This window comes from Nocardia amikacinitolerans NBRC 108937 (assembly GCF_001612615.1).
GTDB lineage: Bacteria > Actinomycetota > Actinomycetes > Mycobacteriales > Mycobacteriaceae > Nocardia > Nocardia amikacinitolerans.
Window position 1 is genome coordinate 1 of the sequence record NZ_BDAU01000016.1, and the last position, 57,671, is coordinate 57,671.

Below are 57,671 nucleotides of genomic sequence, written 5' to 3' on the forward strand. Positions count from 1 at the left end.
CCGCATCCGCGGCGGCCATACGGGCCAGGCGCACACTCCGCATCCGCGGCGGCCATACGGGCCAGGCGCACACTCCGCATCCGCGGCGGCCATACGGGCCGGGCGCACCTCCGCATCCGCGGCGGCCATACGGGCCGGGCGTACCTCCGCGTTCGCTGCGGCCGCGCCAGCTGTAGCGGCAGATTTGATCTGCGGCTTGGTTTTTGGGCTGGCCCCGGCTCAGGTGCTGTGTTGGGGTGGCTGTTTTCCAAGGTTGCGGGTGCCCAGAGGTTGGGCCTGCGGCTGGGGCGCTCGGTTTGGTTCGGAGGTTGCGGTTGGGTTGACGGTTCCCGGTGTCGCGGGTTCCCAAGGGGGTGCGCCTACCAATGTTCCATCCCAATGTTTCGGGTGCCCAGTCGGTCTGCCTACCCAGGTTTTCCTCTGAGCGGTGCTGGGCACGTTGGGTGCCGTACCCGGCTTACCTCCCGCGGTCAGGTGCGCGGGGTTCGGCTTCCGGCGTGGTCGACCGGCTGTGGTTGCGTCGAGAGAGCGGGCAGTCGGGGAAGTGCTCTGCCTGTCAAGGCCCCAACCACCATTTGACTACCGTCGATAGAGAAATGGATTCGACGGTAGTCAAATGGTGGCTTTTCAAGATCGAATAGCAACCATTTGACTACCGTCGATTCTCGGCGCTCCTGTTGGTCCCACATATTGGACGGGTAGGCCCGCTACCAGTAGCGCCACAACACTTATCGTCCCGGACGTAATACTCGGAGCCTCCGCGCATCATCCCTGCGGACGACCACGTCGCGACCTGCCGCCGACGCGCGATTCCCGGATTCCGCGTCAGGCTTGACCGCGAATCCGTTGCCCGAGTGGAAGCGAGCAGGTATGTCGCTCATCGATGCGCTGATCGCGATTGTGGCGATCGGGTGCGCGGTTGCCGTGTTGTGCACCAGTCGGATCGGGCGCGCGCCCGCGTTCGCCGTGCTGGGTGCGCTGGCGGTCGGGGCGGCGAGCCAGTGGTTGCTCGAAGGGTTCTATTGGCAGTTCGTTCCGACCTATCTGCTGGTGGGCGCGACCGCGTTGTTCGTCGCGGCGCGGCCGAGCGGGCGGCGCGGCCGAATCGCGGCTTGCACTGGGATCGGATTGCTCGTCGTCGCAGCGGCATTCGCGTGGGTTCCGGTACCGGTGCCGACGCTGCCCGCGCCGAGCGGGCCGTATCCCGTTGGCACCGAAACGTTTCGCTGGGTCGATCCGGATCGTCCGGAAACGGCGACCGACGACCCGGTCGATCGCCGCAACGTCATCGCGCAGGCCTGGTATCCGGCGGCCGAGCCGACCGGGAACGGCTCCCAGTATCTCGATGGGCTCGGCAGGCTGCCGCGGCGGGTCAGCCTGATCCCCAGCTTCCTCATGCGCGGCTACGACCGCATCGACACGCATGGCGATCACCGCGCGTCGCTCGGGCGGGACCGCGATCGCTGGCCGGTGGTGCTGTTCTCGCCGGGATACGGTGCGCCGCGCGCGTTCTACACCGGACTGGTCGCCGAGCTGGCCAGCCGAGGGTTCGTGGTGCTCGCCGTCGATCATCCGTACGAGGCGGACGTGACCGAGCTCGCCGACGGACGGATCGCGACGCCTCTTCAGGACTTCCCTGTCGATGAGGCCGAGGGCGAGCGGGTCATGATCGAGCAGCAGGCTTTGCGGGCTGCCGACCTGCGGTTCGTCATCGATCAGCTCGACCGGCCCGGTGCACTCGGCCCTCGCCTTGCCGGTCATCTCGACACCGAACACATCGCGGCCATTGGACATTCGTTCGGCGGCGCCGCCGCGGCCGCAGCGGCCGCCGACGACGAGCGCATCCGCGCCGCCGCCAACATCGACGGCACCCTGTACGGCGACCTGCCCGAACACCCGCTGCGCCAACCATTCCTGCTGATGCAGAGCGAGTACGCCGAGACAGGCCACTCCCCGAAGTTCCTGGATCGCAATGCCGCGCTGCTCGGCGGGTTGCGTTCGGACGGCTTTCGTTTCGAGATCGGCGACGCCAATCACTACAGCTTCACCGACGTTCCACTGTTCCTCTCCGGACCGGGACGGTTCGCTTTGGCGCAGATGATCGGCGGATCGCGGGGACCGGTGGCGACGCAGCGAGCGACCGTGGACATCTTGGTCGCGTTTCTGAGCGGACCGCTCGGTGGACCGAGCGAGGACGTCGCCGCGGCGGCCGCAGCACACCGCGACATTCGCGGCGGGCCCGTCGGGCGGTGATCGACGGATCGCGGCAGGCCTGTCGGGACGCAGCGGGTGGCGGCCGCAATCGTGGTCGCGACTCCGAGCAGCCGCTAGGTGGATCAGGCATGACGTTGTGGCGGACCTCGCCAGCTGCAATCCGCGGATCGAACGAGGACATCGTCGCGGCGGCCACGACGCACCGGGACATTCAGGCGGCCCGTTGGGCGGTGATCGCTGGATCGCGGGCCCGCGGGGGACGCAGCGGGTGGCGGTCGACATCGTGGTCGCGTTTCCGAGCGGGCCACTCGGTGGATCACGCCAAGAGGACGCCGCAGCGGCCGCGGCGCACCGCGACACTCGCGGCGGGCCGGTCGGGCGGAGATCACCCGGGATGGCGACGCAGCGGATGTGCATCGCGGCGCCCCGTCTGAGCGGGGCGCTCGGTGGATCAGCCGCGGACTCGCGGCGGCACCTCGAGATTCACGCGGGAGGCGCCGACTGGGGTCGCTGTTGAGGTGGCGATCCGGCGCGCCGCGGTTCCGCACCGGACTGGGCGCCGACCTGGCCAGCTGCAATCCGCGGATCGAACGAGGACATTGCCGCGGCGCACCGGGACATTCGCGGCGGACCGTCGGGCGGTGATCGACAGATCACCCGGCCTGATGACGACACAGCGGTGTCCCTGGCCATCGCGGCGCCCCGTCTGAGCGGGCGTTCGGTGGATCAGCCGCGGACTCGCGGCGGCACGTCGAGATTCACGGCGGAGGCGCCGACCGGGGTCGCTGTCGAGGTGGCGATCCGGCGCGCCGCGGGTTCCGCACCGGACTGCGCGCCGACCTGGCCAGCTGCAATCCGCGGATCGAACGAGCACATCGCTGCGGCGGCGCGGCGCACCGGGACCTTCGCGGAGGACCTCGGGCGGTGATCGATAGATCACCCGGCCTGATGGCGACGCAGCGATGTCCCTGGCCATCGCGGCGCCCTGTCTGAGCGGGGCGCTCGGTGGATCGGACGCGGACTCGCGGCGGCACCCCGAGATTCACGCCCGTCGGGCGCCGACCAGGGGCGCTGTTCAGGTGGCGATTCGGCGCGCCGCGCGTTCCGCACCGGACTGGTCGCCGACCTGGCCAGCTGGAATCCGCGGGTCGAACGAGGACACTGCCCGCGGCGGCCGCGGCGCACCGGGCATTCGCGGCGGACTCGTCGGGCGCCGACCGGTGGCGTTGCTCTCTTGGCGATTCGGCGCGCGAAGCGGTCCGCGCCGAACTGGTCGCTGGCCTGGCGAACTGTGCCAGCGGATCGTGCCAGTCGGTGGCGAGGCAGCTGGCGACTGCGCACGTCGCGGCGACGTCTCTACCCGGGAGTTCGGCCGGCGTGGGCAATTCCGCAACCAGCGGGCGACAACCGACTTTCGTTAGGCTAACCTCATACACCATGGGAAGAGGGGCGAACGGCGTCATCCTGAAGGTTTGGCGCGCCGATGACTACCGACTGCGTGTGACGTCGACCGAGGCGATCACCGACAAATACCAGCGGATCGGGTTCACCGCGGGCGGGCTGCTGGCCGACCACCCGGTGCATCCGACGCAGTTCATCCGGCTGTGGATCCCGGACGCGGAGACCGACAAGCTGCATCACCGCGGCTACACGATCGTCGACCAGGATCCCGAGGGCGACCACTTCTACATCGAGTTCGCCGTGCACAGCGGCCCGGCCAGCGCGTGGGCACAGCGGGCGAAGGTCGGCGACGAGATCGAGGCGTCGGTGCTCGGGTCGAAGTTCGAGCTGCCCGAGACCGCGCCGAGCGAATACCTGATGTTCGGCGACACCGCCTCGCTGCCCGCGATCAACTCGCTGCTCGACGCGATCGGCGATGCGCCCGCACGCGTTTGGCTGGAATGGCAGTACGAATCCGACCAGACGCTGCCCGTGCGCAACAAGCCGCACCACCAGGTCACCTGGTTGCAGCGCGTCGACGACGGTCGCCTGCTGCGCGAACAAGCCCAGCAGATCTCCTGCCCCGCCGATGCTTTCGCCTGGGTGGCGTGCGACGGCCACACCACCCGCTCGATCGTCAAGACCCTCAAGCAGACTCATGACCTGCCGAAGTCCCAGCTGAAGTACCAGGCGTACTGGAAGTAGGCGTACCTCCGTATTCGCTCCGGCCGTGCGCGCTGTGCGTATCTCCGCGTGCGCTCCGGCCATGCGCTCCCTGCGTATCTCCGCGTGCGCTCCGGCCATGCGCGCTCCGCGTACCTCCGCCTGCGCTCCGGCCAAGCGCTCCGCGTACCTCCGCCTGCGCTCCGGCCATGCGCTCCCTGCGTATCTCCGCGTGCGCTCCGGCCATGCGCGCTCCGCGTACCTCCGCGTTCGCTCCGGCCGCGAAGCAAGGACGGGCTCCATCCGGCGGCGCCAATTGCGTGTGCGTTCGCTCGGGCCGTACCCTCGCCTTGCATCGGCTATGCGCGGGCAGAGGAGGCCTCGTAGGGCAGCGTAAAGCCGGTTCTGGCAACGACAGGGCCGCCGCGGAACATCTACCGCGGCGGCCCGTTCTCGTTGTGGTCCCTCAGACCGCGGCCGGCTCCAACCGCCAACCCGACGCGCGACTCCGCTCGTTCCAGAAGTCGGCGTAGCGACCGCCCTGCGCGAGCAGTTCGTCGTGCGTGCCGCGTTCGACGATACGACCGCCGTCGACGAACAGGATCTGGTCGGCGTGGGCGATGGTCGCCAGGCGGTGCGCCACCACGATCACCGTCTTGCCCCTGGTGAGCTCGTGCACGCCGCGCACCACCACCGCCTCGCTGTGCGGGTCGAGCGCGCTGGTCGCCTCGTCGAGCAGCACGATCGGCGCGTCCTTCAGCAGGGCGCGAGCGATCGAGACCCGTTGCCGCTCACCGCCGGACAGCGCCGCGCCGCCCTCGCCGACCGCGGTGTCGTACCCGTCGGGCAGGCGCTGGGCGATCTCGTCCACCCGCGCGGCCTCGGCGGCCCGCAGCACCTCGGCGTCGGTGGCGTCGGGGCGGCCGATCCGGATGTTGTCCGACACCGACCGGTCGAACAGGTAGACGTTCTGGAAGACCAGCGACAGCTGGTTCAGCAGCGTCTCCGAAGGCTGTTCCCGCACATCGTGTTCGCCGACCGCCACCCGTCCGGAGTCCACGTCGTAGAACCGCGCGGCCAGCCGCAGCAGCGTCGTCTTGCCCGCGCCGCTCGGGCCGACGATCGCGGTGGTCGTCCCGGCCGGAACGCTGAAGGTGATGTCGGAGAGCACCGGCTCGCCGGGCCGATAGCCGAAACTCACGTTGTCGAAGACCACGGTCGGCACGCCAGGAGTCACGGGCGAATTAGCCTCGGGCAGCGTCTTTTCCGCGAGCAACGAGGTGACGCGGTCGACGGCGGCGGCTGCCGAACGCAGACCGTTGCCCAGTTGCGCCGCCTGATTCAGCGGCTCGATGAACCGTGAGCTCACGGCGATCAGCGCGATCGCGACGGCCGTCGAGACGGCGCCGTCGGTCACCCTCGCGATCACCACGTAGACCAGGACCAGGAACACCGCCTGCACGAACAGCGCGAAGACGATCAGGCTCGGCACCGAGGTGAAGACCATCCTGGTGTTCGCCGAACGCTGCTGCCGCAGCGCGCCTTCCAGCGCCTTGTTACCCGCGCCGACCGCGCCGAACGCGCGCAGCACCGGCTGGGCCTGCGCGAATTCCACTACGCGCGAATCTGCTTCGGTCGCGGCCGCGTGCATGCCCTCGTCGGCCCGCTGATACGCGCGGTGGGCCAGACCGTTGACGAGGAAGAGCACCGGAGCCGCGAGCAGCATGGCCAGCGCGATCCGCCAGTCGATGAACAGCATGCCGACCGCGACGCCGAGCGGGACCACGATGCCGGTGACCACCTTGGCGAGCAGATAGGCGACGGCGCCCTGGATCTCGCGCACGTTCTCCACCGTGATCCGCGAGAGCGGTCCGGCGCTCCGTGTCTCGAACCAGCCGAGCGGCAACGCGTTCAGATGATCGCCGAGCCGGGTTTGCAGACCGCGCTGCATGCCGACCGCGATGCGCAGCCCGAGCGCGACCTGGAGATATCCGAACACCGCGACACCGCCGACGGCCACGAGCATCAGCAGCGCCCAGAACCAGGCGCGCCCGAGGTCGTCGTCGAACAGCGCCTCGAGCACCGGAACCAGCAGCAGATACGCGACCGCCTGGCTGATCGCCTGGCCGAGGATGGCGGCGAGCAATCGCGGTGTCAGCGGGGCGAATTCGGTGGGCACCAGGCCGAGCAGTTTGCGAATCATCGGGCCGCCTCACTTTCCACGAGCGAGACCGCGCCGAGGGCCGCCTCGTTGATCTCCCAGAGCCGCTGGTAGGTGCCGCCCGCCGTGTGCAGGCTGCGGTGATCGCCCTGCTCGACCAGGGTTCCGTTCTCCAGCACCAGAATCCGGTCCACGCCGGTGATGGTGTGCAGCCGGTGCGCGATGACCAGCACGGTGCGTCCGGCTACCAGTGCGGCCAGCGCGTCCTGCACCGCCGCCTCCGACTCCGGGTCGGCGAAGGCCGTCGCCTCGTCGAGCACCAGAACGGGTGTGTCGGCGAGCAACGCGCGCGCCACCGAAAGGCGTTGCGCCTCACCGCCGGACAGTGTCGCGTCGACGCCGATCTCGGAGTCGTAGCCGCGTGGCAACGCGAGGATGCGGTCGTGGATCTGCGCGGCGCGGGCGGCCCGCTCCAGCGCGGCGTCGTCCGTGTCCGGTGCGGCCAGCAGCAGGTTCTCGCGGATGCTGCCGCGAATCAGCCGGACGTCCTGGAAGACGAAACCGACGGTGCGATAGAGCTCGTCGCTCGGGAAATCGCGAATATCGCGGCCGCCGATCGTGATTCGGCCCGACCCGACGTCGTAGAAGCGCGGCAGCAGCTTGGCCAGCGTCGACTTGCCGGAACCGCTCGGCCCGACGAGCGCGGTGATCGTGCCCGGCCGCAGCTCCAGATCGATATCGCGCAGCACATCGTGACCCTCGCGGTAACCGAACCCGACGGATTCGAAGCGGACGAGCCCCGGCTCGGCTTCGCCGAGGTCTCCGGAATTCGGTGCGCCGGAGGCGAGTTCGGGAGTCTGCTGCACCTCGTACAGTCGCTCGGCCGCCGCAGCCGCGGCACGCAAGGCCTGTCCGCCGTAGCCGAGACCCATCAGCGCGCTACCGAGACCGAGACCGACCAGCAGGAACGGCAACACGTCGAGCGGCGCCAGCCAACCCGAGCCGACGCCTGCCAAACCGGCGGCCACGATCACCAGCATGACGCAGACCGGCGAGATCACGATGTCGGCGACCGCCTGGAGCCGGATCATCGGCGTCTTCCAGCGCCCGAAACTGGCGACTTGGCCGTCCACCGCGTCCTGAAACTCGCGGTGCGCCTTGCCCGCCTGGCCGAAGGCCCGTACCACCTGGATGCCGTCGACGAACTCGATGGTCGCCTGCTGGACCCGCCGTTCCCAGCGGCTGTAGACCGCGAGGCGGTCCATGTTCTCGCGATCCATCATCTTGCGAAATGCCAAGGCGTAGGCGATGAGCGGCAGCAGCAGGACCAGCGTCAGCCGCCAGTCCACGGTGAACAGGTAGCCGAGCGAGACCAGCGGCACCAGCAGCGCGCCGACGAACTCCAGCCGCGCGTGTGCCACCAGGTAGTGCAGCGCCTCGACGTCGTCCTGGAGGTACTTCTTCACCTCGCCGGAGCCGTGCTCGCCGAACCAGCCGAGCGGCACCCTGGTGAGTTTGGCCGCGAGCGCGCTGCGCACGGTGAGCTGGTAGCCGCCGTCCACCAGGTGCGTCCAGGTCAAGGCCGCCGCCTGCAACAGCGCGCGCACCAGCAGCACCAGCATCGCGAGGCCGAACAGCCGCCACACCCGATCGGTGTCCACCGGATCGTCGAGCAGTTCCCGACATGCCTCGACGATCAGCACGAACGGCACCACGGTGCAGACCGAGGCGATCGCCATCACCACGGTGGCGAGCGTCAGCGCGCCTTGCACGGGCGCGAGAATCTCCTTGCGCGCCTTGGCCTGTTGTTGCTTGCGCTGTTTCGCCACCGCCCGCGGCGGCCGGTTCCCCGTCTCCGCCGCGGCGTGCGGCGTGACCTCCACCGTCATATGTCCTCGCCTTTCGACATCCCTGGCGCATCTCGCCGGAAATCCGCCCCATCATCACACAGGAAGATAGGTAAGGCTAACTTTCCCCGCCTTCGGATGGCCGGACTCCAGGCGCGGCACATGGTGCTCGACGAACGTGCCGCGCCCTGATGGTGGCCGGATCCCGCCGACCGGAATCGTGCCCGGTTCAGCGACGTTGTGCAGGGCATGACCGCACAGACTTCCGATCATCCCGTCGTCGACACCGGCACCGAGTTCGGCGCCAAGGTCGCCGAACGCCTCGGCCGCGAATCCGTCATCTGGCTCACCACCGTCGGCCCGTCCGGCACGCCGCAGCCCAACCCCGTCTGGTTCCAGTGGCGCGACGGCGAGTTCCTGCTGTTCAGCCAGCGGGACAAGGCGAAGGTGCGCAACATCGCCCGCAATCCGCGCGTCTCGCTGAACCTCAACAGCACCGAGTCCGGCGGCGACGTCGTGGTGCTCACCGGGACCGCGCGGATCGTCGAGGAGTGGCCGTCCGACGACGAGATCGCCGCGTACAACGAGAAGTACGCGGGTGGGTACGTCGAAATCGGAATGACGGCCGAGGAGTTCTACGCCGAATACTCGGTGCCCGTTCGGATTACGCCGGATCGGCTGCGCGGGTTCTGAGTGGCCCCACCCGGCCGGCCATCGCAGGCCGGGCCGGGACACCACCGTCGACCAGGGAATCGGCGGGAGTCGAATGGCGGCATCTCAAGATCGACTTGCCGCCATATCACTACCGTCGAATCCATTCGACTATCGACGGGAGAGAAATGGCGGTAGCCGGGTTGACGGGCGAGCGGGCGTGCCACGGACCGAATATCCCGACCAGGGTGCGCGAGGCCCGCTGAGCAGCGGCGATTAGAGTGGTCGCCGATGAGACGAAGGCAGCAGCCGCCGCTGCCCAAGCGGTACGGCTTGGATCCGGCCCGGCTGCGACTGCCGGAGACGGGCGAGTGGGCGACGATTCGCGACCACCTGGTCGAGCGACTCCCCCGCGTCGCGCCGGAACGCATCGATGAGCTGCTGCACGCGGGCGGCATCGTCGACCTCGAGGGACCCATCGCGCCGGACGCGCCTTACGTCCCTGGCGGCGCCGTGTGGTTCCACCGCGACCTCCCCGACGAGACCGACGTCCCGTTCGACATCACCGTCGTGCACCGCGACGAAGACCTGCTCGTGGTGGACAAGCCGCACTTCCTCGCCACCATTCCACGCGGACAGCACATTCGGCAGACGGCGCTGGTCCGGCTGCGCGAGGAGTTGGGCCTGCCCGATCTGGTGCCCGCGCATCGGCTCGATCGGGTGACCGCGGGGCTGCTGCTGTTCGTCGTCAACCCGGCTCGACGCGGGGCGTACCAGACCATGTTCCACCGGCGCGCGGTGCGCAAGGAGTACGAGGCGATCGCCCCCTACCGGCCCGACCTCGAGCTGCCGCGCACGGTGCGCAGCCGCATCGTCAAGGAGAAGCAGGTGCTCGCGGCGCAGGAGGTCGAGGGCGAGCCCAATGCGGAGACCCGCGTCGACCTGCTCGAACACCGCGCCGGACTCGGCCGCTACCGGCTGCGGCCGCTGACCGGGCGAACCCACCAGCTGCGCCTGCACATGAACGGCCTCGGCGTGCCGATTCTCGGCGACGATTTCTATCCGGTCCTCACCGACAAGCCGGTGCACGATTTCACCAGGCCGCTGCAACTGCTCGCCGCGTCGCTCGAGTTCACCGATCCGGTCAGCGGGAAGCCGCGGCGGTTCGAGACGACCCGAAGCCTGCAAGCGTGGACCGACCACGCCGGATGGGCGGGCTGAGAAAGAAAGGGGGCCGGTCGACGGAACAGGGGATGTCGACCGGCCCGAGCGCCCGCGATGGTGGCTACGTCATCGCGAGCGCGGCTCTCATGACCCCATCCAGGCCAGCGGTCCGGCGCCGCAGGTGGCGCTGCCGGTGAGGGTCGGCTCGGCCACGTTCACCTTGACCTCGTAGGCGAGGCCCTGGAGCGCGGCGAGGGTGTGGGTGCCCGACTTCTTCGGCTTCCACTGGATGGTCGCCTCGCCGTTCACCGGCTTTACCGGGCTGCCCGCGATGACCAGCGCGTTGTCGTAGAACCAGACCTCGAACCAGTGGTTCACCTTGGCGGTGACCTGGTAGGTGCATCCCGCCTGGAGGTTGTTGGACGAGACGGTGAGGTTGTCGACCGTCGCGGACGCGTAGGGCGCGGTCAGTACCGCCGCGCAGCCCGCCGCGGCCAGCGTCGTGAGGCCGACGCCCAGCCGGCGACCGGCCCGCTTCTGGGTTCTAGTCATTCGGATAACTCCTCTTCGAAACGCACACTGGTGCGAATGAGCGGACTGTATCGACCGTCCAGTTCCCTACGGGCCAGTTTCCGGAAAAAACTGAAACATGTGTCATTCAGATGCAGGATAGCGCCGCCGAGTCGATCTCCGACGGAGATTCGGCGGCTGTGATCAGGCGCTCAACCGGCGGCGAGCCGCATGACCCGCCCCTACACTGGGCCGGGTGTTTCGAACGGACCTCGAGGAAGCGGCCAAGGCCCGCGGCAAACTGCATGCCTATATCGATATAGCGGTCGTCATCGTCGTCCTGGCGGGCACCAACCTGATCGCGCACTTCACCACCGCGTGGGCCAACCTCGTCAGCGTTCCGATCGCCGCGATCGTGCTGCTCGTCCTGGTCCGCAGGCGTGGGCTCGGCTGGGCCGAACTCGGGCTCTCCCCTAGGCATTGGCGGCGCGGGTCGCTGTACGCGCTGGCCGCCGTCGGGATCGTCCTCACGGCCGTGGCCATCGGTGCGCTGCTGCCGGTGACGCGCCCGTTCTTCCTCGCCGATCGGTACGCGACCATCTCCGGCGCGCTCATCGCGTCGATGATCGTCATCCCGCTCCAGACCGTCATCCCCGAGGAACTGGCATTCCGCGGCGTGTTGCACGGCACCCTCGATCGCGTCTACGGGGCGCGCGGAGTGTTCGCGGCGGGTTCGCTGCTCTTCGGCCTCTGGCACATCGCCTCGTCCTTCGGCCTCACCACCAGCAACCGCGGACTCACCGGATTCCTCGGCGGCGGCCTCGTCGGCCAGATCGCGGGCATCCTGCTCGCCGTCGCGGCCACCGCCGCAGCGGGCGTCGTCTTCACCTGGCTGCGCCGCCGCAGCGGCAGCATCCTCGCCCCCATCGCCCTGCACTGGTCCGTCAACGGCGCGGGCGCCCTCGCCGCCGCCCTCGTCTGGCACACCACCCTGGCCTGACCGGGCCCGTCGGCCAGGAGTGGGATTTCCCAACCCTTGGGTGGGTATCGGCGCTTTCGGCGAGCGCACAGTATCGACGCAGCGGATCAGGAACGAGCGCCACGGCACGAGAGCGAGGCGACCATGGCTCACCACCGCTACGACGTGATCGTTGTCGGCGCCAGGTGCGCCGGATCGCCGACCGCGATGCTGCTGGCCCGCAAGGGATATCGGGTATTGCTCGTCGATCGGGCGAGGTTCCCCAGCGATACGATCTCGACGCACCTGGTGCATCCGCCCGGCGTCGCGGCACTGCGCAACTGGGGCCTGCTCGATCGGCTGATCGGGACCGGGTGCCCGCCGATCGATGAATACACCTTCGATTTCGGTGTCTTGACCATCACGGGGGCGCCGGGGACGGCCGACTCCCCGGTCTCCTACGCGCCGCGGCGGACCGTGCTCGACGGGCTTCTTGTCGAAGCCGCAGCCGAGTCCGGCGCGGAGGTCCGGGAAGCATTCACCGTCACCGAGTTGGTCTTCGAGGGCGAACGCGTGGCAGGTATCCGTGGCCACACCCGCGAGGGCAGTACGGTGACCGAGCGGGCGCCGGTTGTTGTCGGCGCCGACGGTCTGCGCTCGCTGGTAGCGAGTACTGTGCGGCCCGACCGATACCGCGACAAGCCCCGGCTGCTGTGCGGGTATTACTCGTACTGGAGCGGACTCCCGATGGACGGTGGCTTCGAGACCTACGTTCGGCCGGACCGGGCATTTGCCGCCTGGCCCACGAATGACGATCTGACCCTCGTGGTCGGCGGTTGGCCGTTCGCGGAGTTCGAGACGAACAAACGAGATCTGGAAGCCAACTTCCTGGCCATGTTCGACTTGGCCCCATCCTTCGCGGAGCGAATTCGTGCGGCAACGAGAGTGGAGCGGATCTTCGGCGCCGCCGTGCCGAACTACTTCCGCAAACCGTACGGGCCGGGCTGGGCATTGGTCGGAGACGCCGGCTACAACAAGGATTTCATCACCGCCCAGGGCATCCAGGACGCGTTTCGCGACGCCGAACGATGCAGCGCGGCACTGGACGAGTCGTTCTCCGGCACTCGTTCTTTCGACGACGCGATGGCGGATTACCAGGCCGCCCGCGACGGCGAGGCCATACCGATGTACGAGTTCACTACGCAGCTGGCAATCCTCGAGCCCCCGCCGCCGGACCTGGAACGCCTCCTCGGCGCGATTCACGGCGACCAGGAGGCGATGAATTGGTTTGCGCGAATCAATTCCGGAGTCGATTCGGCGGCGGAGCTCTTCGCGGAGGCGAACGCGCTCGCCGCCGCCGAAGGAGCATCGGGCAGGCGCGACTGACACATTCGCGCGGCCGGTCGACCTCGGCGGGTGACGGTTCGCGTTGACCGCGCGCGGTCGTCGGTTTAGTCTCATCGCGTTCACACATATGTTCGAGCACACTTGTCGACGCCGAGTGATCGGCCCGATATCGGCTCCAGGGAAGGCTCGCGATGCCCGACGAACCGTCGACCGGCAATTCCGAGATAGCGGCACTGGCACAACGAGTCGCGACGGCGCGGGGGAAATTGCCGCTGCAGCACGACACCGCATTGGTCGAGGTGCTTTCCGATGCCGAGATCGCGGCGGAACGCGAACTCGCCGAATGGATCCGGGCCCAGCGGCGCGCACAGCGACGCCGCGCCGTGGAGGACGAGCTCGCCGCCGAGAAGCTCGACCGGCGCACCGCGGCCGCCATCCGTCGCGCCGACGAGGACGACGCGCGCTGGCACCGCCGCGCACTGGCGGCCCGCCGCCGCGTCGCCAACCAGGACGCGCGACTCGCCCAGCTCTACCGCCGCGCCGAATGGTCATCGCGGGCGTTGATCGGCGTCGTCATCCTCGGCATGGTGTGGGCGGGCGTCAATGTGCAGCACAACCTGGTGCCGAGCGGCGACATGTCGGATCCGCTGTACTGGCTCAGCTACGGCATCGAGGCGATGATCTCGATTCCGATCATCACCATCATGGTGGTCGCGACGACCGCCGCTCGCTGGGGACGGGAACTGCCGCGCGGCAAGGTGATCGTCTTCGAGGCGGCACTGCTCGGCACCACCATCGCGCTGAACACCGGGCCGCACTTGGCTTCCGGCGATCTCGGCCGGGCCGCGGAGTACGCGATCGCGCCCGCGATGGTGGGCGTGGTGATCTGGTTGCACGCGTGGGTCGCGGCCCGATACGCGCAGCTCATCGACAGCGTGCCGATCGTCGACGACACCGCGGTGCCGAAGTTGCGCGGGTCTTATCAGGCCGAGGAGCATCGGCGGGCTGTCGCGGAGCGGGATGGGTTTGCGCTCGGCTCCAATGGGTTCGGTGCGGGTGCCCTTTTCGAGGCGGGTGACTCTTTCGGGTCAGCCGAAACTCGTACGGCGCGAGGTGTAACCGATCCGCTCTGGGTCGGCGGCGAGGCCGGGCCGGAATCAGCAAGCAGTGATACCGCGCCGTCTGCGGGCAGCGCATCCGTACGCGGTCGAACCGATCGGCCTGCGGATGGCGAGGAGATCGCACCGACCTCGCCGGACAGCAACGGATGGTCGAGCCACCGAACCCGTCAACCGGCCGAAAACGACGCGACTGCACCGACCTCGGCGGACAGCAACGCCGAACTCCCCAGCCGCCGAACCGGCCAGTCTGCCGAGAGCGACGAGACCGGACGATCCTCGGTGGACATGAATCTGCGGAGCCGCCGAACGGGCCGACCTGCTGAGGTCGACGCGACCATACCAGCCCCGGCGGACGGCCACACGGAGCTGCCGAGTCGCCGAACCGACGCAGAGCTACCGACCTCACCGGACAGCAACGCCGAGCTTCCGCACGGGACCCGCCGAGCCGATTCCGCAAGCAACGCAACCGATCCGATGCCCGAGACCGACCACGAGCCCTCCGTGAACAACGCTCCCCGATCTTCCGCAGCCGATGTCGAGTCGGATGCCGACGAGGACGAGATCCCCACCGGGAGCGAGGAATCCGACACTCCGATGCGGAGCATCTCGTACGCCGTCCCGCTGTCCCTGCTCACCGGCGGACTCACCGACGAGGACTCCGACGCCCCACCGTCCCCCCGCCGGAACGGATCGGGCAACGGACGGGCCAATCACGCTGCCGCCCACGCGGTCCCGCACCAACAACCACGGTTGCGACCGATCAACGGTACCGCGAACGGGAACGGCAGGGCCAGCGGCAGCGGTCAAACGATGCCCTCGATGTGGGCCGGGTCGCACGCCCTCCAAGCCATTTCGTATCCCGACGCGGACGCTACGGAAGCAATGGACTCCGTGAGCACCACGGACACTGTCGATCTCGCCGAATTTCAGGCCACCCGCAGTGGCCGCTCGACAACCGAGCTCGACGAGTACCGAGCGATGGCGGACGACGCACCCGCCCTAACCGCTTCGACCGAGACCGACGAATCGGGATACACCGAACCCGAGGAGCGCCGCACTCCGCGGGCGCGCAACGGTTCCGGCACGAAGGCGAACAACACCGACACGCCACGACGAGAAATGGCCTCTCCCGCCGAACAACTCACTTTGGAACCCGAGCCGGAACCCCTGCGCCCCCGCAGCACCGAGATCATCCTCGCCACCCAACGCGCCATCGCCGAGGAGGACGCCGAGGACGACTTCGACCAGGAACCGGACAGCGCCGAAGACGAGGTCCGCATGGTCGCCCGCAGCATCGCCGAGCAGGGACTGTCCAAGCTGCCGATCGAACAGATCGCCGACATCCTCACCCTCGCCGACCAATCCTGGTCCGGCACCGGCATCGCCAAAGAGGTGGGCGTCTCCAGCTCCGCGGTGGCCCGCGTCATCGACTCCGCCCACAAGGTCCGCCGCCCCTACGCCACCAACAGCTAGCCAACGCTGAAGGGCTGTTCGCCGAACACTTTCGACGAACAGCCCTCGGGGTCACGGATCGGGACTACCGATCGAAGACTGCTTCCACCCGCGTGGCATCGGCGGATGTCGTGTAGTACGAGCCGCTTCCGCGATCCACGCTCTCCGAGCCGCCTGACTTCCCGTTGCGGTCACCGTGTCCCGGCCACCAGGCGCGGTGTCCGAGCAGGGCGGTGACCGCGGGCGTGAAGAACATCGCCATGACGAACGCGGCGATAGCGATGCCGACCGAGATCGCGAAGCCCATCTGGGAAAGCGTGCTGTTGCCCGCCAACATCATCGCGGCGAAAGTGCCCGCCAGGATGACGCCCGCCGCCGCGACCGTCGGACCCGTATGCCGCAGGCTCAGCGCCGCTGCCTCGCGCGGATCGCGACCCTCGCGGGTCTCCTCGCGGAGCCGCGCGATCATCAGGATGTTGTAGTCGGTGCCGAGCGCGACGACGAACAGGTACATGATCACCGGCAGCGTGAAGATCAACCCCGAATCGCCCTGGATGTTCTGGAAGACCAGCACCGTGGCGCCGAGCGTCGCGGCGAAACCGAGGAAGACCGAGGCCATCAGGTACCACGGCGCGACCAGGCTGCGCAGCAAGAGCGCGAGCACGATCATGATCAGGATCGCCGCCACGGGGAACACGATCGCGTAGTCGCGGTTCATCGCGTCCTGGAAGTCCACGAACACCGCGGAGATTCCACCGACCGCCGCCGTCGTGCCCGCGGGCGCCGCGTCGTGCGCCGCCGTGCGCAACGGTCCGCGGACAGTGTCGAGCGCGGCATCGGATTCCGGCGCGTCCGCCAGGGTCACCTGGAAGTTCGCGATGGTGCCGTCGGCCGACAGCAGCGGCTCACCTACCGCGCCGACGCCGGGCACCTGCGCCAGCGCCGACCGATAACCCAGTAGCTCATCCTGATTCAGCTGCCCGTCCGGCGCGTGCAGCAGCACATCCGACGGCTGGGTCGCGCCCGCGGGCATGCCCTTCAGCAATTCCTTGTTGTAGACGACGGATTCGGACGCGTCCGAGGTCGAGCCCGAGCCGAGGTCGAAGGTCGGGTTGAACCCGATGGCGAAGACGCTCAGCGCCACCAGCACACCGCCCGAGACGACGGCGAACACGCCGGGCCGCCGCCCCATGGCCGCGCCGATCGCGGTGAACCGCGCGCCCTTCGGCTCGACCTGCCACGCCTTCGACGGCCAGAACACCTTGGTCCCGAGCAGTGACACGATCGCGGGCACCAGGGTGAGTCCGGCAACCAGCGCCACCGCGACCGCGATCGCCAGCGCGGGCCCGAGCGAACGGAACATGCCGAGGGTGGAGAGCGTCAGCGCCATGAAGGCGATGATCACCGCACCCGCCGCCGAGGTGATGGCCTCGCCGACCCTGGCGACCGCGCTGACCATCGCGGTCTTGGGATCCTCGCCGGCGCGCAGCCGCTCCCGGTACCGGAACATCAGGAAGAGGATGTAGTCGGTGCCGACGCCGAACAGGACGACCACCAGCATGGAGTTGACCGAGGTGTCCATCTCCAGGTCGAATGCCTTGCTCACCATGGCGATCAGGCTGCTGACGATGCTGGAGACACCGCCGATCACGATCACCGGAAGCAGCGCGATCACCGGGCTGCGGAAGATGATCAGTAGCAACACAAGGATCAGCACGATCGTCGCCACGCCGATGATGGCCATGCCCTTTTCACCGGACTCGGTCTGATCGAGGGTCTGCGCCGCGGCGCCGGTGATGCCCGCCTTCAGATCGGTGTCGCGCACCTGCTCTTTCAGGCTGTCGCGCAGGCTCTTCACCGCGTCGCCCTGGGTCTTGTCGGAGGGGTTGGTGACCTTCGTCATCTGCACGGCGATGACCTGGATCAGCCGATTCTCCGAGGGCGGCGTCGCCTGAATCCCGGTGACGCCCTTGATGTTCGCGCCGCTGAGCTCGGTCGCCGCGGCCGCCACCGCCGCCGAGTTCTCCTCGGTGAGGGGCGCGCCGTCCTCGCGGGCGAAGACGATCAGCGCCGCGGGCGCCGCGTTCTGCGGAAATGCTCTCTCCTGCAATTCCATCGCCTTGATGGACTCGTAATGCGAAGGCAGAAAGCTGGATTGGTCGGTGGTCGAGGTGAATTCGGGGGCGGAAGCCACCACCGCGATGGCGGCGATCAGCCACAAGCCGATCACCTTCCACGGGTGATGGACGACGAGTCGCCCGAGACGGCCGAACATTAGGTTTTCCTTTCGCAAGCCGGGATCCGGCTCAGATGTCGAGATCTTGGAGACGGCCGTGCTGGGCTATATCGGTGACGGTGCGGTAGACCTTGTCGGGCACCAGTTCTCGCAATTCCGCCACCGAATCCACCACGGTGACGGTGAAATCGCCCCAGTCCTGGCTACCGATGCCGAACATGGAGCGCCACTTCTTCCAGTCCCTGGTCCAGTCGGTGAACATCGCGAAGGCCGACCAGTCCGTGAACTGGCGCTGCACAACGTATTTGCCCTTGCGGCTGCGATAGACCCGCACCACCTCGGCGCCGTCCTTGGTGATCTGCCGCGCCTCGGCGAGCCGCCGGCCGTGGAAGCGCTGGAGGCGCCCGCCACCCGGCCCGACCTTCAGCACGATCTCCTCCAGATCATCGGACTTGTCCATGTCGATGGGGGCAGGCTCGGCGGATTGCTGATCGTTGGTCATGATGTCCCCGTCCTCATTCGTGAATGCGCATACAGGCATGGCTCAACTAGCGACGGACCCCTCACTCGCTCCGTCGTAGTCCCATGCTGTGCGGTTGTGGATGATGTCGCGCGCGTTCCTCGGCACTCGGTACCGACACACTATAAGTAGATGTATACGTATAGCGCAAGTGGTCCGCGACGCTCGAAGCCGGTCTTAACCACTCCGCAAGCCCGCCGATCGATGGTGATGGCCGATGGATGTCGCGGCGGCGAGAAATACGGAGACCCAGATGATTTCGACACACCACCCGGACGCGACTCCGACCGGCAGCCCCTGCCTGGTCGCCGCCGATCACGTCGCGGACGTGACGACCGCGCAACGACTCGGCCGCGCCAACACCCTCACGGTGTGGCGCACCAAGCTCTGGATCGTCCTCGTCTCCGGCCTATCGATCGGCACGTACATCATCGGCAGGTACGCCGAGACCTCCTGGTCCGACCCCGGCACCTACCCGATCGGCTGGTTCGGCGTGCTCCTCGCCTGCACCGTGCCCAATCTGATCGTCGCGGCCTGCACCCTCGGTCTGCGCACGACCATCCCGTCCCCCATGGAAAAGCGCTACAGCTTCCCCGGCGCCTACCTCGTCGCCCACTACCACGGCGAGTTTCTCGAGCTGTGGACCCCGATCGAACACAGCACTGTGCCCTACGCCCGAATCAAGAAGGTCATCGTCTTCAGCGACGCCATCGTGCTCTACTTCGGCCTCGGTATGCGCTACGCGATGCCGCGCCAACTCGTCCCCGCCCCCGCCCTGACCATCCTCCTTGTCGCGACGAAACGAGACTAAGCGAGGCGAGCGCGCTGCAAGAGATACGCCGTAAGCGGCTGGTAGACAAGGGGATCGAGACCGTCGTCGAGCGGGACGGTGACCGCGATCTTGCCTTCGTCGTGACCGGCGAAGAGCGCCGGATCGTTGCAGTCCGCGAAGCCGACGGTCTCGATGCCCGCCTCACCCGCGGCGCCCGCCCAGCCGTGATCGGCGACGACCAGCCGCGGCAGTTCGCCGTCGAGTTCGGCGAGCGCCGCGCGCATCGGGTCGGGATCGTGCGTGTGCCGCCATCGGCCGTCCGCGCCGACCAGTGCGGCGACGCCCGAAGCGTAGGCGATTTCGCGATACCGGGAGGGCTCCCAGAGCGGCGGCTCGTACGACCATCCGGCCGCGGGTGTGAGCACGGTGCAACCGGCGGCGCGCAGCGCATCCTCGATCGCTCGGTACACGCCGAGCAGCGTGTCCGGATGACCGGTCGCCAGCAACACGGTCGCGCGCTCGGCGGCCGCGGCGCCGATGCGCTCCCCCATCGCGTCCAACGCGTCGAGCGTGAGATCAGGATCGATGGTGTCGACGCCCCAGGTGTATCCGGGGTTCGGATTCACCCCGCACAGCCGCGCCATCATCGCCAACGTCTCGTCGAACGACCAATCCCGCAACCGCAACCCGAACTGAAACCCCGGATCCTTGGCCACCATCCGCCCGTAATGCCGCAGGTTCCCCTCCCGCGGCGTCGCCACCTCCCCCGCGATCCCACTGCGCACCACATGCTCCCGCAGCTCCCCCCGCGACACCCGCTCGAATCCCATTACACCCCTTCGAACCAGCGCAGCCCACGAAAGCACCACCGCCCTGAACGGCCCGGCACCCATCTCGGCCGACCACGAAATCTCACCCCCGACGCTACCGCCCCACCCCCGCCACCGCACGACCCCAGCATTCCGCGCCGCACCCCGAATACGGCGAAGGCCCGCTTCCCTGGCGGGAAGCGGGCCTTCGAGACTCGAGCCGCGGAGGGGCGAACTACTTCGCCTTCTCCAGGACCTCGACCAGACGCCAGCGCTTGGTGGCCGACAGCGGGCGGGTCTCCATCAGCTGAACGCGGTCGCCGATGCCGGCGATCTCGTTCTCGTCGTGGGCCTTGACCTTCGACGTGGTGCGGATGATCTTGCCGTAGAGCGGGTGCTTCACCCGGTCCTCGAGCTCCACCACGATGGTCTTGTTCATCTTGTCCGAAACGACGTAGCCGATCCGAACCTTACGACGGTTGCGCTGCACAGTGTTTTCGCTCATGCCGCATCTCCCTTACCTGCGGGTCCGGTGGCCAGACCGAGCTCGCGCTCACGCATGACCGTGTAGATGCGCGCGATCTCGTGACGGACGACGCGCAGACGACGGTTGTTGTCCAGCTGACCCGTCGCCATCTGGAAGCGCAGGTTGAACAGCTCTTCCTTCGACTCACGCAGGCGGGAGACGAGTTCCTCTTCGGTGAGCTCGCGGAGCTCTGCGGCCGGTGTACCGGTAGCCATCAGAACTGCTCCTCCCTTGTCACGATCCTGCACTTCATCGGGAGCTTGTGCATCGCGCGGCGCAGCGCCTCGCGAGCGATCTCCTCGTTCGGGTAAGACATTTCGAACATCACGCGACCGGGCTTGACGTTCGCGACCCACCACTCCGGCGAACCCTTACCGGAACCCATGCGGGTCTCGGCGGGCTTCTTGGTCAGCGGGCGATCCGGGTAGATGTTGATCCAGATCTTGCCGCCACGGCGGATGTGGCGAGTCATCGCGATACGCGCCGACTCGATCTGCCGGTTGGTGACGTAGGCAGGCTCGAGCGCCTGAATACCGAAGTCACCGAAGGCCACCGACGTGCCGCCCTTGGCCATGCCCGAACGGCTCGGGTGGTGCTGCTTGCGGTGCTTGACCTTGCGAGGCATCAGCATGCGTCAGCCCTCCTGATTCTCTGCCGGGGCGTCCGCCACCGCGGTGGCGGCGCGCCCGACCTCAGTGCTGGTCGCGGTGGTGCCGGTGGAACCGGAACGACGCGGGCGGCTCGGCCGCTCCCGGCGCGGACGATCGCGATCGCCTGCCGGAGCACTCGCGGCGGTCAGCTCACGCTTGCCACCGACGATGTCGCCCTTGTAGATCCAGACCTTCACGCCGATGCGACCGAAGGTGGTCTTGGCCTCGTAGAGGCCGTAGTCGATGTCGGCGCGCAGCGTGTGCAGCGGCACCCGACCCTCACGGTAGAACTCCGAGCGCGACATTTCGGCGCCGCCGAGGCGGCCCGAGCACTGCACACGGATGCCCTTGACGTTCGGCGAACGCATGGCCGACTGGATGGCCTTGCGCATCGCGCGACGGAACGCCACACGGTTGGACAGCTGCTCGGCCACACCCTGGGCAACCAGCTGCGCGTCCGACTCGGGGTTCTTGACCTCGAGGATGTTCAGCTGAACCTGCTTCTTGGTGAGCTTCTCCAGCTCGGCGCGGATGCGATCGGCTTCCGCACCGCGGCGGCCGATCACGATGCCGGGACGCGCGGTGTGGATGTCCACCCGCACGCGGTCACGGGTGCGCTCGATCTCGACCTTCGAGATGCCCGCCCGCTCCATGCCGTTGGCCAGCAGCCGACGGATGGCGACGTCTTCCTTCACGTAGTCCGCGTACTGCTTGTCCGCGTACCAACGCGACTTCCAGTCGGTGGTGATACCGAGGCGGAAGCCATGGGGGTTGATCTTCTGTCCCATTTACTTTGCCCCTCCCTTCCGGCGGCTGCGAGGAGCATTGCTAAGCGCTGGCACGCTCTCGACCTCGATGGTGATGTGGCTGGTGCGCTTGCGGATCCGGAACGCGCGGCCCTGGGCCCGCGGCTGGAAACGCTTCATGGTGGCGCCCTCGTCGACGTAGGCCGTCGAGATCACCAGCGTGGCCGGGTTCAGACCGAGGTTGTTCTCGGCGTTGGCCGCGGCGCTGGCGACGACCTTGGCGACCGGCTCGCTCGCGGCCTGCGGCGCGAACTTCAGGATCGCGAGAGCGTCCTCGACCCGCTTGCCGCGGACCAGGTCCACGACGCGGCGAGCCTTCATCGGGGTGACACGCACGTGCTTGGCGGTCGCCCGGGCAGTGGGGTTCTGAGTCTCAGTCGTCATCGCCGCTTGCTCTTCCGGTCTTCCTTGACGTGGCTCTTGAACGTCCTGGTCGGCGCGAACTCACCGAGCTTGTGTCCGACCATGGACTCCGAGACGAACACCGGGACGTGCTTGCGGCCGTCGTGCACCGCGAAGGTGTGTCCGATGAAATCCGGGATGATGGTCGAACGACGCGACCAGGTCTTGATGACCTGCTTCGTGCCCTTCTCGTTCTGCACGTCCACCTTCGCGAGGAGGTGGTCGTCGACGAACGGGCCCTTCTTGAGGCTGCGTGGCATTTCTTACCTCCTCCTTCAGCGCTTCTTGCCGGTCTTGCGACGGCGGACGATGAGCTTGTCGCTCGGACGGTTGGGCTTACGGGTGCGGCCTTCCGGCTGACCCCACGGCGAGACCGGGTGGCGACCACCGGAGGTCTTGCCCTCACCACCACCGTGCGGGTGGTCGACGGGGTTCATGACGACACCACGGACCGTGGGACGACGACCCTTCCAGCGCATGCGGCCGGCCTTGCCCCAGTTGATGTTCGACTGCTCGGCGTTGCCGACCTCGCCGACGGTGGCGCGGCAGCGCACGTCGACGCGACGGATTTCACCGGAGGGCATACGCAGCGTGGCGTAGGGGCCTTCCTTACCGAGCAGCTGGATGCTCATGCCCGCGGAACGGGCCAGCTTGGCGCCGCCGCCAGGACGCAGCTCCACCGCGTGGATGGTGGTACCGGTCGGGATGTTGCGCAGCGGCAGGTTGTTGCCCGGCTTGATGTCGGCCGTCGGGCCGGACTCGATCGGGGTGCCCTGCTGGATACCCTTCGGCGCGATGATGTAGCGCTTCTCGCCGTCCACGTAGTGGAGCAGCGCGATGTTGGCGGTCCGGTTCGGGTCGTACTCGATGTGCGCGACCTTGGCGGGGATGCCGTCCTTGTCCAGGCGACGGAAGTCGATCAGACGGTAGGCACGCTTGTGACCGCCACCGCGGTGGCGAGTCGTGATGCGGCCGTGCGCGTTACGACCACCGGTCTTGGTCAGCGGACGAAGCAGCGACTTCTCCGGGGTGGACCGGGTGATCTCGGCGAAGTCCGAGACGCTGGAGCCACGACGGCCCGGCGTTGTCGGCTTGTACTTGCGAATTGCCATGAGTTCTTCTCTGCTTTCTGGATTCCCGCTCGCTTACGCGACCGGGCCTCCGAAGATCTCGATGGGCTTGCTGTCGGCCGAGATGGTCACGAGCGCGCGCTTGGTGTTCTTGCGCTTGCCGTAACCGAAGCGGGTCCGCTTGCGCTTGCCCTGACGGTTGGCGGTGTTGACGCTGGTGACCTTCACACCGAAGACCTTCTCGACGGCGATCTTGATCTGCGTCTTGTTGGAGTCCGGGTGCACCAGGAAGGTGTAGGTGCCTTCCTCGATCAGTCCGTAGGACTTCTCCGAGATGACCGGCGCCAGCAGGATGTCGCGGGGGTCGGCGATGGTGGTCACTTGCTCTCCTCCTGTGCCGCCTCGGCGGGACCGTGAACGAAGGCGTTCAGGGCCTCGACGCTGAACACCACGTCGTCGCTGTTGAGGACGTCGTAGGTGTTGAGCTGATCCGGGGCGATCGGCTGCACGTTCTGCAGGTTCGCCACGCTCTTCCACGCGGCGATGTCCTCGCGGCCGACGACGACCAGGAACTTCTTGCGGTCCGACAGCTCGGCCAGGAAGGTCTTGGCGGTCTTGGTCGACGGGGTCTGACCCGCGACCAGTTCGGTGATCACGTGGATGCGCTCGTTGCGAGCCCGGTCCGACAGGGCGCCACGCAGGGCGGCGGCCTTCATCTTCTTCGGGGTGCGCTGGCTGTAGTCGCGCGGCTGCGGGCCGTGCACGGTGCCACCGCCCGCGAACTGCGGCGCGCGGGTCGAACCCTGGCGGGCGCGACCGGTGCCCTTCTGGCGGTACGGCTTCTTGCCACCACCGGAGACCTCGCCGCGAGTCTTGGTCGCGTGGGTGCCCTGGCGGGCCGCGGCCAGCTGCGCGACGACGACCTGGTGCATCAGCGCGATGTTGGCGGTCACGTCGAAGATCTCCGCGGGGAGGTCGACGGTGCCGTTGGTCTTGCCACCGATCTCCTTGACCGGCAGCGTCAGGTTGGCCTTCTTCTCGAGGCTGGTCATGCGTGCGCACCACCCTTCACGGCGCTCTTGACGATCACGACGCCGCCCTTGCGACCCGGGATCGCACCCTTGATCAGGAGCAGGCCGTTCTCGGCGTCCACCTTGTGAACCGAGAGGTTCTGGGTGGTGACGCGGTCGTTACCCATCCGACCCGACATGCGCATGCCCTTGAACACGCGGCCGGGGGTGGCGCAGCCACCGATGGAACCCGGGCGGCGGTGCACGGCCTGCGCACCGTGCGAGGCACCCTGACCACGGAAACCGTGGCGCTTCATGGTGCCCGCGAAGCCCTTGCCCTTGCTGGTGCCGGTGACGTCGACGTAGGCGCCCTCTTCGAACACGTCGGCGTTGATCTCCTGGCCGACCTCGAAGGTGGAGGCGTCCGCGACCCGGATCTCGGCGACGTGGCGGCGCGGGGTGACGCCGGCCTTGGCGAACTGGCCGGAGGTCGGCTTGTTCACCTTGCGCGGGTCGATGGCGCCGAAGGCGACCTGGACGGCGCTGTAGCCGTCGCGCTCCACCGTGCGGATCTGGGTGACCACGTTCGGGCCCGCCTTGACGACGGTGACCGGAACGACGCGGTTCTTCTCGTCGAAGACCTGGGTCATGCCGAGCTTGGTGCCCAGGATGCCGGCCGCGGGCCGGTTCTTGTTGTCAGTCATGTCTCGAGTCCCCGTCACTGAATGTTGACGTCGACGCTGGCCGGCAGGTCGATGCGCATGAGCGCGTCGACCGTCTTCGGCGTCGGGTCGAGGATGTCGATGAGGCGCTTGTGCGTACGCATCTCGAAGTGTTCGCGCGAGTCCTTGTACTTGTGCGGCGAACGGATGACGCAGTACACGTTCTTCTCGGTCGGCAACGGCACCGGGCCGACCACGCGGGCCCCAGTGCGGGTCACCGTCTCCACGATCTTGCGCGCAGACGCATCGATCGCCTCGTGGTCATAGGCCTTGAGCCTGATGCGGATCTTTTGTCCCGCCACGCTAAGTGTCCTTTTCTCCGCTTTCCTTCGTGATCCGGAAGCCGGGCTTCCGTACCACCCTCATTTGCACAGCCCGAACACACGAAGACGTCTCAGCCCGAGTGGGTCAAGCCCGGAGGAGGCAGCCTGCGTAACCACGCAGGGCTCCCACTCGGGCATGATCCGACGCAGTGGAGACCACGACCGGGCACGCCCGATCCTCGCCGCTGTTCATCTGTCATGGTTCTCCGGTCCACGCGGTCGGGCGTGTCGCCTTCCCGCTTATTCCTCGGCCCGGATCGAAAACTTCATCTCAGGCTCGGAACAACGTCCCGGACGTACTCACACCGGGAACCGGTGAAGCACACGATTGGGTACTGCTCGCCTCGCCGATCACGCCCCGTTTCAACCGAAACAGGCACGACCCCGTGCAAGGCAACCCGAACAGTATGCCCGAGACCCCCAACCCACTTCAAATCGCCCCCACTGTCACCCCGATCACCCCCGCGCGGCCCCCGACTTCGCAGGTCCGCCGCACTCCACGCAGAGGTTACCGCCCTGGCGAGGCGCGCGAAGAACCTCTGGAGTACCGAACTTACTTTTGAGTAAGATAGCGCCATGAGCAAAGAGACCGCGACGTTGCGCGGGTGGAAGAAGCTGCCGGACAACCGGCTGGGGCACGCGCTGTTCTCGCTGGGGATGGTGGCGCGGGTGCCGTACTTCGGCACGGTGCTGCCCAGCGTCGTGCGGCTGGAGCCGGGGTTGTGCGAGGTGACCTCGCCGAAGTGGTTCGGCATCCACAATCACCTGGGCACCTTCCACGCCATCGCGGCGTGCAACCTGGCCGAGGTGGCGATGGGCATGCTGAGCGAGGCCACGGTGCCGACCACGCACCGGTGGATTCCCAAGGCGATGAACGTGCAGTACCTGGCCAAGGCCGAGACGAGACTGCGCGCGGTGGCGAAGCTGCCCGAGATCCCGGACTTCGCGGCGATCACCGAGGGTCGGGACCTGGTGGTGCCGGTGTCGATCTACGACAAGCACGGGCTCGAGGTCGTGCACGCCGACATCACAACTTGGGTCACGCCGAAGTAGGAACATCGGCCCGGGCGTGTTGCACTGCGGCGGCGGCAGCGGATTGAATGCGGATATGAGTGGCGGTGCGGTCCGAGCGGCCGATCTGTGCGTAGTCGGGCTCGGTCCGACCGGACGGGCACTTGCCCACCGGGCGATGCGGGCCGGGCTGCGGGTGATCGCGATCGACCCGCGACCGGAACGCCTCTTTCCGCCCACCTACTCCTGCTGGGTCGACGAACTCCCGGAGTGGTTGCCGCCCAGTGCGATCGGGGCCCGCATCGAAGCGCCGACGGTGTGGACGAAGACCGAGCACCGCATCCCGCGGCCGTACTGCGTGCTGTCCAAGCAGGGTCTGTACGACGCGCTGTCGCTCGACGACGCGGAGGTGATCGCCGCCCGCGCCACTCGCGTCGACGGGCACGAAGTGGAACTGGCCGACGGCACGGTGCTGCGGGCCGACACGGTGTTCGACACCCGCGGCCTGCCCGCGCTCGGGCAGCGCAGGGCGGCCAGCGCGCACGGCATCTTCGTCGACGCGGAGACCGCGGCGCCGATGGTCGGCGAGGGCGAGGGGCTGCTGCTGGACTGGCGTCCGGAGAACGGCGCGGGCCAGGACGCGCCGCCGTCGTTCCTCTACGCGGTGCCGATCGGCGACGGCACGGTGATCTTCGAGGAGACCAGCCTCGGCCTGCGCTGCGGCATGCCGCAGCACGTGCTCCGCGAGCGGACGCTGAACCGGCTTGCCGCCCACGGCATTCGGCTCACCGGGACGGAACCGAGCGAGGCCGCGCACTATCCGCTCGATCAGCCGCCGCCGAAAAAGGGCGTCGCGCGGGCGATTCCGTTCGGATCGCGCGGCGGCATGATGCATCCGTGCACCGGCTACAGCGTCGCCGATTCGCTCGCCCTGGTCGACACCGCGGTCACGGCGCTGACCGAGGGCCGCGACCCGATCGACGCGCTGTGGCCGTGGCGGGCGCGACTGGTCTACTGGATGCGCATGCGCGGACTGTGGGGCCTCGGCAGGCTGACCACCGACCAGTCGATCGCCATGTTCGAGGCGTTCTTCACCGAGTCCGCACGCGGCCAGCGCGCGCTGCTCACCGCGCACGACGACTACGCCGCGCTCGGCGCGGTGCTGTTCAACACCGTCGCGCACACCTGGCCGTTCCGCTGGCGCTACGACCTGGTCGGCTGGACGAACCGCGACCGCTGGGTGGGTTACGACTTCACCAGGCCGCGCGAGCCGATGATCACCGAAGTCGACTAGCGGCGGGGTCGGACCCGAGTTCCGTACGCCGCTTGTCCTCGCGCCCGCCCTGGACCCAGTGCAGCGCGCCGATCACCGCTCGCTCTCGCCGCACGCCGATCACCGCTTGCCCGGTGCCCGCGCACCACGGGCGCGTCGCATCGATCAGTCGAACGAACCCGTTCTCCGTCAAGCGGTCTCGGCTGCCCGCCGGTAACCGCGAATCGCGGGCAGCGCGAACACGGCGACCATCCCGACCGTCCACGCGATCGTCTTCAGCAGCGGTTCCGCGACCGGCCCGCCCGCCGACAGCCCGCGCATGGCATCGATGGCGGTGCTCATCGGCTGATTGCCGACCACGTCTTGCAACCAGGTCGGGTAGGCGAACACCGGGACGAAACCGGTGTTGAAGAACATCAGCAGCGTGTTGACGATCGTGATCAGGCTGACCAGCAGCACGCCCTCGGTGAGCGTCGCGAGCGCCGTGCACAGCACCGCGAAGCCGATGCCGAACAGCACCGGGATGCAGATCAGCGCCACCGCGGCGAGCGGCCCTTGGCCGAAACGGAAGCCGAGCGTCATGCCCACCGCGATCACGAACAGCGTGGTGATCAGGACGCGCACCGCCTCGGCGAGCAGCCGTCCGGTCAGGCTCGCCGCCCGGTTCATCGGCATGGTCCAGAACCTGCTCAGTAGTCCGGTGGCTTTCTCCACCTTGAAACCGAGCGCGCTCACCACCGCGCCGGACATGGCCGCCACCAGGGTGATCAGCGGGACCTGGCCGTAGATGGCGTCCATACCGGTGTTCCTGGTGATGGTCCCGCCGAGCACGACGTCGAACATCAGCAGGGTGAGCGCCGGGTAGATCAGCGTCTGAATGGTGGTCGCTGGATCGCGCATCCACCCCATCAGCAGTCGCTTGCACTGCAACAGGCTGTGCTGCGCCCAGGTGCCGATCGCCCGCTCCGAGCGCGGCGTCACCGTCGGCAGCGGCGCGAACTCCGTGCCCTTCTCGTCGGACTCCGTCGTCACCGTCATGACCGCCTCACACTCGCCCACACCGCGAACGGGGTGAACACCACCGTCAACCCGATCAGCCACAGCAGCGGCACCCACAGCACGCCCCAGCTCACCCCGTCGCCCGCCATGTCGCGCAGCGCGAAGGAGAACTGCGAGATGGGCTGGTTGCGCACGAACGGCTGGATCCACTCAGGGAAGCTGTTCTCCGGCACGAAGCCGCAGGACAGCATGCCGAAGATCAGCGTCGGCAGGGTCAGCGCCTGACTGAGTTGCTCCGGACTCTTGGTGAGGCTGCCGAGACCGTCGGCGCCGATGGCGAGCACCGTGCCGATGGCCAGGGAGAACGCGCAGAACAGCACGGCCTGGCCGAATCCGGCGCTGAATTCGAAGCCGATCAGGTACCCGAACAGAATTGCGCCGGTCAGCGAGGTGACCGAGCGGACGAGGCCCGCGCAGATCCGTGAAGTGAACGGAACGAGGGTGCCGATCGGCATGGTCTGCAGGCGGCTGCTGAGGCCGGTCCTGGCCTCGAACGCGGCGAGCTGCGCGTTGGAGAGCATGGTGAACGCCATGGTCTGCAACACGATGATCGGCATCACGAACTGCGCGTAGTCGATGCCCTGGAGCTTCATCACGAAGCGCAGCGGCAGGTAGAAGCCGAGGGTGAACACCAGCGGCGTCACGAAGGCGACGATCAGCTCGCCCTTGGTGGCCATGGTCTTCACCACGCGACCGGTCAGCGCCCGCCACTGCGCGAAGGACGACGGCCGGGCGACAGGTAGCTCGGCGAAGAGTTCGGCCTCGGCGGCCGGTTCGGTGGCGCTCGCGGTCACGAGTGACCGCCCGAATGACCGGTGAGGGAGAGGAAGACGTCGTCGAGCGAGGGCCTGCGCAACGCGATGTCGGCCAGCGTGACCCCCGCGCTGTCGAGCCTGCGCAGCGCCTCCGACAGGGTGGTCGCGCCGTGCGGGGCCGGGAACGAGAGCCGGTCGCTGCCGTCGAGTTCGGCCATGACGGCTGGGGGCACCAGGTCGCCGAGCGCGTACGCGGCGGTCAGCACCTGCTTCGTGTCGAGCGGGACCACCTCGCAGTAGCTGCCGCCGGTCTTCTCCTTGAGTTCCTCGGCGGTGCCCTCGGCGATCACCGTGCCCTTGTCGATGACGATGATGTTGTCGCTGAGCACATCGGCTTCCTCGAGGTACTGCGTGGTCAGCAGCACCGTGATGCCCTGCTCCTTGAGCACGTTCACCAGGTCCCAGACGCCTTGGCGGCTGCGCGGATCCAGACCGGTGGTCGGCTCGTCGAGGAACACCACCTCCGGACGCACGACGAGACCGCAGGCGATGTCCACCCGGCGCCGCATGCCGCCGGAGTACTGGCGCACCGCGCGCTTGCCCGCGCTCACCAGGTCGAACTCCTCGAGCAGGGTGTCGGCGCGCTTGCGGGCCGCGGACCTGCCCAGGCCCATCAGCCTGCCGAACAGTTCGAGGTTCTCGCGGCCGGAGAGGTTCTCGTCCAGCGCGGCGTACTGCCCGGTCATCATGATCGAGCGCCGCACGGCCGCCGGGTCCTCGCGCACATCGTGGCCCGCGACGACGGCGGTGCCCGAGTCGGGACGCAGCAGCGTGGAGAGGATCTTGACCGTGGTGGTCTTGCCCGCGCCGTTGGGGCCGAGGATGCCGAGCACACTCGCCTTCTCGGCGGTGAAGCTGATGCCTTGCAGTGCGTGCACGTCGCCGAACGACTTGCGGACGTCCTCGACGCGAACGGCAGGCTCCTGCTCCGTCGCTTTCGATGGACGTGCCGGCGATTCTGCTTGGTTCAAGCTCGGCATCAACTCTCCACTATCGGCCGGGGGCGGCGATCCGATCGCCGGACGCACACGAATGCGTCGGGGTGGTGATCCCTGCCGCCTGGCGTGATGTTACCGGCATCGCGCGTCCCGGAACGACTACCGCGCAGTACCCACTCGCGGACCCGGATAAGTGTGTCCTTCATCACATTTGACGCCTCGCGCGCACGCCACGCCGGATCGACGCTGGTCGAGGCGTGGCAAGGGCAGCGAAGGGGCGGTGCCGCAGCCTTGTCGGCCGGGGCCGCCCGACCATAGTCTGCTGAACGGGGGCATACACGCACTCACTCGTCTGTGGCGGGACCGCGCTGGGAGCCGGTCCGTCAGGGGTCGGCTCGATTCGGGTGGGAGCAACGCGGGTCGAGACTGCGAAGAGGTGACCATGGCCGAGTCCGCGCAGCCACGTTTGGCAGCGCATCCGGGAGGAACGGGCCGATCGAACGTGCTGATTTCCCATGATCCGCGCACCGGGGAGGTAGTCGGGAACTACGCGGTGATGGGCGGCGGCGAGCTCCATCGCACCGTGCGTGCCGCACGCGCCGCCGAAAAATGGTGGGCCGATTTGGGTTTCAGTGGCCGCAAACGCTGGCTGCTCGACTGGAAACGCAGCATCGCAAGGCGGGCAAGCGAATTGGTGGAGCTGGTCTCTCAGGAGACCGGAAAACCCGAGGCGGACGCCGCGATCGAGGTGATGCTGGCGATCGAGAATCTGGATTGGGCCGCGCGCAACGCTTCTCGCGCGCTGCGGCGGCGCAGGATCGGTTCGAGTTGGCTCAGCCGCAATCAACAGGGTTCGGTGGGTTATCTGCCGCTCGGCGTCGTCGGGGTGCTCGGACCGTGGAACAACCCGGTCTTCACGCCGATGAGCTCGATCGCCTACGCCATGGCGGCGGGCAACGCGGTGGTGTTCAAGCCGCACGAGCTGACCACCGGCGTCGGGGTGTGGCTGGCCGAGAGCTGGGCCGACCTGGCCCCGAGCCAGCCGGTGCTCCAGGTGGTGACCGGGGACGGCGGCACGTCGGCCGCGCTGTGCCGGGCCAAGCTGGACAAGATCGCCTACGCGGGCTCGGAAGCGGGTGCGCGGGAAGTGATCTCACTGTGCGCCCAGACCATGACGCCGGTCGTGGTCGAGCGCGGCGGCAAGGGCGCGATGGTGGTGCACGTCGACGCCAAGCTCGACGAGGCCGCCGAGGCCGCGGTGTTCGGTGCGATGGCCAACGCGGGTCAGAATCCCTCCGGCTTGCAGCGGGCCTACGTGGCCGATTCGGTGTACGACAACTTCCTCGAGCTGGTGGTCGAGCAGGCCCGGCGGCTGCGCCCTGGCGCGGACAAGCGCGCGTCCTACGGCCCGATGATCCTGGAAGCCCAGGTCGACGTGGTGCGCAAGCAGGTGCGCGACGCGCTCGCCAGGGGTGGTCGCGCGGTGGTCGGCGGACTGGATTCGATCCGCGAGCCGTACGTCGAGCCGATCGTGCTCGCCGAGGTGCCGGAGGAGAGCATCGCGGTCACCGGTGAGGCGATCGGACCGGTGCTCATCGTGAACCGGGTGCCGAACATCGAGGAGGCAGCCAAGCGGATCAACGCCACCGGAAACGGTGTCGCGGTGTCGGTGTTCACCAGGGACGTGCACAGCGTGGAGTCCTTCGCGGAGACGCTGCGCGTCGGCGTGGTGACGATCAATTCGACCACCGCCCACCTCGGCATCCCCGCGCTGCCCGTCGGCGGCGTCGGCGAATACGGCCAGGGCCACAGCCACGGCGACCACGGGCTGCGCGAGTTCAGCAGAACGCTGGCCGTCGCGCGCAAGCGCTACCGCGCGCCGATGAACCTGGCCACCTTCGACCGGCACCCACGCCACCTACGGATGGCCAAGGCGATGTTCCGGCTACGCCACGGCCACCGGGTCTAGCGCCCGACTGGACGGTCCCGCCGCTGATCGGTGGCGGGACACCGGTGTCGCGACGGCGGCCGGCCTCAGCCGAGCAGGACCGCTTCCATCAGCGCCGTCACCCTGGCCAGCTGGGCCGGGCGGGCGTCGAAGCGGATGAGCCTGCCGATGTCGATGACCTGGCCGATGGCGGCGTGCACGCGGAAGCGGGCCTCGACCGGGTCACCGTCGAGCAGATTCGCCCACTCGAGGACGTTCTGGCGCTGGATGGCGCGCAGCTTGTGCTGCTCGGCCTGCGGCAGGTTGCTGAACTCCGCGTAGTAGACCGGCATGATCTCCGGGGTGGAGAAGGTCAGCTTGGCGTAGCGGGCGGCGATCAGGCGCACCGCCTCCGGCCTGCTTGTCGCCTCGGCCAGCGCCTCGGTCATGGCGACCGAGACACGGTCGCCGGTCCGGTGGAACGCGGCGGCCAGCAGGTCGGACTTGCTGCTGAAGTACCGATAGACGCTGGACGCGTTGATCCCGACGGCGGCGCCGATCTCCTCGATGCTCGCCTCGTGATAGCCCTGGCGACCGAAGATCCGGATGGCCTCGGCGAGCAGCTGTTCGCGCTTGGAGGTGACCGGCAGACCGCGCGCGACGGGTCCCTGATCCGGTTGCGTCGGCGCGGGCGGCAGTTCGGCGCGCAGGACCGACCAGCACATGTCGCGCAACAGCGGAAGCAGCCGCGCGCCGGACAGCGCAGAGCGGTGCGCGGAGATGCTGGCCACCACGCTGAGTACCGAGGCGGCGAGCATCCGCAGGTCGGCCTCGGGAGCGTCCGGCCGGAGCTCGGCGATGGGCGCGGCGATGGTGTCGTTCAGATCGTCGTAGATCTTGCGGATCCTGATCCGATCTTCACGCTCCAGATAGCGGCGCTCCCACCGGTACAGGCCTGCCTCGCGCCGGATGTCGATGGTGTGTTCGGCGATCGCCTTGATCAGGCCGTCGAGCCGCGGTTCCGGGTCCAGCTCGGGATCGTCGGCGTTGCGCGCGACGGTGAGCAGATGCCGCGCGCCCTCCTCGGCGGCGGCGACGAGCAGCGCGTACTTGTTCGCGAAATGCCGGTACAGGGCGGGGCCGGAAATGCCGACGTCGGCGGCGATCTCGTCGACGCCGACCGGGTAGTACCCGCGCTCGCTGAAGGCGCGCGCGGCAGCCCTGATGATCTGCGCCTTGCGGTCCTTGGGGCGGCGGCGAACACCGGCGTTCTCCGCTCCGGCCCTTCCCCCGTTTGGTTCGGGCCGCGCGGGCGCGAGGTCTACCTCGCCGTGTTCCGCGACCATGCACCTCTCCGTTCTGGGACGGCGCCGCCTGGTTGACAGCGCCGGACAAGTCCACATAAGTTAACCACAATTCGCAAAGTTAACCACCATTCACTGCCCGGCGTCCGCCGAATCGCAGACCAGGAGCGAAAAATGAGCAATACCGATTCCGCACCCGCCGCGACGGCTCCCGCCGGCTTCACGGCGGTGCAGGACGGCAAGGTACTGCGTATCACCATCACCAAGCCCAAGCGCAAGAACGCCATCGACTACGACACGATGGTCGCGCTCGGCGACACCTTCCTGGCCGCGTCCGAGAACCGATCGGTGCGCGCGATCGTGCTGACCGGCGCGGGCGACGACTTCTGCACCGGCGCGGATCTGGCCGCGAGCCCCGGCGAGGCGCAGCGCGGCATCACCGCCGACATGGTGATGGACGCGGCCAACCGGCTGGTGCGGGCCATCGTGGACGCGCCGGTTCCGGTGGTCGCGCGGATCAAGGGCGCTGCCGCCGGTGTCGGCGTCGGCATCGCGCTGGCCGCCGACCTGGTCTACGCGAGCGAGGACTCCTACCTGCTGCTCGCGTTCATCAACATCGGCCTGATGCCCGACGGCGGCGCGGCCGCGCTGGTTGCGGCGGCCGCGGGACGCCCGCTTGCCGCGGAGATGGCGCTGCTCGGCGAGCGCCTGCCCGCGCCCGCCGCGAAGCGAGCCGGACTGTTCACCGCCGTGCTGCCCGGCGGCGAGCTCGACGCGGCGGTGGAGGCCGCGGTCGCCAAGCTCGCCACGGGCCCGCGCCGCGCGCTCGAACTCACCAAGAAGGCGCTCAACCAGGCCACGCTGACCGCGCTCGACGCGGCGCTCGCGGCCGAGAAGACCGGCCAGAGCGAGCTGCTCGCCTCCCCCGACTTCCGCGAGGGCGCCACAGCGATGCTGACCAAGCGCAAGCCGGTCTTCGCCGACTGAGCGTCGCGCGTCACCTCGAGCGCGAGCCGGACTTCGCCGGAGCGAAGGACGCGCAGCACCGCCTTCGCTCCGGCCGACGCGCACTCGTCCGCTTGCGCCCCACCCCCTCGGCGCCGCGCGATCCCGCCGCGCCGGGCACAGACCAGCGCACAGTGGGGTGCGCCGGATCGGTCGTTCGCGGGTCGCCACCCGGTAGCTCGGGACCCGCGAACACCTCCGGTCCACAGGAGTGTGATCCCGGACACTTCGCACGTACGCCGGGCGACTATGTTGATTCGCTATGGCTTACCTGGTTACCGGAGCAACTGGGTTCATCGGTCGTTTTCTGATCCCACAGCTGCTCGAGCGCGATGCGGACATCCACGTGCTGGTCCGGCCCGGTCAGCAATCGGCCGACCGGTTCGCCTGCTGCGCCAGGGAATGGGACGCGGGCGACCGGGTGCGTCCGGTCCGCGGTGACCTCGGCGCGCCGAGTCTCGGCATCGACAGCGACTGGCTGGCACAACATCGCGGCGCCATCGACCACGTCTTCCACCTGGCGGCGAGCTACGACCTGACCGAGCACGGCGCGGGCACCCGCAACGTGGTCGACGCCGCCGAGGAACTGGGAGCCGGTCTGCTGCACCATGTTTCGACCGTCGAGGTGGCCGGCTCCTACGACGGCCTGTTCACCGAGGACATGTTCGACAAGGGCCAGGCGCTGACAACGCCGTTGCAGCAGGCCAAGTTCGAGGCGGAACGCATCGTGCGGGACTCGGGTCTCGCCTGGCGGATCTACCGGCCCTCGATCGTCATCGGCCACTCCAGAACCGGCGAGATCGACCGCATCGACGGTCCCTACTACTTCTTCCGCCTGCTGCGAATGGCGGCCCAGCTGCCGCGCATTCTCCCGGTGCTGGTGCCCAAACTCGGCGAAACCAACATGGTCCCGGTGGATTTCGTGGCGCGGGCCCTCGACCACATCGCGCACCAGCCTGGCCCGGCGTCGAGCACCTACCATCTCGTCGACCCGCGCCGGATGAGCGCGGTCGAGGCGCTGAACCTGTTCGCCGACGAGGCGGGGGCGCCGCACCTGGTCGAGGTGATGCCCAAGCGCGCGATGAACATGATGCTGCGCGTGCCGGGCGCCAACTGGATGCTGCCGCGCGTCGGCGTCCCGCTCGACGTGCTCGAGCACAGCGAGTTCACCTGCTGGTTCGACGCCAAACGCGCCACCGACACGCTCGCGGGCACCGACATCAAGGTGCCGCCGCTGGCCGCGTACGCTCCGCTCATCTGGAAGTACTGGATCGAGAACTGGGTCTGATCGGCTCGCGAAAGCCGACCGCCCTGGTCACACGCGGGGTGTGACCAGGGCGGTCGGTGCGAATCGGCGTGGTCTCAGAGACCGAGGCCCTTGGCCAGCACCGGCCAGGAGCGCGGGAACTCGTCGTTCCAGTAGCCCCACGAGTGGGTGCCGGTCGGGCGGAAGTTGAAGGTCGCCGGGATACCCAGCTCGTTCAGCTTGGTCTGCAGGTTGCGCGTGCAGTAGTTGGTGCCCGCCTCGATCACGCCGCCGATCAGGACCTGGTTGGCCAGACCGTAGGCGCCGGGCAGGGCGTACTCACCGTTCAGAACGTCGTGCTCGCCGGGGATACCGGTACCGGTGGAGATGTAGAGCTCCAGACCGCGCAGGCCCTCGGCGTTCACGTACGGGTCGTTCTTGACCCACTCCTCCGAGCCCTGCGGGCCCCACATGTTCTCGGTGTTGCCGCCGCCCCAGGTCTCGACGGTGAGCTTCACGAACTCGGAGCCGACCGGGTCACTGGTCTGCGCGCAGCCGCTGTAGGCGGCGGCCGCCTTGTACAGACCCGGCTTGGCGATCGGCAGCGCGAGCACGGTGGTGCCCGAGGTGGACAGGCCCGCGATGGCGTTCACGCCGTTGGTGCCGAGCGCGCCGTCGACCAGCGGCGGCAGCTCCTCGGTGAAGAAGGTCGTCCACTTGTTGCGGCCGAGCGTCGGGTCGTCCTTGATCCAGTCGGTGTAGTAGCTCCACTTGCCACCGATCGGCTGAATCACGTTGACGTTCTTGTCCTTCAAGAAGTCCAACGCTTCGGAACGGGCCACCCAGGACGCGTCGTCCTCGCCGCCGCCCGCGCCGTTGAGCAGGTACAGGGTCGGCCGCGGCTCCGAGGCGTCGGCCGGACGCTGCACGTCGATGATGACGTTCTCGTCCATCGCGGCCGAGTACACGTGCAGCCGGATGTTGCGGGAGTCCTTGATCTCCGCCTTGACGATCTTCGAGCCGTCGGGCGAGACCGGGTTGGCCAGCAGCGCCTTCGACTCGACGATCGGGTCAGCCGTGGCCGTGGATGCGCCGAGTCCGGACATGAGTCCCGCGAACACCGCAGCAGTCGCGATCATCGCCGCGGCACGCGTGCCACGACGCCGGTTCTGTCGACGTATCAATTTCGCACCTTCACTTCGTATCGGGATCACGGATGGGCTTCCCCTGGCCGCCGGGCGTCCACGCGTTGGCGCCACGCCCGACCATACGGCCTATGTAGTCGTCGGAACAGGGGGCATTGTTACCTACCCGTTGCCCCATCATGCCTGACCAGCCGGATTGTGATCGTCTCCGGCCCCTGGGAGCAATGACGAAAGTCTCGGTCCGATCTCGGCGAGCGCCGCCTGCGAGGTCATCTCGTCGTGCGTCGTCCGGATCGGGTGATCGGCGACGACGCCGTCGACGAACGGTTGCCACTTGCTCGCCGAGGTCTCCGGGTCGATGCCGTGCACCAGATTCGCGCCGAGGATCCGCGCGCTGAAGTACTCCAGCCTGCCGCGGAACACGCCTGGCCGGTGCTGGGCGATGAGCTCCGCCGAACGGACCGCGCTGCGGTAGATGCGGCGCAGCCGGTCCGGCGTCAGCACGGCCAGCTCCGGCGGGATGGTGGCGTGCAGCGCGGCGAGCGAGGCATCGCTGAGGTCGTGGACGTCACCGCCGCCGAGCAGGTCCTCGGCGCCGATGCCGATCTCGGCCAGCGCACCGCGCAGCGCGTCGCGGAAGTCTGCGGCGCCGATGTCGTGGTGGCTGTCCAGCATGGCGAGCAGCGCGACCCGCTCCCCCGCCGCCTGCAACCGCACCGCGACCGCGTGCGCCAGGATGCCGCCGAGCGACCAGCCGAGCAGGTGGTACGGGCCCTGCGGCTGGACCGAGCGGATCTCGGCCAGGCAGCGCGCCGCCATCGCGTCGAGCGACTCGGGCAGGTAGTCGTCCTCGGAGAGCGCGGGCGACTGGAGTCCGATGATCGGACGCGACCGATCCACGTACGGCACCAGGCCCGCGTAGCTCCACGACAATCCGGCCATCGGATAGAAGCAGAACAGCGGCTCCGCGGTACCGGTGCCGCGGATCGGCAGCAGCGGGCCGAGGGCGGCGGCCGAATCGGCCGCGTAGTCGACGCCGTTCTCCTGCGCGGTGCTGATCTTCGCGGCGAGCGCGGCGACCGTGGCGTCGGTGAAGAACCACTGCACCCGCACCTCGGCGCCGGTCAGCCCGCGCAGCCTGCCGACCGCGCGCGTCGCGACCAGCGAGTTGCCGCCGAGGTCGAAGAAGTCGTCGTCGGCGCCCACCGTGTCCACGCCGAGCACCTCGGCGAAGACCGCGGCGACGGCCTGCTCCATCGGTGTCGCCGGTGCGCGGTAGTCGCGGGAGGCCAGCTGCGGCTCGGGCAGCGCCCGGCGATCCAGCTTGCCGCTCGCGTTCAGCGGCATGGCCGTGAGCGGCACGATCGCCGACGGGACCATGTACGCGGGCAGCGCGGCGCGCGCGTGCGCGAGCAGGTCCTCGGTGTCCACGGCCGAGCCGGGCACCGGGACCACGTAGGCGACAAGACGGTCGCCCGTGGCGAGCCGGACCAGCGAGACAGCGACGTGGCGCACCTCGTCGTGATCGGCGAGCACGGCCTCGATCTCGCCGAGCTCGACGCGCTGACCGCGCAGCTTGACCTGGAAGTCGCTGCGGCCCAGGTATTCCAGCGCCGCACCGTCGCCGGTCTGGCGCCAGCGCACCACGTCGCCGGTCCGGTAGAGCCGTTCGCCGTCCTCGTGCGCGACGAAGCGCTCCGCGGTGAGGCCGGGCGCACCGTGGTAGCCGCGGGCCAATTGCACACCGGCGACGTACAGTTCGCCCGCCGCGCCGAGCGGCACCGGGCGCAGCTGGCGGTCGAGCACGTGCACCGTGGTGTTGGCCACCGGCGTACCGATCGGCACGGCGGAACCGCCGTCCGGGTGACCGGGATGCGCGGTGACGACCGTCGCCTCGGCGGGTCCGTACCAGTTCACCAGCTCGGCGGCGGGCAGTGCGGCGGCGAAGGCCTCGGCCGTCTCCGCCGAGAGCGCCTCACCGGCCGCGAAGACCCGGCGCAGGGCGGGGAAGTCGGCGTGCTCGTCGGCGCCGTCGAGGAACGCGTCGAGCATGGACGGCACGAAATGCACCGTGCTGACCCGATGTTCGGCGATGACCCGTGCCAGGTAAGCCGGGTCGCGGTGCCCGTCGGGCTCGGCGATCAGCACCGCGGCGCCGGTCTGCAAGGGCCAGAACAACTCCCACGTCGAGATGTCGAAGGTGATCGGTGTCTTGTGCAGCACCACGTCGGAGCCGTCGTGCGGGTAGGTGCGCTGTGCCCAGCGGAACTGGTTGGCCATCTGCCGGTGCGTGATCGCCACGCCCTTCGGGCGACCGGTCGAGCCGGAGGTGTATATGACGTAGGCGACGTTGTCGGCGCGCACCGGCGCGTCCGGGATCGCGACGTTGCTCGCGGAGTACTCGAGCGCGTCGACGGCGACCACCGGCACACCGGTGGCCGTGCCGAAACCGGTACGCGCCGTGGTCAATACGCACACCGGCGACGCGCCCGCCAGCACGTACTCGCTGCGCTCCACCGGATGATCCGGGTCGACCGGCACGTACGCGCCGCCCGCGCGCAGCACGGCGTAGATGGCGACGACAAGGTCGATGCCGCGCCGCATGGCCACGGCGACAAGCGATTCCGGGCCGACGCCGCGCGCGGACAGCTCCCGCGCCAGCCGCCGCGACCTGGCGTCGAGCTCGGCGTAGCTGACCCTGGTGTTGCCGAAGATCAGCGCCGTCGCGTTCGGCGTCTTGGCGAGCTGGGCGTCGAAGAGCGAGAGCAGCGTCGAATCGTCAAGCAGCTCGGGCACTTCGGTGGCGTTGCGGGCGGTCAGCGCGGCGCGCTCCTGCCCGAGCAGCGCGTCGATCTCGGCGACCCGTGCGCGCGGCTCGGCGACGAACGCGCCGATCAGGGCGGCGAGCCGGTCGGCGAGGGTCCGCGCGGCGGCCTCGTCGAACAGGTCGCGCAGGTACTTGATCTCGACGTGCAGCTGCTCACCGAGCGCGACGATCACCGACACCGGGTAGTGCGTGCCGTCGGCGACGTGCACGCCGCTGACGCTCATGCCGTCGATCGCGCTGGCGCGGCGCAGTCCCTCCCGGTCCACCGGGTAGGACTCGAACACCACCAGCGAATCGAAGAGGCCGTCCACACCGATGGTGTTCTGGATCTCGCTCAGGCCGAGGTAGTGGTAGTCGAGCAGCGCCGCCTGCTCGTCCTGCAGCGTGCGAAGCAGCTCGGCGAGCGTCTGCGTGGCGCCGAGGCGCACCCGCACCGGAATGGCGTTGAGGAACAGGCCGACCATGGTCTCGACGCCGTCCAGCTCGGCGGGCCTGCCGGAGACGGTCGCGCCGAAGACAACGTCGTCGCGGTCGGTGACGCGGCCGATGAGCAGTGCCCACGCGGCCTGCACCACGGTGTTCACCGTGACGCCCGCGCGCGCGGCCGCGCCGGTCAGCGCCGCGGTCTGCTCGGGCGAGAAGACGAAGTCGACCTCGCCGATGCCCGCGGAGATCTCGCGGTTCGCCGCGCCGACCAGCGGGGTCGGCTCGGTGATGCCGGCCAGCGCCGAGCGCCACGCCTCGCGCGCCGCGTCCTGATCCTGCGCGACAAGCCATTCCAGGTAGTCGCGGTACGGCCGGATCTTCGGCAGATGACGGGAGCGGACGCCGAGCGCGTAGATGGTCAGCAGCTCACGCATCAGCAGTGGCACCGACCAGCCGTCGAGCAGGATGTGGTGGCTGGTCACGATCAGGTGGAACCGCTCGGTCGCGGTGCGCAGCAGCGTGAAGCGCAGCAGCGGCGCGGTGCGCATGTCGAAGTGCTGCGCCATGTCGGCGGCCTTGATCCGCTCGGCCTCGCTCACCGCGACGGCCGGATCGAGGTGGTCCAGCGCGATCTGGCGCCACGGCACCTCCACCGAATCCGGCACCACCTGCACCGAGCGGCCGTCGCCGGTGTCGGCGAACGCGACACGCAGGTTCGCGTGCCGGTCCACCAGCGCCTTGGCGGCGGAGCGCAACCGCTCCGCGTTCACCCTGCCGTCGAGATCAAGGACGAACTGCAGCATGTACGCGTCGATGGAGGCGTCGGCGAACTGCGCGTGGAACAGCATGCCCGACTGCAACGGCGTCATCGGCCAGACGTCGCCCATTTCGGGGTACGCGCCGCCGAACCGGTCCAGATCGGACTGGGTGAGTCGCACCAGCGGGAAGTCCGACGGCGTGTAGCCGCCCGCACCGGGGCGCAGGGCGTGCTCGGCGAGACCGCCGAGGGCTCGGACCCAATGCTCGGCAAAGAGTTTCACGTCGTCACCGGCGAAAACCGCTGCGGCGAAGTCGAACCGGGCGCGCAGGCCTTCGCGGGTCGCCTCCACGACGATGTCGAGCAGCAGATCCTCGACGCCTGCGTCGGTGTGCATCTTCGCCGGGCGCACGTCTCGGTAGCGCAGCCGGACGAGGCCTGCGGCGGGCAGTTCCGCCGCGCCGTTGAGGTGGCGCAGCAGGCCGTAGCCGACGCCGCCGGACGGCACCGAGCGGCGCAGCTCCTTGATCTGCCCGAGCGCGACGCCGGCGGCCGGACCGCCGACCAGCGCGTCGGAGATGTCGACGCCGGACAGCTCCAGCGGCAGCGGGTAGTCGGTGGTGAAGCCGCCGACCAGGTCCGAGTGCGCCCGATCGCGTGCGTCGGCGGTGAGCCGGACCACCGGGCCCGCGGCGCGCGCGAGGGTTTCCTTGCCCGCCGTGCGCAGGGCGATGGCCAGCGCGGTGAGCAGCACCTCGTAGACGGTGGCGTGGTAGGCCTGCGCCATCGTCGTCACCGCCGCCGCGCCTTCGGACGTGATGGTGAGCGAGACACGCGAGCGAACCGAGAGATCAGCTCCCGCAGGCGGTTCCGTCGTCACACCGGCCAAGGTCCGCTGCCACCAGGGCAATTCGGCGACGATCGCCGGATCGTCGGCCTTCGCGGCGAGGGCGCGCAGCACGGTGCCGAGACCGGATTCGGTCGCCTCGGGCGCGGCGTGGCGGTGCCGCGACCAGCCGGCGGTGAGCTGATCGATGACGGTGCGCCACGAGTGGTCGTCCACCACGAGCCCGTTGGCGACGACGACCAGCTGCGCGGCCGTGTCCGGACCCATCCGGACGAACCGGATGTTGCGTCCCTGCGTCGGGTCGAGCGCCGCGGCGGCGGCCTGCACCACGTCGTCCAGCGGGACGGCGGCGGCCGCGGTGTCCTCCAGCAGGTAGAACGGCTGGTCGTCCGGCGTCGGCGCGGCGGGCAGGTCGAACGCGGCGGGGACGCCGTCGGCGGCCGGGCGCAGCCGCACCCAGAGCATCGGGTTCTGTTGCAGCACAGCGTCGATCGCGGCGCGCACCATGGGCACCGGGCGGTCCGCTGGCACGTCGAGCACGATCGCGCGCACCTCGATACCGTCCGGACGCGCCGCGAGCAGGCGGGCGGCCTCCGGCGTCAGCGGCAGCTCACCGGTCTGCTCCGCCGCGGCCGTGACGGCCGGGGTGGCGACCGCGGCGAGCGCCGCGACGGTACGCGCCTCGAAGACGTGGCGCGGGGTGAACAGCACGCCCTTGGCCCGCGCCCGCGCCACCACCTGGATGGAGACGACGCTGTCGCCGCCGAGGGCGAAGAAGTCGTCGTCGACGCCGACGCGCTCGATGCCGAGCACCTCGCCGATGACCGACGCGATGACCTCTTCCTCGGCCGTGCGCGGCGCGCGGTATTCGCGGGTCGGCAGCACCGGTTCGGGCAGCGCCGACCGGTCCACCTTGCCGACCGAGGTGAGCGGCAGTTCGTCGAGCACGACGACGGCCGCGGGAACCATGTAATCCGGCAGCTGGTGACCCAGCTGCGCGACGAGCGCGTCGGGGTCCAGCCGCGCGCCCTTGACCGGCACCACGTAGGAGACGAGAGTCGTCGCGCGTCCTCCGGTTTCGCGGCCGACGGTGATCGCGAAGTCGACGCCCGGCTGCGCGGTGAGCGCGGCATCGATTTCGCCGAGCTCGATGCGGAAACCGCGGACCTTCACCTGGAAGTCGGTGCGGCCCCGGTATTCCAGTTCGCCGTCGGCGTTCCAGACCACCAGGTCACCCGTGCGGTACATCCGCGCGCCCGCCTCGCCGGTGACCGCCGCGGCGATCGGATCGGCGACGAAGCGGTCGGCGGTGAGGCCGGGGCGGGCGAAGTAGCCGCGCGCCAATTGCGCACCGGCCAAGTACAACTCGCCCGGCACACCGGCGGGTACCGGGCGCAGCATGGCATCGAGCACGTAGACGCGGCTGTTCCACTCCGGCACGCCGATCGGGACGGAGCCCGCGTCGGCATCGGTGACCGGGTGGTTGGTGATCGACACCGCCGCCTCGGTCGGACCGTACAGGTTGAACAGCTCGGTGCCGCCCGCGCGGACCCGCTGGGCCAGCGCGGCGGGCAGCGCCTCGCCGATCGCCAGCACCCGCCGCAGCGACTCGGGCAGCCGCCCTTCGGATTCGGTGAGCAGCGCGTCCAGCATCGACGGAACCACATGCAACGTGGTCACACCCGTCGAACGCATCAGCTCGTTCAAGTACGCCGGATCGCGATGCCCGTCGGCCGTGGCGATCACCAAACGACCACCACTGACCGCCGCCGACCAGAACTCCCACACCGACAAGTCGAACGTCGCCGCAGTCTTCAGCAACACCACGTTCTCACTGTCGAGACCGAACTCGTCCGACTTCCACAACAACTGGTTCACGATCGCCGCGTGCGGCACCGCCACACCCTTGGGCTGCCCCGTCGAACCCGACGTGAAGATCACATACGCCGAATTCGCCGCAACCAGAACACCATTGCGCTCACCAGCCGCGATCGGCGCGGGCGAGTAGGCCGTGAGGTCCAGCGTCTCCAGCGACACCGTCTCTGCGGCGTGGCTGGCGAAGCCGTCGGCCCCGGTGGTCAGCACGCAGCGCGGAGCGGCGGTGTTCAGGATGTAGTCGACGCGCTCTGCGGGCTGACCCGGATCGATCGGCACGTACGCCGCACCGGCCTTGGCCACCGCGTACATCGCGATCACCAAATCCGCCGAACGACGAATGGCCAACGCCACCCGATCCTCCGGACCCACACCACGACCGATCAAGTACCGCGCCAACCGGTTCACCCGAGCGTCCAACTCGGCATAGGTCAGCTCGAGCAGACCCACGCCGGTGTCGGCGACGAGCGCGGTGGCCTGCGGCGAACCGGCAACGGTCGCGTCGAGCAGCGACACCAGGGTCGCCTCGGCGTCCACCGGGTACGCGGTGTCGTTCCAGGACCGCAGGATTCGCTCGCTCTCCTCGGCGGAGAGCAGATCGATCTCGCCCACCGACACCGCGGCGTCGGCGATCACGGCGTCCAGCACGCGCTCGAACCGCTCCGCGAAGCCGCGCACGGTGGCCTCGTCGAACAGGTCGGTGGCGTAGCTGAAGTCGGCGACCAGCTCGGCGGGCGTGCCGTCCGCGGCGTAGCGGTCGGTCACCGTCAGCTGGAGATCGGTCTTGGCCAGCCTGGCGTCGAAATCCACCGCGCCGACAGTCAAACCGGGCAGCTCGAAGGTGGACTCGGCGAGGTTCTGGAACGAAAGACCGATCTGGAACAGCGGATTGCGCGCCGTCGACCGCGTCGGGTTGAGCACCTCGACCAAGCGCTCGAACGGCACGTCGGCGTTGGCGAACGCCTCCAGGTCGCGTTCGCGGACCTCGGTGAGCAGGTCGGCGAACCGCTCGCCGGGGCGCACCTTGGTGCGGAACACCACCGTGTTGACGAACATGCCGATCAGGTCGTCGAGTTCGCGCTCACCGCGACCCGCGAGCGGGGTGCCGACGGCGATGTCGTCGGTGCCGGAGAGCCGCGCGAGCAATACCGCGAGCGCCGCGTGCACCACCATGAACAGCGAGGCGTGGTTGGCCCGCGCCAGCTCCTGTAGCGCGGCGTGCCGGTCCGCGGGGATCACCGTGCGCAGCGTGGCGCCGCGGAAGGACTGCACCGGCGGGCGCGGCCGGTCGGCGGGCAGCTCCAGCTGATCGGGCAGCCCGGCCAGCGCCGTGCGCCAGTAGGAGATCTGCTGGGCGGCAATGGATTCCGGGTCGCTCTCGGAGCCGAGCACCGCATCGTGCCACAGCGCGTAGTCGGCGTATTGCAGTGGCAGCGGCGCGAAGCTCGGCGCCGCGCCCGCCGCTCGGGCCGCGTAGGCCGTCATGACGTCGCGGGCCAGCGGGTTCATCGATGCGCCGTCGGCGGCGACGTGGTGCACCACGATCGCGAGCACGTGCTCGGTGGGAGCCAACCGGAACAGCGTCACGGCGAACGGCACCTCGGCCGTCACGTCGAAGGTGGTCAACGCGAAATCGACGACCGCGGACTGGAGATCGCCCTCGGTGATGTCGATCGGGACCAGTTCGGCGGGCTGCTCCGACGCCGGATGGACGAGCTGGCGCGGCGCCTCGTCCGAGCCGGGGTAGGTGGTGCGCAGCACCTCGTGCCGCGCCACCACGTCGGCGATCGCCTGGCCGAGCGCGTCGACGTCGAGTTGGCCGGTCAGCCGGACCGCCAGCGGGATGTTGTCGACGGCCGACGCGGCGGTGTCGAACTGGTTGAGGAACCAGTAGCGCCGCTGCGCGGGCGAGAGCGGAATCCGCTCCGGCCGAGGACCGGCGACCAGCGCGGGTCGCGCGGGCGCGGCTCCCGGGCTCTGCGCCAGGCGCGCGGCCAGACCGGCCACGGTCGAGGCGTTGAACAGTTCACGCACCTCGAGCCGGCCGCCGAGCGCGCTGCCGAGCCGCGCCATCACCTGGGTGGCGATCAGCGAGTTGCCGCCGAGCGCGAAGAAGTCGTCGTCCGCGCCGATCGGCTCCTCGGAACCGAGTGCCTCGCCGAACAATTCGGCGATGAGCTGCTCCAGCGGCCCGCTGGGCGCCCGGAATTTTTTGACCTGCAACTGCGGTGCGGGCAGCGCGCGACGGTCCAGCTTGCCCGCCGGTGTCAGCGGGATCTCGTCGAGGACGGTGATGGCCGTCGGCACCATGTGGCGCGGCAGCGTCTCCTCCGCGAACGCGGTCAGCGCCGCGACGTCCACCAGCGCGCCGGGCGCGGCGTGCACGTAGGAGGCGAGAATCGTGCTGCCGCTGTCGAGTTCGTGCCCGACGGTGACCGCGAAGTCGACGCTGTCGTGCGCCGCGAGCACCGCGTCGATCTCGCCGAGCTCGATGCGGAAGCCGCGCACCTTGACCTGGAAGTCGTTGCGGCCCAGGTACTCCAGGTCGCCACGCGGCGTCCAGCGGACCAGGTCGCCGGTGCGGTACATGCGCGAGCCGCCCTCGGCGAACGGATCCGCGACGAAGCGGCTCGCCGTCAGGCCGGACTGTCCGCCGTAACCGCGCGCCAGCTGCGCGCCCGAGACGTACAGCTCGCCCGCCACGCCGGTCGGCACCGGACGCAACCGCTCGTCGAGCACGTACGCGGCGATGCCGCGAATCGGCGCGCCGATGGTCACCGGCAGGTCCGGCGTCATCGACGACGTCACGTTGGTCATGACCGTCGCCTCGGTCGGACCGTAGGCGTTGAAGAACTGCCGGATGCCGTGCGCGACCGGAAGCACCCAGCGCCGCACCAGTTCCGGCGGGCAGGCCTCGCCGCCGGTGATCAAGACGCGCAGTTCGTCGAGACCGGCCGGGTCCATGGACGCCAGCGCCGCGGGCGTCACGAACGCGTGCGTCACCCGCTCGCGGCGCAACAGCTCCGCGAGACCGGCGCCGCCATAGACCTCCGGCGCGGCGACCACCATCGTCGCGGCGCCGCCCACCGCGAGCAGCAGCTCGAGCACCGAGGCGTCGAAGGACGGGGACGCGAAGTGCAGCGTGCGCGAACTGGGCGTCACGCGATAGCGTTCGCGCTGCTCGTCGCAGAAGCCGGAGAGACCGGCGTGCGTGACGACGACGCCCTTGGGTGTGCCGGTCGAGCCCGAGGTGTAGATGACGTAGGCCGGATGCTGGGGCCGCAGCGGCCGCACCCGGTCGGCGTCGGCGATCGGCTTTGCCGAGTACACCGCGAGCCCGCTGACGAATTCGATGTCGTCGAGCAGCAGCCATTCGACGAGACCAGGCAGTGCCCGCTGGGCGTCGGAGACCGTCAGACCGAGCACCGCGCCCGAATCCTTGACCATGTGGCCGATGCGTTCGGCCGGGTAGTTGGTGTCCACCGGCACGAACGCGGCGCCGGTCTTGGCCACCGCCCAGACCGCGAGCACCGACTCCACCGAACGCGGAATGCCAACGGCCACCACGTCGTCCGGGCCGATGCCGCGGTCGATGAGCAGCCTGGCCAGCAGCGTCGAGCGCAGATCCAGGTCGGCGTAACGGAGTTGGGCGTATCGCTCTGCGGCGTCGGCGACCACCACGGCGATGCCGTCCGGGTTGGTCTGCACCGCGGTGCGCAGCAGCTGCGGCAGCGTGATGTCGCGCGACACCGGAATGCGGTTGGGGCGCATCCGATCCCGCTCGACGGGCTCGAGCAGGTCGATCGCGCCGACGCGCTGGTGCGGGTCGGCGGCGACCGCGCTGGCCACCATGGCGAGGCGGCGCGCGAACGAGCGCACGGTCGCCTCGTCGAAGATGTCGATGGCGTAGGTGAAGACGGCGGCGAGCTCGGCGGGCGAACCGTCCTCGCGGTGGCGCGGTTCGACGTTCAGCAGCAGGTCGAACTTCGCCGCGATCGACTCCGAGTCCAGCACACCGACGGTCAAACCGGGCAGCTCGAGGGTCGGCCGCTCCAGGTTCTGGAACGCCAGAACCGCTTGGAACAGTGGGCTGTTCGTGCCGGCGCGGCCGGGCGCGACGGTCTCGACGACGCGCTCGAACGGGATGTCGGCGTTGGCGAACGCCGTCAGATCCGTCTCCCGCGCCGCCTGAACCAGTTCGGCGAAGGTGGCGTCGGGATCGACGGTGGTGCGCAGCGTCAGGGTGTTGACGAACATGCCGACCAGGTCGTCGAGCGCGCGGTCGCCGCGACCGGCGATCGGGGTACCGATGGCGACGTCCGAGTCGCCGGTGAGGCGCGCGAGCAGCACGGCGAGCACGGCGTGCAGCACCATGAAAAGCGAGGAGTTCTGCTCCCGCGCGAGGCGCGCGAGCTCGCCGTGCACCTCCGCGGGCAGCCGGAAGCCGACCGAGGCGCCGCGCATCGACGGCACCGGCGGGTGCGGACGGTCCTGCGGTAGCGACGCGGCGCCGGTGAGACCGGCGAGCTGTTCCGACCAGTACGCCAATTGCCGTGCGGCGACGGAGTTCTCGTCCTCCACGACGCCGACGACTTCGCGCTGCCACAGCGCGTAGTCGGCGTACTGCACGGTCAGCGGCGCCCAGCCCGGCGCCTCGCCCTCGGTACGGGCGACGTAGGCGGTCATCAGGTCGCGGGCGAGCGGCGCGAGCGAGGCGCCGTCGGCGGCGATGTGGTGCGTGACGAGGACGAGCAGGTGCTTGTCCGGAACGCCGCCGTTGAGCAGCGCGATCCGCACCGGCGGCCGCTCGGTGACGTCGAAGCCGCTGGACATGAGCTCGACGACGCGGCCCATGATGTCGGTCGGCTGCTCCACCGCGAGTCCGCCGGGCAGCGTGTCGGCCACGGTCGAGATCTCCTGGTGCGGCAGATCGCCCGCCGCGGCCGCCGGGTAGCGGGTGCGCAGCGCCTCGTGCCGCTCCAGCACGTCGAGCACGGCCTGTTGCAGCGCGGCCACGTCGAGCCTGCCCGCGAGCGTGATGGCGAACGGGATGTTGTAGGCGGCCGAACCCGGGTCGATCTGGTTGATCACCCACATGCGCTGCTGGGCGAGCGAGAGCGGCACCAGGTCCGGGCGGACGGCGGGCACCAGCGGCGGCCGGGCGTCGCCTGGCTCGCCGGGTACGACGCGTGCGGCGAGCGCCGCCACTGTCGGCGCCTCGAACAGTTCGCGCACCTCGATGTTGGCGTCCAGCGCCGCGTTCAGCCTGGCCACCACCCTGGTGGCGAGCAGCGAATTGCCGCCGAGCGCGAAGAAGTCGTCGTCAAGGCCGATCTCGTTCGCGCCGAGCAGCGCGGCGAACACCTCGGCGACGGTCTGCTCGATGGGGGTGCTCGGCGCGCGGAACTCCGAACCGCCGCCGAACACGGGCGCGGGCAGCGCCTTGCGGTCCAGCTTGCCGGAGGGGTTCAGCGGGAAGGCGTCCAGCACGACCAGCGCCGCGGGCACCATGTACCCGGGCAGCACGCCAGCGAGCTCCTTGCGCACGGCCTCGGCTTCGAGCGCCGAATCCGGCTCGGCCACAACGTAACCCACCAGCTGATCACCGGCGTGCGGGTCGGTGCGCAGCACGACGACCGACTGCGCGACGCCCGGCTGCGCGAGCAGCGCCGCCTCGATCTCGCCCAGCTCGATGCGCAGACCGCGCAACTTCACCTGGAAGTCGGTGCGGCCCAGGTACTCCAGCTCACCGTTCAGGGTCCAGGTCACCAAGTCGCCGGTGCGGTACATGCGCGAGGCGGGCGGGCCGTACGGATTCGCCACGAAGCGGTCGGCGGTCAGGTCGCTTCGGTTCAGGTAGCCGAGCGCCAGCTGATCACCCGCCAGATACAGCTCACCCGCGACACCGGGAGCGACCGGGTGCAGACGCGAATCCAGCACGTACAGCTGGGTGTTCCACACCGGACGGCCGATCGGCACCGAGATCTCGTCGGCGTCGATCACCTCGTGGTAGGTGACGTCGACCGCGGCCTCGGTCGGGCCGTACAGGTTGTGCAGGCGCGCACCGGTCAGCTCACGCAGACGCTGCGCGGTCGGCGCGGGCAGCGCCTCGCCGGAGGCGAACACCTGGCGCAGCGGCGGCACCGGCGCACCGTCGGCCAGCGTCGCGACGAACACCGAAAGCATCGAAGGCACGAAATGCGCTGTGGTGACGTGCTGTTCGAGCATCACACCGGCCAGGTACAGCGGATCGCGATGGCCGTCCGGCCTCGCGACCACCAGTCGCGCACCGACCTGCAAGGGCCAGAAGAACTCCCACACCGACACGTCGAACGTCGCGGGAGTCTTCTGCAACACCACGTCGTCCGCGCCGAGCGGGTACTCGTGCTGCATCCACAGCAGGCGGTTGACGATCGCGGCGTGCGTGACGGCCACGCCCTTCGGGCGGCCGGTGGAACCCGAGGTGAAGATGACGTACGCGGTGTCGCCGGGCCGAATCGGGCGCGCCCGTTCGAAATCCGAGATCGGCGCGGATTCGTAGCGGCCGAGATCGACCGCGTCCACCGCGAGCACGGGCGCGGCAGAGGTGTCGAAACCATCCCGCTGGGTGGTGAGGACCAGGGCCGGACGGGCCGTCTCCAGGACGTAGTCCACGCGGTCGGCGGGCTGGTCCGGGTCGAGCGGGACATAGCCCGCGCCCGCCTCCAGCACCGCGTACATCGCGACGACAAGCTCGGTCGAGCGCCGGATCGCCAGCGCCACAAGCGAACCGGGGCCGACACCCGCGGCGAGCAGCAGCCGGGCCATGCGATGCACGCGCGCGCCGAACTCCGCGTAGGTCAGGCGCTCGTCCTCGAAGACCAGCGCGGTCGCGTACGACCTCGCGGCGCGCTGGCGCTCGAACAGCGAGACCAGGGTGGCGGCGGGCACCGGACGCGCGGTGTCGTTCCAGCCGGTGAGCACCGCGGCGCGCTCCTGCGGAGCGAGCAGGTCGATGTCGCCGATCACGGCGGTGGGATCGCCCGCGATCGCGGCCAGGATCAGGGTGAAGCGGTCGGCGAACCCGCGCACCGTCGCCGGATCGAAAAGATCTGTGGCGTAAGTGATCTCGGCCGAGATACCGGCGGGCGCGCCGTTCGGATCCAGCCGCTCGGCCATCGCGAGTTGCAGGTCGAACTTGGCAAGCGGCACCGTCATGTCCACGCCGGACACGGTCAGGCCGGGCAATTCCAGTTCGGTGCGCGCCAGATTCTGGAACGTCAGCATCACCTGGAACAGCGGGTGCCGAGCCGCCGAGCGCACGGGGTCGAGCAGCTCGACGAGCCGCTCGAACGGCAGGTCGGCGTGCCCGAACGCGGCGAGATCGCCCTGCCGGACGGCGGCGAGCAGCTGGTCGACCGTCGCGGCAGGGTCGACATCGCTGCGCAGCACGAGCGTGTTGACGAACATGCCGATCACATCGTCGAGCGCGGCGTCGCCGCGGCCCGCGACCGGCGTGCCGATCGCGATGTCCCTGGTGCCCGACAGCCGGGCCAGCAGCACCGCCAGCGCGCTGTGCACCACCATGAACAGCGTCGCGTGGTGGCGCTGGGCCACCCCGCCGAGCGCGGCGTGCAGGTCGGCATCGATCTCGAAGCGCAGCACGTCGCCGCGGTAGGAGGCGACCGACGGACGCGGACGGTCCGCGGGCAGCTCCAATTGCTCTGGCAGCCCTGCCAATTCGGCGCGCCAGAACGCGACCTGCTCGGCGAGCACCGATTCCGGGTCGTCTTCCGCGCCGAGTACCTCGCGCTGCCACAGCGTGAAGTCGGCGTACTGCACCGCGAGCGGCGCGAGCTGCGGCGCGCGCCCCGCGACACGGTCCGCGTAGGCGGTCATCAGGTCACGCGTCAGTGGGCCCATCGAGAAACCGTCACCCGCGATGTGGTGCACCACGCAGACCAGCACGTGCTCGGTCGCGCTCAACGCGAGCAGGCGCAGCCGGATCGGCGCCGCCGCCGTCACGTCGAAGCCCTCGGTCACGGCCGCCGCGACCAGGTCGAACACCTCGGCCTCGGTGGCGGGTTCGGCGACCAGCTCGGGCAGCGCGCGCGGGTCGTCGGCGGGCAGCACGAGCTGGTATCCGGCGCCGTCGAGTTCGGGGTAGACGGTGCGCAGCACCTCGTGCCGCTCCACCAGGTCACGGACCGCCGCGCCGAGCGCGGTCACGTCGAGCGCGCCCGAAAGCCGCACGGCCACCGGGATGTTGTTGACCCCGCTCGCCGGATCGAAGCGATTCAGGAACCACATGCGCTGCTGGGCGTACGACAGCGGGATCCGCTCCGGACGCGGCTGCGGCTCCAGCGCCCGGCCGAGCGCCGACCCGGCGTGCTGCTCGAGCAGCGCGGCAAGCCCGGCCACGGTGGAGGCATCGAAGAGCAGCTGCATCGGCACCCGCGTACCGAGGGCCGTGCCGATCCGCGCGATGGCCTGGACGGCGAGCAGCGAGTTGCCGCCCAGCTCGAAGAAGTCGTCGTCCGCGCCGACGCGAGCCTCCGGGTCGTCCGTCAGCAGCAGGGCCGCGAACACCTCGGCGACGATCTCCTCGGTCCTCGTCGCGGGCGCGCGATACTCCTTGACCGCGAACACGGGCTCCGGCAGCGCGTTTCGATCCAGCTTGCCGACCGGCGTCAGCGGGATCTCGTCGAGCACCATGATCACCGCGGGCACCATGTAGCCGGGCAGCGAGCGGCCGACGAATTCCGTCAGTGCGTCGGTGTCCACGGTCGCGCCTGGCCGCGCGAGCACGTACGACACCAGCGCGGTCGTGCCCGAGGGCAGCGGCCTGCCGAGCGTCGCGGCGAAGTCGACATCCGGGTGGGCGGTCAGCGCGTTGTCGATCTCGCCGAGCTCGATACGCAGGCCGCGGATCTTCACCTGGAAGTCCGAACGGCCCAGGTACTCGATGGTGCCGTCGATCTCGCTGCGGCGCACCAGGTCACCGGTGCGGTACAGGCGGGAACCGGCCGGATCGGACTCGCCGCCGAACGGGCTCGCCACGAAGCGTTCCGCGGTGAGGCCGGGACGGTTCAGGTAGCCCTGCGCCAGCGCGGGACCGGACAGGTACAGCTCACCGACGACACCGGCGGGCACCAAACGCATTCCGCTGTCCAGCACGAACGCGCCCATCCCCGAGATGGCCGAGCCGATGGTGATCGGCTGGTCGGGGTGCATCGGCGCGCTGCTGGTGGCGACGATGGTGGCTTCTGTCGGGCCGTAGGCGTTGTAGACCTCGCGCGTTCCGTCGGCCCAGCGGGCGATCAGTTCCGGGCCGACCTTCTCGCCGCCGACGATCACGACGCGCAGGTCGTCGAGCCCGGTGGGGTCCACCGATTGCAGCGCACCGGGCGTCATCAGCATGTGCGTGACGCCTTCGCGGCGCAGCAGATCCGTGAGCTCGTCGCCACCGAACACCTTCGGCGGCGCGATCACCAGGGTCGCGCCCGCCGAGAAGGTCAGCAGCATCTCGAACACCGACGCGTCGAAGTTCGGCGAGGCGACGTGCAGCATCCGGGCGTCGCCGTCGAACCCGAAGTGGTCGCGTTCGGTCAACAGACCGGCGAGGCCGGAGTGGGTGACGACCACGCCCTTCGGCTTACCGGTCGATCCCGAGGTGTAGATGATGTAGGCCGGGTGGCGCTCGTCCAGTGCGCGAACCCGGTCGGCATAGGTGATGGGCCGCTCTTCCCTGTTCAGGATGCGCTCGGCCACCACGGGGTCGTCCAGCTCGATCCAGTAGACGCCGGTGCCGAGCGCCCGCCGATGCGCCGAGGTGGTCAGGCCGAGCGCGGCCCCTGAGTCGGAGACGATGTGCGCGATGCGATCCGGCGGGAAGCTCGGATCCACCGGGACGTAGGCCGCGCCGGTCTTGGCGATGGCCCATACCGAGAGCACCGACGCGACGGACCGCGCGATACCGATGGCCACCACGTCGCCGGGGCCGATGCCCCGCTCGATCAGTTCTCTGGCCAGCCGCGAGGAGTCCTCGTCCAGCTGGCGGTAGGTCAACTCGACAGCGGTCTCGGGGTTGTTGGCGGGGTCGAAACGCACCGCCACCTCATCGGCCGCGGACTCCACCGCGGCAGTGAGCAACTGCCCGAACAGTGGACTACCTGGCCTGCGGCGACGACTACCACGCGTAGAGCGACGGGCAGTTTCCATTCGAGCGTATTCACCTCTCGCGTCGAGCTATCACCGCACGACCGAAAGCAGATCAGTCCCCGCCCATCCTGAACTGCCGTGGGTCGGCGCGGTCCGAGCAATCACATCAGTGTAGGCGGGCAGCCGCAACAGGCCGACCGGTCTGATCTACTCGGTTATGACACCAATCGCTGACGCTCGCGCCGCGTTACATTCCTGGTCGAGGCTACCTTCACCCACTTGTGGCGGCTCACAGCCACCCGCGACGGGTAGCTTGTACACCGGCCTGGAATCGGGTGCTCGCGCCGAGGCGCTCGAGCAGACGGGCGGTGCGGCGGACGACCGTGCGGCGGGACATACCGAGCCTGCGGGCGATCGTGTCGTCGGTGGCGCCGAGGCCCATGAGGGTGAGGATCGCTTTGTCGCGGTCGTCGAGTTCGTCGGCGCTCGGGTTCACCGAGATCGGCGCGGCCAGCGACCACAGCACGTCGAAGGTGCGAACCAGCAGGCGCAGCGCGGGAGATCCGGTGAAGCGCAGACCCATCGGGTCGGGACGTCGTTCGTCGGCGTGCAGCACCAGGTTCGCTCGCTCGTCGTCGACGATGATCAGTTTGAACGGCGGTTCGGGCAGCGTGCGCGCTTGGGCGCCGCTTGCGTTGGTGGACAGCGCGTGCCGTAGTCGTTCCGCGTCCTGGTAGATCGTGTCCTGGTAGAGGGTCTGGTAGCGGATGCCCTCGCCGATCCTGGCCCGCTTCAACAGGTATTGCTGGTTCTCGCGCTCGATGTCGCTGAGGTAGGGGCCGCGTTCGATGATCTTGACCGAAGTGCGCGCCGAGGTCTGCATCTCCTCGAAATCGGCCAGCATCTCCAGGCGTTCGAAGACCGGGACCACGGATCCATTGCCGCGCGGCGAACGTCGCACCGAGCGGAACGTCTCGCTGAGACGGGCTGCCGCGGCGTGCATCTGGTTGATCTCGTGCTGGCGACGCCGAGCCTCGGCCTCGGACAACGATTCCGGGGCGTGCGCGTCCCAGACCGGTTCGCCGTCGGCGTTCTCGAGCCGGACTGCGGCCTGCATCGCGCAGAGGACTTCGAGGGTGGCGGCGGCCTCTTCCGGCGGCACGTCGAGATAGCGCGCGATATCGGCGAGGCCGGATCGGGGGTGGTGCACCAGCACGGCGTAGGTGCGCCCGTGCGGTGATCCCGGCTCGAAGATATCGCCCAGATCGGTCACAAGGCGAGCCTAACTTGCGCTGCCGGACGACAGTTCGTCCTCAGTCCGCGCATAGCCGCAGCGGAGGCGGGGGTTCGCCTAACCGGCGCTGCCGGACGACAATCCGTCGTCAGTCCGCGCACGGCCGGAGCGAAGGCGGGCGCTGCCGGACGACAGCCCGTCGTCAGCCCGCGCACGGCCGCAGCGATGGCGAGCGTACGCCTGACCGACGCGGCCGACAGCGGGATCAACCCGCGGTTGGTCGCAGCGGAGGCGGAGCTACGCCTGAGTCGCACTGGCGGACAGTGGAAGTCAGTGGGCGGACGGGCCCCAGTGCATCGGGACGCCCTTGGAAGCGAGGTACGGCAGCGGGTCGATCTTGGCGCCGCTCTGGTCCCAGATCTCCAGGTGCAGGTGCGGGCCGGTGGACTGGCCGCGGTTGCCGACGGAGGCGATCACGTCACCCGCGCGGACCCGCTGGCCCTCGGTCACGTACATGTCGTTGACGTGGCCGTAGACGGCGGTGGTGCCGTCGTCCTGCAGCACCCGCACCCACAGGCCGAAGCCGGAGGCCGGGCCCGCCTCGATGACGGTGCCGTTGCTGACCGAGTGGATCGGCGCGCCGAGCTGGTCGGCGAAGTCGATGCCGTAGTGGAACTGGCCCCAGCGGGTGCCGTAGCCGGAGCTGATCGCGCCGGCGACCGGGCGGACGGCGGGCGCGGGGGCGACCTGCTGCTGCACGCCCTTGAGGATGTCCTCGACCTGCGCGAGCGGGCCCGCGATCTCGGGCGGAAGGTTGTTGAAGCCGAACGGGGCGGCGATGGGGGCGGCCACCTGGGTCGCCTGCGGCGCGGGGGCATCGACCTCGGCGACCGGCGCCGCGACCTGCTTGGCCGCCGCGACGTTCTGAATCTCGGCGGTGCCCGTGAAGGTGATCTCGTCGGCGGCCTGGTCGGCGTCGCGCGAAGGCGCCAGCGGCGAGGCGTTGGCGATGGCCGGAGCGATCTGGGCGACACCGCCGATCAGGGCACCGGCGGCGACGGCCGCGCCCGCGGCCGCGCGGACCCGCTCGACCTGCGACGACTCGGCGCGGTGCCGCGTCGGCCGACCCGTCACGCCGTCGCCAATGAGGCTTTCGACGGTAATGGAACTGGGGCCTACCCGGTGCTGCGACAATGCTTCGTCCTAGCGTCCGACGACATTTCCGAACGAAGGCCGCCGCGTTGCGAACGAGATCCCGGTGAAGTCGTGAGGCCGCGATTTCCGAGGCTCAGGTTTCCCGGTGACCGACGTTTGTAACGTTTCGGCATCCGTTGTGACGGGAACTCTACCCTGTCGTGACCATTCCGCAACCTTCGATTGCGAAGTCGCAGGTGAGGGCTGGATCACAGGTCTCGATGGGCGAGACTTGGACCGTGATCATCGACGAATTGCGCGTCCCGATCGTGCTCGCTCCGATGGCGGGCGGGCCATCGACTCCGGAGCTGACGGCGGCGGTCGCGGAAGCAGGCGGACTCGGGGTGCTTGCCGCCGGTTATCTCAGCGCGGCAGACACCGCCGCCCGGATCGCCGCGACTCGAACCCTCACGGATGCGCCGATCGGCGTGAACCTCTTCGCGCCCGGACCGCCCACTCCGCCCGCGGACTACGCCGACTATCTCGCCGAACTCGGCGCCCAATACGAACTCGGCGCGGCGAAGCACGACACCGACGACTGGGACGCCAAGCTGGATCTGCTCGTCGAGTCGCCGGTCGCGGTCGTCACCTGCACCTTCGGGTGCCCCGCCGCCGCCGAGGTGAACCGGCTGCACGCGGTGGGCTCGGAGGTCTGGGTGACCGTCACCTCCGTCGCCGAGGCCGAGATCGCGGTGGCCGCGGGCGCCGACGTGCTGATCGCCCAGGGCGCCGAGGCGGGCGGGCACCGCGCCACCTTCGCCGACCGGGTGGCCGACGACGCCGCCGATCCGCTCGGCCTGCTGGCCCTGCTGCAACTGCTCACCGCCGCGGTGGACCTGCCGATCGTCGCCGCGGGCGGCATCGCGACCGGCTCGGGCATCGCCGCCGCGCTCGCCGCTGGCGCGTCCGCCGCACAGCTCGGCACCGTCTTCCTGCGCTGCCCCGAGGCCGGCACCAACCCGGTGCATCGCGCCGCGCTGCCGAGCACCGCGTCGACCATGCTGACGCGCGCGTTCACCGGACGGCGCGCCCGCGGCCTGCGCAACGAGTTCATGGACGAACACAGCGCGACGGCGCCCGCCGCCTACCCGGAAATCCACTACGCGACAGGGCCGTTGCGGGCCGCGGCGCGGGCTGCGGGCAACCCCGAGGAAGTGAACCTGTGGGCTGGCCAAACCCAAGCGCTGACGCCGGAGCTACCGGCCCGCGAACTGGTCGCCCAGCTGGCCGCGGCGACGAAAACCGCACTGAACTCGGCACTTTCGCGGCGAATC

The 57,671-nt window shown here is 69.3% G+C and carries 39 protein-coding genes (1 of these 39 running past the window's edge); 14 read left to right on the plus strand and 25 right to left on the minus strand.

From position 1 onward, the window contains the following. Positions 1 to 870 precede the first annotated feature (870 nt). Both NAM01S_RS14705 and NAM01S_RS14710 read left to right on the plus strand, forming a co-directional pair. Positions 871 to 2,253, plus strand: coding sequence for an alpha/beta hydrolase family protein (locus tag NAM01S_RS14705; RefSeq protein ID WP_067785287.1), 1,383 nt, complete (start codon positions 871 to 873; stop codon positions 2,251 to 2,253). A gap of 1,398 nt (positions 2,254 to 3,651) precedes the next feature. Then, positions 3,652 to 4,359, plus strand: coding sequence for a siderophore-interacting protein (locus NAM01S_RS14710; RefSeq protein ID WP_067785290.1), 708 nt, complete (start codon positions 3,652 to 3,654; stop codon positions 4,357 to 4,359). A gap of 424 nt (positions 4,360 to 4,783) precedes the next feature. Here NAM01S_RS14710 and NAM01S_RS14715 read toward each other — a convergent pair whose 3' ends face one another. After that, complete coding sequence (locus NAM01S_RS14715) at positions 4,784 to 6,520, minus strand: ABC transporter ATP-binding protein (protein WP_067785293.1); 1,737 nt, start codon at positions 6,518 to 6,520, stop codon at positions 4,784 to 4,786. Continuing rightward, positions 6,517 to 8,367: an ABC transporter ATP-binding protein gene (locus NAM01S_RS14720; RefSeq protein WP_067785296.1), complete on the minus strand. Its 1,851-nt coding sequence runs from the start codon at positions 8,365 to 8,367 to the stop codon at positions 6,517 to 6,519. The genes NAM01S_RS14715 and NAM01S_RS14720 overlap by 4 nt, the downstream gene beginning before the upstream one ends. Before the next feature lie 207 nt (positions 8,368 to 8,574). Between NAM01S_RS14720 and NAM01S_RS14725 the strand changes: the two genes are divergently transcribed. Continuing rightward, positions 8,575 to 9,018 carry a TIGR03667 family PPOX class F420-dependent oxidoreductase gene (locus NAM01S_RS14725; RefSeq protein WP_067785300.1) on the plus strand — a complete coding sequence of 148 codons (444 nt, stop codon included), beginning with the start codon at positions 8,575 to 8,577 and terminating at the stop codon, positions 9,016 to 9,018. Between the two features lie 249 nt (positions 9,019 to 9,267). Beyond that, entirely contained in the window at positions 9,268 to 10,197 is a 930-nt protein-coding gene (locus NAM01S_RS14730; RefSeq protein ID WP_067785303.1) for an RluA family pseudouridine synthase, read from the plus strand. 87 nt (positions 10,198 to 10,284) lie between these two features. Here the strand turns inward: NAM01S_RS14730 and NAM01S_RS14735 are convergent, their stop codons facing one another. Beyond that, positions 10,285 to 10,692, minus strand: coding sequence for a hypothetical protein (locus NAM01S_RS14735; protein ID WP_067785306.1), 408 nt, complete (start codon positions 10,690 to 10,692; stop codon positions 10,285 to 10,287). Between the two features lie 214 nt (positions 10,693 to 10,906). Between NAM01S_RS14735 and NAM01S_RS14740 the strand changes: the two genes are divergently transcribed. From NAM01S_RS14740 to NAM01S_RS14750, 3 genes are all read left to right on the plus strand, one after another. After that, the gene (locus tag NAM01S_RS14740) at positions 10,907 to 11,650 is read left to right on the plus strand and encodes a type II CAAX endopeptidase family protein (RefSeq protein ID WP_067785309.1); all 744 of its coding nucleotides are present in this window, start codon (positions 10,907 to 10,909) and stop codon (positions 11,648 to 11,650) included. Positions 11,651 to 11,773: 123 nt separating this feature from the next. After that, entirely contained in the window at positions 11,774 to 12,994 is a 1,221-nt protein-coding gene (locus tag NAM01S_RS14745) for an NAD(P)/FAD-dependent oxidoreductase (RefSeq protein WP_067785313.1), read from the plus strand. Positions 12,995 to 13,146: 152 nt separating this feature from the next. Next, on the plus strand, positions 13,147 to 15,549 hold the full coding sequence (locus NAM01S_RS14750) for a hypothetical protein (protein ID WP_067785316.1): 2,403 nt from the start codon (positions 13,147 to 13,149) through the stop codon (positions 15,547 to 15,549). A 64-nt stretch (positions 15,550 to 15,613) separates the two neighbouring features. On the opposite strand, the gene NAM01S_RS14755 is transcribed toward NAM01S_RS14750, so the two are convergent. Next, a complete protein-coding gene (locus NAM01S_RS14755) occupies positions 15,614 to 17,803 on the minus strand; it encodes an MMPL family transporter (protein ID WP_067785319.1) in 2,190 nt (729 codons plus the stop codon). A 31-nt stretch (positions 17,804 to 17,834) separates the two neighbouring features. Then, positions 17,835 to 18,266: an EXLDI protein gene (locus NAM01S_RS14760; RefSeq protein WP_067785322.1), complete on the minus strand. Its 432-nt coding sequence runs from the start codon at positions 18,264 to 18,266 to the stop codon at positions 17,835 to 17,837. A 271-nt stretch (positions 18,267 to 18,537) separates the two neighbouring features. On the opposite strand from NAM01S_RS14760, the gene NAM01S_RS14765 reads away from it, so the two are divergent. Continuing rightward, positions 18,538 to 19,095, plus strand: coding sequence for a YcxB family protein (locus NAM01S_RS14765; RefSeq protein WP_157107747.1), 558 nt, complete (start codon positions 18,538 to 18,540; stop codon positions 19,093 to 19,095). Here NAM01S_RS14765 and NAM01S_RS14770 read toward each other — a convergent pair. From NAM01S_RS14770 to rpsJ, 12 genes are all read right to left on the minus strand, one after another. After that, positions 19,092 to 19,886, minus strand: coding sequence for a phosphatase (locus NAM01S_RS14770; RefSeq protein ID WP_067785328.1), 795 nt, complete (start codon positions 19,884 to 19,886; stop codon positions 19,092 to 19,094). The two genes, NAM01S_RS14765 and NAM01S_RS14770, sit on opposite strands and share 4 nt — an antisense overlap. Before the next feature lie 214 nt (positions 19,887 to 20,100). Further along, positions 20,101 to 20,370, minus strand: a complete 270-nt coding sequence (gene rpsQ / locus NAM01S_RS14775; RefSeq protein WP_067785331.1) for a 30S ribosomal protein S17 — start codon at positions 20,368 to 20,370, stop codon at positions 20,101 to 20,103. After that, positions 20,367 to 20,606: a 50S ribosomal protein L29 gene (gene rpmC, locus NAM01S_RS14780; RefSeq protein WP_011207272.1), complete on the minus strand. Its 240-nt coding sequence runs from the start codon at positions 20,604 to 20,606 to the stop codon at positions 20,367 to 20,369. Before rpmC ends, rpsQ begins: the two co-directional genes overlap by 4 nt. Beyond that, the gene (gene rplP, locus NAM01S_RS14785; RefSeq protein WP_067785334.1) at positions 20,606 to 21,022 is read right to left on the minus strand and encodes a 50S ribosomal protein L16; all 417 of its coding nucleotides are present in this window, start codon (positions 21,020 to 21,022) and stop codon (positions 20,606 to 20,608) included. The genes rpmC and rplP overlap by 1 nt, the downstream gene beginning before the upstream one ends. A gap of 3 nt (positions 21,023 to 21,025) precedes the next feature. Next, positions 21,026 to 21,829, minus strand: a complete 804-nt coding sequence (gene rpsC, locus NAM01S_RS14790) for a 30S ribosomal protein S3 (protein ID WP_067785337.1) — start codon at positions 21,827 to 21,829, stop codon at positions 21,026 to 21,028. Then, positions 21,830 to 22,231, minus strand: a complete 402-nt coding sequence (gene rplV / locus NAM01S_RS14795; protein WP_067785340.1) for a 50S ribosomal protein L22 — start codon at positions 22,229 to 22,231, stop codon at positions 21,830 to 21,832. It lies immediately after the preceding gene. Beyond that, positions 22,228 to 22,509, minus strand: coding sequence for a 30S ribosomal protein S19 (rpsS, locus tag NAM01S_RS14800; RefSeq protein WP_067785343.1), 282 nt, complete (start codon positions 22,507 to 22,509; stop codon positions 22,228 to 22,230). The genes rplV and rpsS overlap by 4 nt, the downstream gene beginning before the upstream one ends. 15 nt (positions 22,510 to 22,524) lie before the next feature. Further along, a complete protein-coding gene (rplB, locus tag NAM01S_RS14805) occupies positions 22,525 to 23,361 on the minus strand; it encodes a 50S ribosomal protein L2 (RefSeq protein ID WP_067785345.1) in 837 nt (278 codons plus the stop codon). 33 nt (positions 23,362 to 23,394) lie between these two features. Then, positions 23,395 to 23,700, minus strand: a complete 306-nt coding sequence (rplW, locus tag NAM01S_RS14810; protein WP_011207266.1) for a 50S ribosomal protein L23 — start codon at positions 23,698 to 23,700, stop codon at positions 23,395 to 23,397. Further along, positions 23,697 to 24,371 carry a 50S ribosomal protein L4 gene (rplD, locus tag NAM01S_RS14815; protein ID WP_067785348.1) on the minus strand — a complete coding sequence of 225 codons (675 nt, stop codon included), beginning with the start codon at positions 24,369 to 24,371 and terminating at the stop codon, positions 23,697 to 23,699. The genes rplW and rplD overlap by 4 nt, the downstream gene beginning before the upstream one ends. Further along, positions 24,368 to 25,033 carry a 50S ribosomal protein L3 gene (rplC, locus tag NAM01S_RS14820; protein ID WP_067785350.1) on the minus strand — a complete coding sequence of 222 codons (666 nt, stop codon included), beginning with the start codon at positions 25,031 to 25,033 and terminating at the stop codon, positions 24,368 to 24,370. The genes rplD and rplC overlap by 4 nt, the downstream gene beginning before the upstream one ends. A gap of 14 nt (positions 25,034 to 25,047) precedes the next feature. After that, the gene (rpsJ, locus tag NAM01S_RS14825; protein ID WP_003938093.1) at positions 25,048 to 25,353 is read right to left on the minus strand and encodes a 30S ribosomal protein S10; all 306 of its coding nucleotides are present in this window, start codon (positions 25,351 to 25,353) and stop codon (positions 25,048 to 25,050) included. Between the two features lie 597 nt (positions 25,354 to 25,950). On the opposite strand from rpsJ, the gene NAM01S_RS14830 reads away from it, so the two are divergent. After that, positions 25,951 to 26,427 carry a hotdog fold domain-containing protein gene (locus tag NAM01S_RS14830; protein WP_067785353.1) on the plus strand — a complete coding sequence of 159 codons (477 nt, stop codon included), beginning with the start codon at positions 25,951 to 25,953 and terminating at the stop codon, positions 26,425 to 26,427. Between the two features lie 55 nt (positions 26,428 to 26,482). Further along, positions 26,483 to 27,679 (plus strand): lycopene cyclase family protein, encoded by a 1,197-nt coding sequence (locus NAM01S_RS14835; protein WP_067785356.1) that lies wholly within the window; start codon positions 26,483 to 26,485, stop codon positions 27,677 to 27,679. A 168-nt stretch (positions 27,680 to 27,847) separates the two neighbouring features. Here the strand turns inward: NAM01S_RS14835 and NAM01S_RS14840 are convergent, their stop codons facing one another. From NAM01S_RS14840 to NAM01S_RS14850, 3 genes are read right to left on the minus strand one after another with little or no spacing between them, the layout of a single operon-like run. Then, entirely contained in the window at positions 27,848 to 28,696 is an 849-nt protein-coding gene (locus NAM01S_RS14840; protein ID WP_067785478.1) for an ABC transporter permease, read from the minus strand. Next, the gene (locus NAM01S_RS14845; protein ID WP_067785359.1) at positions 28,693 to 29,511 is read right to left on the minus strand and encodes an ABC transporter permease; all 819 of its coding nucleotides are present in this window, start codon (positions 29,509 to 29,511) and stop codon (positions 28,693 to 28,695) included. The genes NAM01S_RS14840 and NAM01S_RS14845 overlap by 4 nt, the downstream gene beginning before the upstream one ends. Then, the gene (locus tag NAM01S_RS14850) at positions 29,508 to 30,512 is read right to left on the minus strand and encodes a daunorubicin/doxorubicin resistance ABC transporter ATP-binding protein DrrA (RefSeq protein WP_067785364.1); all 1,005 of its coding nucleotides are present in this window, start codon (positions 30,510 to 30,512) and stop codon (positions 29,508 to 29,510) included. Before NAM01S_RS14850 ends, NAM01S_RS14845 begins: the two co-directional genes overlap by 4 nt. Positions 30,513 to 30,912: 400 nt before the next feature. On the opposite strand from NAM01S_RS14850, the gene NAM01S_RS14855 reads away from it, so the two are divergent. Continuing rightward, complete coding sequence (locus NAM01S_RS14855; protein ID WP_084482956.1) at positions 30,913 to 32,439, plus strand: aldehyde dehydrogenase family protein; 1,527 nt, start codon at positions 30,913 to 30,915, stop codon at positions 32,437 to 32,439. A 65-nt stretch (positions 32,440 to 32,504) separates the two neighbouring features. Here the strand turns inward: NAM01S_RS14855 and NAM01S_RS14860 are convergent, their stop codons facing one another. Beyond that, positions 32,505 to 33,743 (minus strand): TetR/AcrR family transcriptional regulator, encoded by a 1,239-nt coding sequence (locus NAM01S_RS14860; protein WP_067785371.1) that lies wholly within the window; start codon positions 33,741 to 33,743, stop codon positions 32,505 to 32,507. A gap of 132 nt (positions 33,744 to 33,875) precedes the next feature. Here NAM01S_RS14860 and NAM01S_RS14865 point away from each other — a divergent pair, with 132 nt between their 5' ends. Together NAM01S_RS14865 and NAM01S_RS14870 are read left to right on the plus strand one after the other, a co-directional pair. After that, positions 33,876 to 34,688 (plus strand): enoyl-CoA hydratase-related protein, encoded by an 813-nt coding sequence (locus NAM01S_RS14865; RefSeq protein WP_067785374.1) that lies wholly within the window; start codon positions 33,876 to 33,878, stop codon positions 34,686 to 34,688. 280 nt (positions 34,689 to 34,968) lie between these two features. Next, the gene (locus NAM01S_RS14870; RefSeq protein ID WP_067785377.1) at positions 34,969 to 35,994 is read left to right on the plus strand and encodes an SDR family oxidoreductase; all 1,026 of its coding nucleotides are present in this window, start codon (positions 34,969 to 34,971) and stop codon (positions 35,992 to 35,994) included. Positions 35,995 to 36,068: 74 nt separating this feature from the next. On the opposite strand, the gene NAM01S_RS14875 is transcribed toward NAM01S_RS14870, so the two are convergent. From NAM01S_RS14875 to NAM01S_RS14890, 4 genes are all read right to left on the minus strand, one after another. Then, entirely contained in the window at positions 36,069 to 37,091 is a 1,023-nt protein-coding gene (locus NAM01S_RS14875; protein WP_067785380.1) for an alpha/beta hydrolase, read from the minus strand. Between the two features lie 183 nt (positions 37,092 to 37,274). Next, a complete protein-coding gene (locus tag NAM01S_RS14880; protein ID WP_067785382.1) occupies positions 37,275 to 54,029 on the minus strand; it encodes a non-ribosomal peptide synthetase in 16,755 nt (5,584 codons plus the stop codon). A gap of 229 nt (positions 54,030 to 54,258) precedes the next feature. Then, positions 54,259 to 55,242 carry a LuxR C-terminal-related transcriptional regulator gene (locus NAM01S_RS14885; protein WP_067785385.1) on the minus strand — a complete coding sequence of 328 codons (984 nt, stop codon included), beginning with the start codon at positions 55,240 to 55,242 and terminating at the stop codon, positions 54,259 to 54,261. A 291-nt stretch (positions 55,243 to 55,533) separates the two neighbouring features. Continuing rightward, complete coding sequence (locus NAM01S_RS14890; RefSeq protein WP_067785388.1) at positions 55,534 to 56,337, minus strand: M23 family metallopeptidase; 804 nt, start codon at positions 56,335 to 56,337, stop codon at positions 55,534 to 55,536. 281 nt (positions 56,338 to 56,618) lie between these two features. Between NAM01S_RS14890 and NAM01S_RS14895 the strand changes: the two genes are divergently transcribed. Continuing rightward, positions 56,619 to 57,671: the 5' portion of a nitronate monooxygenase gene (locus NAM01S_RS14895; protein ID WP_084482948.1), read on the plus strand. It continues 12 nt past the right edge of the window; only the first 1,053 of its 1,065 coding nucleotides appear in the window; its start codon is at positions 56,619 to 56,621; the stop codon falls past the right edge of the window.

Bases quoted from the DNA above. Each gene is read 5' to 3' on its own strand.
- rplC (WP_067785350.1), bottom strand. From the start codon at position 25,033: ATGACTGACAACAAGAACCGGCCCGCGGCCGGCATCCTGGGCACCAAG.
- rplP (WP_067785334.1), bottom strand. From the start codon at position 21,022: ATGCTGATGCCTCGCAAGGTCAAGCACCGCAAGCAGCACCACCCGAGC.
- NAM01S_RS14755 (WP_067785319.1), bottom strand. From the start codon at position 17,803: ATGTTCGGCCGTCTCGGGCGACTCGTCGTCCATCACCCGTGGAAGGTG.
- rpsS (WP_067785343.1), bottom strand. From the start codon at position 22,509: ATGCCACGCAGCCTCAAGAAGGGCCCGTTCGTCGACGACCACCTCCTC.
- NAM01S_RS14725 (WP_067785300.1), top strand. From the start codon at position 8,575: ATGACCGCACAGACTTCCGATCATCCCGTCGTCGACACCGGCACCGAG.
- NAM01S_RS14710 (WP_067785290.1), top strand. From the start codon at position 3,652: ATGGGAAGAGGGGCGAACGGCGTCATCCTGAAGGTTTGGCGCGCCGAT.
- NAM01S_RS14715 (WP_067785293.1), bottom strand. From the start codon at position 6,520: ATGATTCGCAAACTGCTCGGCCTGGTGCCCACCGAATTCGCCCCGCTG.
- rpsQ (WP_067785331.1), bottom strand. From the start codon at position 20,370: ATGAGCGAAAACACTGTGCAGCGCAACCGTCGTAAGGTTCGGATCGGC.
- NAM01S_RS14860 (WP_067785371.1), bottom strand. From the start codon at position 33,743: ATGGTCGCGGAACACGGCGAGGTAGACCTCGCGCCCGCGCGGCCCGAA.
- rpsC (WP_067785337.1), bottom strand. From the start codon at position 21,829: ATGGGACAGAAGATCAACCCCCATGGCTTCCGCCTCGGTATCACCACC.
- NAM01S_RS14720 (WP_067785296.1), bottom strand. From the start codon at position 8,367: ATGACGGTGGAGGTCACGCCGCACGCCGCGGCGGAGACGGGGAACCGG.
- NAM01S_RS14745 (WP_067785313.1), top strand. From the start codon at position 11,774: ATGGCTCACCACCGCTACGACGTGATCGTTGTCGGCGCCAGGTGCGCC.
- NAM01S_RS14880 (WP_067785382.1), bottom strand. From the start codon at position 54,029: ATGGAAACTGCCCGTCGCTCTACGCGTGGTAGTCGTCGCCGCAGGCCA.
- NAM01S_RS14835 (WP_067785356.1), top strand. From the start codon at position 26,483: ATGAGTGGCGGTGCGGTCCGAGCGGCCGATCTGTGCGTAGTCGGGCTC.
- NAM01S_RS14750 (WP_067785316.1), top strand. From the start codon at position 13,147: ATGCCCGACGAACCGTCGACCGGCAATTCCGAGATAGCGGCACTGGCA.
- NAM01S_RS14760 (WP_067785322.1), bottom strand. From the start codon at position 18,266: ATGACCAACGATCAGCAATCCGCCGAGCCTGCCCCCATCGACATGGAC.
- NAM01S_RS14830 (WP_067785353.1), top strand. From the start codon at position 25,951: ATGAGCAAAGAGACCGCGACGTTGCGCGGGTGGAAGAAGCTGCCGGAC.
- NAM01S_RS14735 (WP_067785306.1), bottom strand. From the start codon at position 10,692: ATGACTAGAACCCAGAAGCGGGCCGGTCGCCGGCTGGGCGTCGGCCTC.
- NAM01S_RS14705 (WP_067785287.1), top strand. From the start codon at position 871: ATGTCGCTCATCGATGCGCTGATCGCGATTGTGGCGATCGGGTGCGCG.
- NAM01S_RS14730 (WP_067785303.1), top strand. From the start codon at position 9,268: ATGAGACGAAGGCAGCAGCCGCCGCTGCCCAAGCGGTACGGCTTGGAT.
- rplD (WP_067785348.1), bottom strand. From the start codon at position 24,371: ATGACCAGCCTCGAGAAGAAGGCCAACCTGACGCTGCCGGTCAAGGAG.
- NAM01S_RS14850 (WP_067785364.1), bottom strand. From the start codon at position 30,512: ATGCCGAGCTTGAACCAAGCAGAATCGCCGGCACGTCCATCGAAAGCG.
- NAM01S_RS14870 (WP_067785377.1), top strand. From the start codon at position 34,969: ATGGCTTACCTGGTTACCGGAGCAACTGGGTTCATCGGTCGTTTTCTG.
- rplV (WP_067785340.1), bottom strand. From the start codon at position 22,231: ATGACGACTGAGACTCAGAACCCCACTGCCCGGGCGACCGCCAAGCAC.
- rplB (WP_067785345.1), bottom strand. From the start codon at position 23,361: ATGGCAATTCGCAAGTACAAGCCGACAACGCCGGGCCGTCGTGGCTCC.
- NAM01S_RS14865 (WP_067785374.1), top strand. From the start codon at position 33,876: ATGAGCAATACCGATTCCGCACCCGCCGCGACGGCTCCCGCCGGCTTC.
- NAM01S_RS14855 (WP_084482956.1), top strand. From the start codon at position 30,913: ATGGCCGAGTCCGCGCAGCCACGTTTGGCAGCGCATCCGGGAGGAACG.
- NAM01S_RS14840 (WP_067785478.1), bottom strand. From the start codon at position 28,696: ATGACGGTGACGACGGAGTCCGACGAGAAGGGCACGGAGTTCGCGCCG.
- rpmC (WP_011207272.1), bottom strand. From the start codon at position 20,606: ATGGCTACCGGTACACCGGCCGCAGAGCTCCGCGAGCTCACCGAAGAG.
- NAM01S_RS14765 (WP_157107747.1), top strand. From the start codon at position 18,538: ATGATTTCGACACACCACCCGGACGCGACTCCGACCGGCAGCCCCTGC.
- NAM01S_RS14770 (WP_067785328.1), bottom strand. From the start codon at position 19,886: ATGGGATTCGAGCGGGTGTCGCGGGGGGAGCTGCGGGAGCATGTGGTG.
- NAM01S_RS14875 (WP_067785380.1), bottom strand. From the start codon at position 37,091: ATGATCGCGACTGCTGCGGTGTTCGCGGGACTCATGTCCGGACTCGGC.